This window comes from Calditrichota bacterium, from assembly GCA_013112635.1.
Lineage (GTDB): Bacteria > Calditrichota > Calditrichia > Calditrichales > J004 > JABFGF01.
In genome coordinates this window covers 807,400-865,070 of sequence record JABFGF010000001.1, presented here as the reverse complement: position 1 = coordinate 865,070, position 57,671 = coordinate 807,400, and the positions used below count along the sequence as shown (strand labels likewise).

9 protein-coding genes and 1 pseudogene (2 of these 10 only partly in view) are annotated in these 57,671 nt (G+C 39.2%); all 10 read right to left on the bottom strand.

Features of this window, described 5'->3' with window-relative positions; all coding sequences use genetic code 11:
* Positions 1-5,842, bottom strand: the beginning of a protein-coding gene (locus tag HND50_03540; GenBank protein ID NOG44273.1) for a non-ribosomal peptide synthase/polyketide synthase. 8,540 nt of this gene lie to the left of the window's left edge; only the first 5,842 of its 14,382 coding nucleotides appear in the window; its start codon is at positions 5,840-5,842; its stop codon lies off the left edge, out of view.
* Between the two features lie 113 nt (positions 5,843-5,955).
* A pseudogene (locus tag HND50_03535) lies at positions 5,956-6,338 on the bottom strand (GxxExxY protein).
* Positions 6,339-6,373: 35 nt separating this feature from the next.
* Entirely contained in the window at positions 6,374-12,823 is a 6,450-nt protein-coding gene (locus HND50_03530; protein NOG44272.1) for an amino acid adenylation domain-containing protein, read from the bottom strand.
* A gap of 232 nt (positions 12,824-13,055) precedes the next feature.
* Complete coding sequence (locus HND50_03525; protein ID NOG44271.1) at positions 13,056-21,017, bottom strand: amino acid adenylation domain-containing protein; 7,962 nt, start codon at positions 21,015-21,017, stop codon at positions 13,056-13,058.
* Positions 21,010-27,477 (bottom strand): amino acid adenylation domain-containing protein, encoded by a 6,468-nt coding sequence (locus tag HND50_03520; GenBank protein ID NOG44270.1) that lies wholly within the window; start codon positions 27,475-27,477, stop codon positions 21,010-21,012. Before HND50_03520 ends, HND50_03525 begins: the two co-directional genes overlap by 8 nt.
* Positions 27,478-27,497: 20 nt before the next feature.
* Entirely contained in the window at positions 27,498-36,431 is an 8,934-nt protein-coding gene (locus tag HND50_03515; protein ID NOG44269.1) for an amino acid adenylation domain-containing protein, read from the bottom strand.
* Positions 36,432-36,475: 44 nt separating this feature from the next.
* Positions 36,476-39,835, bottom strand: a complete 3,360-nt coding sequence (locus tag HND50_03510; GenBank protein ID NOG44268.1) for an amino acid adenylation domain-containing protein — start codon at positions 39,833-39,835, stop codon at positions 36,476-36,478.
* Between the two features lie 246 nt (positions 39,836-40,081).
* Positions 40,082-44,665 (bottom strand): acyltransferase domain-containing protein, encoded by a 4,584-nt coding sequence (locus tag HND50_03505; GenBank protein NOG44267.1) that lies wholly within the window; start codon positions 44,663-44,665, stop codon positions 40,082-40,084.
* A 145-nt stretch (positions 44,666-44,810) separates the two neighbouring features.
* Positions 44,811-51,155: an amino acid adenylation domain-containing protein gene (locus tag HND50_03500; protein NOG44266.1), complete on the bottom strand. Its 6,345-nt coding sequence runs from the start codon at positions 51,153-51,155 to the stop codon at positions 44,811-44,813.
* Positions 51,156-51,323: 168 nt separating this feature from the next.
* Positions 51,324-57,671: the 3' portion of an SDR family NAD(P)-dependent oxidoreductase gene (locus HND50_03495; protein ID NOG44265.1), read on the bottom strand. Its footprint extends 2,430 nt past the window's final position; only the last 6,348 of its 8,778 coding nucleotides appear in the window; its start codon lies beyond the right edge, outside the window; the stop codon is at positions 51,324-51,326.

The following is a 57,671-nucleotide window of genomic DNA, read 5'->3' as shown; positions in this document are numbered from 1 at the left end:
ACCTGTTTTTGTAACCACGGGCTACGCCTTTTCCCGCTATATAAAGCTCGCCGGGTGTTCCTTTAGGCACAGGCTGAAAATGTTCATCCAAAATATATACTGGCGAATTTGTGATGGAACGCCCGATTGGCACGGAACCTTTTCCATCCCATCCTTTGGCATTATAAACCACACAACCAACCACTGTTTCGGTGGGGCCATATTCATTGAACAGGGAAGTTTCAGGAGCATTTTTCTGCCAAAAACTAATTTGATTATCAACCAGGTTTTCCCCACCAATAACAAATGTGCTTGTCAATTTTGAGGCTTTTTCCGCTGGAATTTGATGGCTTAATAAATCGAGATGCGCTGGTGTAATTTTTACAATGTTAAAATCCTGATAATCTAAAAGAGCTTTGGCTAAGGCTTCGAGATCATCATCGGTATCGGCAAGTGTGATTGATTTTCCGGTAAGGATTGGCGTAAACACGGCTGTTACTGTTGCGTCAAAGGCGATTGTGGAATGGACAAGTGAACCACGGCCTTCATTCAGAGGATATGCTTCATAAGCCCAGTTAAGGTAATGCGTTAATCCGCCGTGGGTAATTAAGGTGCCTTTTGGTTTACCTGTGGATCCGGAGGTGTAAATCATATAAACCAGGCTATCAGGATCAATTTTTACATCCGGATTGGATACATTTTCTGAAAGGTTTTCCGGTTCATCAACTAACATAGTTGTGATGGCATTCTGAGTGAAGTTTACAGAGTGAAGAATCCCATTGTTTAAACTTTGAGGGGATTCTTTACCCTTAGGAACGGGGTTCAGAATGACATTGCTTTTATTGTCAGTCAGCAAAAGCTTCATCCCGGAATCATCGATCATGTAATTAATCCGTTCTTTCGGGTATGATGGATCGATTGGGACATAAGCTGCGCCGGACTTAATAACGGCTAAAATAGCGATAATCATTTCCGGTGAACGATTAAAATACAGTCCGATCAAATCATCAGCACCAATACCTTTTTCGATCAGTTTATGTGCCAACCGGTTAGCCACTTCATTTAATTCGCTGTATTTTAATTGCATGCTGCCAGCTACAACAGCAGTGGCATTTGGTGTTTGCGCGGCCTGTTTTTCAAAAATTTCTTTTGTGCTGGCAGTAAAATGTTGTTTTTCTTCGAAACGATTTAAACCATGTGTTAAATGTTGTGTTTCTTTTTCGTTGGTTAAAGCAATTTTTGTGACCGGCATTTTTGGCTGTTGAATTAAAGCAGTAAGCAACTTCGTGAAATGGCCAGTCATGCGTTCAATAGTGCTTTCATCAAATAAATCGGTATTATATTCAACAGCCCCGGAAATATTCTTTCCATCATCTACCAAGAAAAAAGTTAAATCAAACTTGGATGTACCACTATGAGCTTCAATGGAAGATATTTCAATTGGGCTCTTTTCTTGCGGTGTATTGCTTTGTTGGGCCGGGTTCGCGCTTTGTAGAACAAACATCACCTGAAACAATGGTGAATGTGCCATGTCTCGATCGGGTTTTAAGGCGTCTACAATTTTCTCAAAAGGCAAATCCTGATGGGCATAAGCGTTTAGTGACGTTTCTTTGACGCGATCCAATAATTCTATAAATGTAGGTTGGCCGGAAAGATCAGCATTCATAACCAGCGTATTTACAAAAAAGCCAATCAGCGGCTCAATCTCAGCGCGGTTACGGTTGGCAATTGGCGTCCCGATATTAAAATTATCCTGACCGGAATAACGGTAAAGCAGTGTTTGAAAGGCTGCAATGAGTGTCATAAAAACTGTTGCGCCATGATCAGTTGTAAAATTTGTAATCTGCCTGGAAAACTCTTCACCAATCTCAAAAGTTTTATAAGAGCCATTAAAAGTTTGCACTTTTGGCCGTGGTCTGTCAGTCGGCAATTCTAGTAGTGGAACACTCCCTGCTAAAGTTGTTTTCCAAAAATCGAGCTGCTCTTCCAGAATTTTGCCTTGTAGCCAGTTTTGCTGCCAGTGAGAAAAATCTGCGTACTGAACCGGAAGTGGCGGCATGGGAGATTTTTGATTATTGCTAAACGCGTTGTAAAGAATGCCAATTTCACGAATAAAAACCTGCGTGGACCAGTCATCCGAAATAATATGATGAACCGTGACCAGGAAGAAAAATTCATCATCATCAAGATAAACTATTCCCGCTCTCAGCAGTGCACCTTCGCTCAAATTGAAAATGGTGCGGGCAAACTGGTTGGCAATTTTTAATGCGGCTGCTTCACGATCTGTTTTCGGGAGGTTGCGAACATCATGCTGTTCAAGAACAATTTCCCGGTTTGTATGGATCACTTGTTGTGGAGTTCCGGAGATGGAGACAAAATTGGTGCGCAATACTTCGTGCCGTTGAATAATTTCATTTAAACACTGTTCAAGAATCTTTGGATCAAGCTGCCCTTTGATACGCGCAGATTCAGGGATATTATAGTTTGATGTATTCGGCTCGAGTTGATCCAGAAACCACAGACGTTGCTGTGCAAAAGACAGGGGAATTTCCTGTTGGCGTGAAACTGCCATAATTGGAGGTGCCTGAACTCCGCCCTGACCACGCTGAGTAATTTCAATACTTTCTGTCAGGCTTGCAACTGTCGGGTATTCAAAGATATTTCTCAAAGGAATATCAAGATCAAATCCCTCACGGATGCGTGAAATAAGCTGCGTGGCCAAAAGGGAATGACCGCCCAACTCAAAGAAATTATTTAACACACCCACTTTTTCAATTTTTAAAACATCAGCCCAGATTGACGCAACTTTTTCTTCATTTTCATTACGCGGTGCAATGTATTCTTCATCAGAGCCGTATGCTGATTCGTCCGGTTGCGGCAGTGATTTTCGGTCCACTTTGCCATTTGGTGTCAATGGAATTTTCTCAAGATCAACAAATGCATTGGGGATCATATAATCCGGCAGCTTTTCCAGCAGAAATGTGCGTAAATCTTTTCTGTCCGGAATTTCCTCGTTGGCCGGGACAAAGTAGGCCACTAATCTTTTGTCGCCAGGATTATCCTCGCGGACAATTATAACTGTTTCGCGGATTGCAGGATGTTGCCCAAGGTTGGATTCGATTTCACCCATTTCAATTCTGAATCCACGTAATTTTACCTGGTGATCGATACGACCCATAAATTCAATATTACCATCCGAAAGATATTTACCTTTATCTCCTGTGCGATAAATCCGCTCACCGGATTTTGAAAATGGATGAGGCACAAATTTTTCAGCGGTTAAATCCGGACGTTGGTGATATCCTCTGGCCAACCCTGCGCCACCTACACAAATTTCACCGGGAACACCAATTGGCACAGGCATAAGTTGTTCATTTAAAATATACACCTGCATATTGGAAAAAGGCACGCCTATTGGAACATGGCGATCTTTGGGCAAATCAAGTTCGGCTGCTTCAAAAAAAGTGCTGTCGATGGCCGCTTCAGTTAATCCAAATGAATTTATCAAGCGGGTTTCAGGTCCACCATAATCCTGAAATTCTTTATACTCGCTCACATACCAGGCATCGGATCCTGCAATTAAGCAACGCATAAAAGAAAGGTCTTCATGGGTTGTATCAAGATAAGCCACGAGGTTTCGCAACACAGCCGGGACAAATTCAGCGATGGTTATTTTTTCATTTATCATTTGCTGAAAAAGCTGATCGGCATTTAATAAAACTGATCTTGGAATTAGCGTTAATTTTCCGCCGGAGCCAAGTGCACGGATTGTATCGCCGGCGAATACATCAAAAGAAAAGTTTGCCATTTGCAGATGAGAGCGGCATTTGGTCTTCAGCTCGTAGGCACTTTCCCAGGCATAATAAGAGTTAACCCAGCTTTGATGTGAAACAATTGTTCCCTTGGATTTGCCTGTTGTGCCCGATGTGTAAATCATATAAGCCATGTTTTCAGGTAAAACAGGGATATCTAAATTGCTGTTATCCTCTTTAACAATTTGACCCGATTCATTGTCCAGGCAAATATTTTTGGCTTTGTTTTCCGGGATTCGTTCCAATAGATGATCATGCGAAATAATCAGCGGGGTGTTGGAATCTTCAATCATGTGCGCCAGGCGGTCTTTTGGATAATCAGGATCCATAGGCACATAACCACCACCGGCTTTTAATACGGCAACAACTGCAACAGCAAGGTCAAGAGATTTTTCAAGGACAATGCCAACCGGCGTCTCTGGTTTCACACCATTTTTTTGTAAAACACGGGCCAATTGGTTAGCACGTTGATTTAGTTCGCTGTAAGTAAGTCGCGGCCATTTAGTCGTTTTTTCAGAGTGGTCATTGTCCAAAGGTGGTGCAACGACAGCGATTTCATCAGGTGTTTCCTGAGCATGTTTCTGTACAAGTTGGTGCATGCAGATTTTATAGTCGTATTCAGCTGCGGTATCATTCCATTCTTCAACGATGTTTTTTTTCTCATCATTACTCAGAACGTCCAAAAGGGACAAAGGTAAATCAGGGTTCTTTACAATCGAATCTAAGACCGTTTTGTACTGATTGATAAATCGTAAAATCGTTTCGTCTTCAAAAAGATCAGTGCAATACTCGATTGAAGCTTTGATACAATCGTTTTGCTCGGACAGGGAAACAGTAATATCAAATGTAGAAGTCCCGGCATCAACAGTAATTTGCTCCATTTGAATGTCTGACTTGGGATTTACCGGGGTTGCTTCTCCCGCACCGGCTGCGTTTGTAGCATTTTGCAGAATAAACATAACCTGAAACAGCGGGGAATGGCTCATACTGCGTTCAGGCTGGATTGCTTCAACAAGCATCTCAAACGGTAAATCCTGATGAGCATAAGATTCAAGCGTGGTTTTACGAACCCGCTGGGCGAATTCCTTAAATGTCGGATCACCGGATAAATCAGCCCGGATAACCAGCGTATTGATAAAAAAACCGATCAGGACTTCTGTTTCTGTTTGGGTGCGATTGGCAATGGGCGTCCCAACGGTGATATCTTCCTGCAAAGAATATTTATAAAGTAAAATATAAAATGCGGAAAGCAGCGCCATAAATGGTGTGATGCCTTCTTTTCTGGTTAGCTGATTTATACCATCCTGTATTTCAGCAGGAATATCAATGGTTGTTGATGCGCCTCTTGCAGATTGAATTGCCGGACGTGGTTTATCAGTTGGCAGTTCCAGGATTGGTAAATTGTAACCAAGTTTTTCTTTCCAGTAATTCAGCTGTTTATCTAAAACCTCTCCGCTTAACCACTCGCGTTGCCAGCTTGAGAAATCGGCATATTGGATAGGAAGATCGGGAAGTGGACAATCTTTGTCTTCAGAAAAAGCACTGTAAATAACCGATATCTCGCGCATAAACACACCGATTGACCAGCCATCGGAAATGATGTGGTGCATGGTTACCAGCATAACAAAATCTTTGTCGCGCAGCTTGATTAAAGTTGAGCGGAAAAGGGGGCCGGTTTTAAGGTCAAAAGGTGTGCGGGCTTCATTGTTGGCCAGCCGCAGGGATTCCGAATCACGCTCATTATCTGGCAAATTGCTGATGTCAATTATCTTGAGTGGGATTTCCATATCCGGATTAATAACCTGTACCGGATCACCATTTTCAGTGTCAAAAGTTGTACGCAATGATTCATGCCGGTAAACGATTTCAGCAATTGTATCCTCAAGAACGGGAATATCCAAAGTGCCTGTAATTCTCACAGCAGTAGGGATATTGTAAAAAGGGCTGCCCGGTTCAAACTGATCCAGGAACCACAATCTTTGCTGAGCAAATGAGGTTGGAAATATGAATACTTCTTGTTCGTCTGTTTCGTAGTTTTTTTCGTTTGGCATTTTTTTTAATTTTTACTGCGAAGGCGCAAAGGCGCAAATTAAGAAATTTAATTTTTAGCGTCTTGGTGCCTTAGCGGTTTGGTTAATATTGTTTTTCTACAACAAACTTGTGGCTAAAAATTATTAACAAAACGTTTTATCCCATCCTTAATCACAGGTACATTGAAATTAATTAGAAAACCCAACTTTTTGTTAGTTTTAAGTATGATATGATTTGTGCCTCATAGACAGGGTGTATTTTGTTAACTGATTTTAGTTCTAAAATGATTTCGTCTTCCACAAAAATATCTAACTTTAAATCTCGTGAGACTTCAAAATTTTTATAAACCAGGGGTACTTCAACCTGGCTCTCAGCTTTAATGTTTTGAGTAAAAAACTCTCTCATTAAACATTGTTCATAAATAGTTTCCAATAATCCCGGACCCATATTCTTATGAACTTCAAAACAGGCATTAACAACTTTTTTTGAAAGAATATTTAATTCATTTCTATTCATAATAATGTTTTAACTGCGTCTTTGCGTCTTCGTTGTTATTTCTTGGATTTTCTCGCTGGCCTTCTGGCGGCTCGGCTGCCACGGTCAATTTTTTGGATTTGTGGCTTGGCCTTAATACCGCTGGCCTTTGCAACCTCAACCGCATCAGCCAGTTCTGCAACAGTCGGTTTTTCAAATAGCGTCAGCAATGGCAGTTCAATATCGAACTTTTCCCGAACGCGTGACATAAACTGAGTTGCCAAAAGTGAATGTCCGCCAAGTTCAAAGAAATTATCATAAACCCCAGCTTTTTCCAGTTTTAGTAAATCCTCCACGATTGTATTTAAAATAGTTTCAGTCTCATTTCGTGGTGCAACATACTCTGCCGTTGCCTGTGATCTGTCTTGTTCCGGCACTGACAAAACTTTGCGATCGATTTTGCCATTTGGAGTAAGAGGCATGGCATCCAACGGCATAAAAACAGACGGCACCATATAATCCGGCAAAGAAGATTTTAAAATTTCCCGCAACATCGGAATTGTTGTCTTTTCTGTATCTGAGCTAACAAAATAAGCCACAAGCCTTTTCTCACCGGGCTTGTCTTCTCTGGCCAAAACAATGACATCAACAATTTCCCTTATTTCTCTGAGCGATGCTTCAATTTCCCCCAGCTCGATTCGGAAACCGCGTACCTTTACCTGGTGATCGATCCGTCCAAGAAAATCAATATTGCCATCCGGCAGATAGCGTACAAGATCACCGGTTCTGTAAAGGCGCTCACCCATTTTGCCAGAGAAAGTATCGGGGATGAATTTTTCAGCCGTTAAGTCCGGACGATTGTGGTAGCCACGTGCCAGGCCAACACCTCCAACACATAATTCACCTGCAACGCCAACAGGGCATAAAAATCCGTTGCGGTCTAAAACATAAAGCTGGAAATTGCCGTTTGCTTTACCAATAGGAGGATCAATTTTTGAATCAGGATCAGTTAAAAACATGGAGGCGCAAACAGTAGTTTCCGTTGGGCCGTAAGCGTTGTAAAACTGTCTTCCGGGCGCCCATTTTTTAATTAGATCTGTTGTGCATTTTTCTCCGGCTGTGATAATGGTTTTCAAATCAGGCAAATCCGTTTCGGGGAAAATTGCTAAAACTGAGGGTGGCAAAGTTACGGTTGTTATCTTTTGATTTTTCAAAGTTTCAACAAGTTGATCACCGGAAGCCAGGATGCTGCGATCTACTAAAGATAAAGCCGCTCCATTAAGCAAAGCCATCACAGTTTCCCAAACGGCCGCATCAAAACTAAGTGACGAGAATTGGAGAATGCGGCTCTCGCTGTCAATATTAAATGCCTTTTGCTGCTCTTTGGCAAGGTTTACCAATCCCCGATGGGCGAGCAGAGTACCTTTTGGTTTCCCGGTAGAACCGGAAGTGTAAATAACATAGGCAAGATTGTCTGGTGTGATGTCAGTTCTCGATTCAAATTTATTCTGAGATTGAAAATCAAAATTGTCCACATTTAAAACCTTAATGTCATTCTGAGCATAGTTTACGGAGCGAAGAATCTCGTTTTTTTCTTCAGGGGATTCTTCACCAGGTGAAACGGGATTCAGAATGACATTGCTCTTTTGATTTGTCAGCAACACTTTCAAACCAGAATCTTCAACCATGTAATCCAGGCGTTCTTGAGGATAGGCAGGATCAAGAGGAAGAAATGCTGCACCTGCTTTTAGAGCGGCAATAATTCCAATTACCATTTCAAAAGAACGATCCATACAGATACCAACGCGGTCATCCGGCTGGATTCCATTGTCCAGCAACCAGGCAGCGAGCAAATCTGCCTGGTCACTTAATTCTTTATAAGAAAGTTGTTTCTCTCCAAAAACAACAGCAGCTGCATCAGGATTAATCTGTACGTGCTGCTCAAATTTCTGATGAACACAGAATTCTGATTCAAATTCTGAATCGGTATTGTTCCAATCAAAAACCATGGTTTGCTTTTCGGATGGATCAAAGTAATCAATTTCAGAAATGACCTGTTCACTATCCTGGACAACAGATGTTATCAAATTTTCAAAATGTGACATCATCCGTTCGATGGTGCTTTGCTCAAAGAGATCAGTATTATATTCAAATGACATAATCATCGAGTCAGTCGATTCACTCATTGTGACCGAAAGATCAAACTTGGAGCTACTTGTTTCTTCATAAAGACTTTCCATGCGTAAATCAGGCAGATCTATCCCTGTTTCAGGCAAATTTTGGAAAACAAACATAACCTGAAAAATTGCAGAATGGCTCATCTCACGTTTAGTAACCATCGCATCCACAAGTTGCTCAAACGGAATATCCTGGTGTGCGTAGGAGCCTAAAGTTGTTTCCCGTGCCTGGCGCAATAAGTCACCAAATTCAGGATCATCTGCAAAGGAATTTTTTAAAATAAGATTATTGACAAAAAAACCAATTAGCTGCTCAGTTTCTGAATGGCGTCTGTTGGCAATTGGCGAACCAACGATAATTTCATCCTGCCCGCTGTAGCGGTGAAGCAAAGACTGGAAGGCGGCCAATAAAGTCATAAAAGGCGTAACACCGGCCTGTGAACTTAGCTGTTTGATCTGTTGTGAAAGCTCAGCAGATATTTCCTTTGTAACAGAATTTCCGGAAAATGTTTGAACGGCCGGACGCTGATGATCAATTGGCAATTCCAATACCGGCGGATTCGTTCCAATTTTTTCTTTCCAATAGTTTAGCTGGGTTTCCAGCACTTCGCCCTGAAGCCAGTTTTTCTGCCATTCTGCATAATCAGCAAACTGGATTGGCAAATCCGCAATTTGTGGTTCATTGCCAATTGAAAAAGCCGCATAAAATGTGGCAATTTCAGAAACCATGATGCCCATTGACCAGCCATCAGAAATGATGTGGTGCACGGTGAAGAAGACTACATGTTCATCTTCAAAGGATTTTATAAGCCTTATTCGGATGAGTGGGCCGCTGGCCAAATTAAATGCAAATGTTGCTTCAGCCCTGGCAATTTTTTGAATTTCAATTTCCCGGGATTGATTGTCGTGCTGGCTTAAATCTTCAATTTCAAGTTTCAATTCTAAATTATCTGCAATTACCTGAACGGGAGTGCCGGATTTATCAGCAAAGGTGGTCCTAAAAACTTCATGTCTTAGAATTAGCTTATCAATCGATTTTTGCAGTGCTTCCAGGTTTAGCTTCCCCTTCAATTTAAATGCCGAAGGAATGTTGTAAAATGAACCGCCGGGTTGTAGCTGATCTAAAAACCATAGCCGTTGCTGTGAAAAAGAAAGGGCCATATCCTTGGAGCGATCTGCTTTTTCTATTGGTGGAATATCGTTGCCTGAACCCTGCGATTTGTAAACATCGATTTGTGTAGTCAGATTGGCAATTGTTGGATCATCGAACAAAGCCTTCAAAGGAAGTTCAACATCAAAGGCATCACGAATCCGGGAAATAAGTTGGGTGGCCAGCAGGGAATGTCCGCCTAAATCAAAGAAATTGTCGTTTATGCCAACCCGCGAAACTTTTAAAATATCACCCCATAATCCGGCTAACAGCTCTTCTACCTGATTACGCGGTGCTACAAATTCAACGGAAGAAGATAATTCCAAAGAATCTGGTTTAGGCAAAGCACGACGATCAATTTTTCCACTACTTGTTAAGGGGAAAGCCTCCAAATTCAAAAAGGCCAGTGGCACCATATATTCCGGCAAGTCTTTTTTAATAAAATCTTTTAATGATTGGATTTCCGGGTGCTCATTATTTTCTGCAACAATATAGGCAACCAATTTTTTGTCATCCGTATTATCTCCAATGGCCAATACGATAACTTCACGAACCTGGTTATGTCCACTCAAAACAGATTCAATCTCACCCAGCTCAATGCGGTTGCCACGAATTTTTACCTGGAAATCAATTCTGCCGGTGTATTCCAATCGGCCGTCAACCAACCAACGCGCTAAGTCGCCAGTCCGGTATAAACAACTTCCAGGATTTTCAGAAAAAGGATTCGGTATAAATTTTTCAGCAGTAAGGTCGGGATTGTTTAAATAACCGCGCGCTAATCCGGGGCTTGCAATACATAATTCTCCGGCAACGCCAATCGGGACAGGGTTAAAGTTTTCATCAAGCAAATAAACCTGGTCATTTATGATAGGTTTTCCAATTGGCGCTGTAAGTGTTTCTGTTTCCGGCTTATTAATTTCTCCCCAAACACAACCAACTGTTGCTTCTGTTGGGCCATAGCCATTTATAAAACGTGTGTTTGCGCGCCATTTCTCAGCAAGTTCAATCGGGCAGGCTTCACCCACTGTGACAACAGTTTTTAAATGCGGAAACTGTTCATCGGCCAAAACGGCTAACATAGACGGCGGAAATGTTATTATCGAAATTTGACGATCATTTAAAAATTGAGTTAGCTGTGATTTCGACAAAATTGTTTCCCGATAACTTAAGTGCAACTCAGCGCCATTTAACAAAGCCACAAAAATCTCGCTGACAGATGCATCAAAACTAAAAGATGAGAATTGCATAACTCTTGATGAGTTATCTATTTTGAAATCTTGTGCCTGCGCCTGGACTGTATTTAACAATCCTCCGTGGCGAAGCATCACACCTTTTGGTTTTCCTGTCGAACCGGATGTATAAATGATGTAAGCCAAATTAAATGGATCAATTTCAAGATTCAGATTTTCCTTACTTGCTGTGAGTTTTTCATCTATCTGATCAAGAAAAATTGTTTCAGTTTCTACTGCTGGAATTATTTTTTCTAAACCAGAAGTACTAATTAAATATGACGATCGGGATTCCTTAATTATATATTCAATTCTCTCGGGAGGATAAGTAGAATCTATCGGAACATAGGCACCGCCAGCTTTTAGAACAGCTAAACTTGCTATAACCATTTCAGGGGAACGGTCGAGGCAAATGGCAATAACGTTTTCTTTGGAAACGCCTTTTTCCTTAAGAAACCGGGCAAGTTGGTTTGCGCGTTCATTTAATTCTCTGTATGAAATTCTGATAGTAGCTTCAGGATCGGCTCCAACAATTGCAGTTTCATCCGGAAATTGCTCTGCGATTTGTTCAAACTTTTGATGAATGGTCAGGTCTTCAGGATAATCGGATTTTGTGTTGTTCCATTCATTTAATGTAAGCTGTTTTTCTTTTTGAGAAAGGACTGGGATTTTTGTTGGATTTTGATTTGGGTTTTCTACAAATGCCTGTAAGAGATTTTCAAAATGTGTAAATAAGCGTTGAATTGTTTCGTCTGAAAATTGGGCTGTCTCATAAGCAACCTTTAAAACAACTTGTTTGCCCGGTGCTGAAACAAGGGTAAGTGGAAAGTTTGTGCGCTCAAAAGAATCCAATCCGGAAATTGAAAGTTCTGAATCCTGTTGCTGCATGGCCTCATCAACCGGATAATTTTCAAAAACAAGCAAGCTTTCAAAAAGCGGCATATCCCGTGGAATTTCGGTTTGTCCCTGAATTTCTACAAGTGGGCTGTATTCAAACTGGCGAGTTTCCGCTTGCTCCATTTGCAGATTTTGGAAAAGCTGTAAAAATGAACTGGCTTCATTAACCCGAATGCGAACAGGCAGAGTATTTATAAACAAACCAACCATGGTTTCAATACCGGGTATTTCTGCCGGACGTCCCGAAACGGTTGCCCCAAAAACCACATCATCCAAACGACCGTATCTGGCAAGCAAAAGTCCCCATGTTCCCTGCATAATTGTGTTTAATGTAATTTGCTGTTCTTTTGCGAGTGCTTGCAGTTTTGTAGAAACTTGTTCATCAAAATTGTGCGATACTACTTTGTATTCGGATTCACCTGTGTGACTTACTTTGTTAACAGATAATGGTGTTGGTGCAGATATTCCATCCAGGCGATTTTTCCAAAAAGCCTTGGCTTGTTCCATATCCTGTTGCTGTAACCAGCCAATATAATCGCTGTATGGGCGCGGTGTTTCTAACTGAATTTCATTACCATTGTCATAGGCATCATATAGTTTAAATACTTCACCTAAAATCAAAGGCGATGCCCAGCCATCCCATAAAAGATGATGATGTGTGAGGACAAAATGATAAGCTTTTTCATTTAGCCGAATTATTTTTATAGAAATCAAAGGGGCTGAATTTAACTCAAAACCAATCTTGCGTTGTTCATTGGCAAATTCTTTTACGGATTTTTTTTGCAATTCCTCAGATTTATCAGTCCAGTCAATTAGCTCAAAGGGGATATCCAGTTGCTGATGGACTACCTGAAGCGGCTCATCCACATCTTCCCATATAAACGCACTTCGCAAAATATCATGACGGTTGAGGACTTCCTGCCACGCCCGTTTAAAAGCATCCACATTTAACCGGCCATTTAGCTGACAACTTATTTGTTCAGAATAAGCTTCAGTTTCCGGTGCATATAATGTATGAAACAGCATTCCTTGCTGCATAGGTGATAGAGGGTATATGTCTTGTATATTTTCCATTGATTCCTATGTTTTTATTATATCTTGCTCTTAATCTTACTCATTGTCTTACTCATGCTCGTTATTCACTAACATTTGATTGGAGTAATAGAATATTGGAGTATTGCTGTACTGGTTATTTATCCCAGATCAGATCCATATTCCATGTTAATTTCACGGACGATTAAAGTATCAATCCAATCACTTTGATTTCTTTTTCTTTCTAAACTTTCAATAAGTTTTAATAAACCAATCACTTTTTTAATTTTCCAAGCACTTTGCCCAGTTTTTTGTTATCCAATCCGGATAGTTTAAAATCAGAAGCTGTTGCACTTGCCGAAACAGGATTTTTGCAATGAGCAATAAGGCCTTTTAATTCTTCGATAAACCCATTTGCAAATCGTTGAATATTGTCTTTTCGAAATTGATTGGCGCTGTAGGCAAACATCATATTTAATTTATTACCTGCGATACTTCCGTTTACATCAATCAGGCTCATACGCTTTGCATTTGGTGAGCGCTCAGCACCTTTATCATCTCCGGAAGGAACAAGTGGGCTATTTTCATTTGAAGCCTGGTCAAACTGCCCAAGATAATTAAAAAGAACAGAAATACTATCCAGGCCAGATAGTTGATGCCTCTCATCTTCATCTTTACTTAGATAGCGCAAAAGACCAAAACCAAAACCCTTTTCCGGGATTTGACTCAATTTTTCTTTAACAGCTTTTATCTGATCACCTGAATTCACCGCTTTGCCAAGATCAAGATAAACCGGGTAAATATTTGTGAACCAGCCTATGGTGCGGGAGATATCAATACTGTCAGAAATATGTTCACGGCCATGACCCTCCATATGCAGCAACATATTACGGCGCCCGGTCCATCGAGAAAATCCTTTAAGCAGGGCTGTGGCCAGTAAATCGTTTATTTGAGTCTTATAGGCTTTTGGAGCCTCCTGCAGCAAATCCTGAGTTTGCTTTTCGTCAAGCGAAACGGCAACCATTTCCATACTCGATTCCAGGTTTTCGCCATTTGGGAAATCCATAAAAAATTGTGGAATTGGTTTTTGTGCAATTTCAGTCCAGTAGGTTTTTTGCGCTGCCATTTTGGGGCCGGTTACATAATTATGTAATTCTTCAGACCATTTTTTGAATGAAGTTGATTTTGGTGGAAGGACAACTTCTTTCCCATTTTTGATTTGTTCATAGGCAAGCTGGAAATCTTCCATAATTATGCGCCAGGAAACCCCATCCATTACAAGATGGTGAACTACAAGCAATAATCGATGAGGATTTTCCCCACAATCAAAACAGGCCATTTTTACAAGCGGGCCGGTTTCAATGTTTAAAGATGCCTGAATCCTGGAAGATTCTTTTGTAATAGCCTGGCTTAATTCATCTTCACGTTTTGAGCTAAAATCAATCCATTCAAATGACTCATCAGTTTTAAGTTCTTCTGAAAAAATTAGTTTAAATCCGTCATCACCTTTTTCAAAGCGGGAGCGCAACACATCGTGCTGTTGCATTAATGTATCTAATGTTTTTTTTACAAATTCACTATCTAAAGGATCACGGGTCTGCATCAACACTGATTGGTTCCAATGGTGGTTTTCTGCAAAATCATGTTCAAAAAAGTTTTTTTGGATCGGTGTCAATTCAGATGGGCCGCTGACCAAACCTTGCTCAGCTTCAACAATCAATGCTTCGCCAGCCACAGAGGCCAGTTTTGCAACAGTCTGGTTTTGGAACATTTGCAATGGCGTAAGCTGCAACCCTTTTTGCTTGGCGCGCGCAATTACCTGAATGCTCATAATCGAATCGCCGCCTAATTCGAAAAAGTTATCGTTTATCCCAACTTTATCCACGCTAAGCAGGTTTTCCAAAATCTCGACTAATATTTCTTCTTTCTCATTTCTGGCTGTTTCATATTTTGATTTGATTTCGTCACGGCTGAGAATTGGTTCTGGCAGTTTTTTTCGATCAACTTTACCATTGGCGGTTAATGGAATTTGTTCAATGAAAATGAAATATGCCGGAACCATATAATTTGGTAACTGATCTGATAAAAAGTCTCGCAGATCGTTTGTTTCAACTTTTTCAGCATCTTTCAAGACAAGATAAGAAGCTAATTGTTTATCACCACTTTCGGTTGTGTGTAAATTTACAACCGCATCACGGATTTGATCATGGGCAGTAAGTGCATTTTCAATTTCACCAAGCTCAATACGATAGCCGCGAATTTTGACCTGTGTATCAATACGATCAATAAAAAGCATTTTATCATCATTGAGATAACGGACGCGATCTCCTGATTTATACATGCGCGATCCGGGTTCACTGCTAAATGGATCTGGTATAAACCGATCAGCGGTTAAATCCGGCCTGTTTTTATAACCGCGTGCAACCCCATTGCCACCAATATACAATTCTCCGGGAAAACCCTTTGGTACTGGCTGATGATTTTCATCTAAAATATAAACCGGTGAATTTGTGATTGACTTTCCAATTGGTACGGAGCCGTTTCCATCCCAATTTTTGGCATTATAAACCACGCAGCCAACAACTGTTTCAGTTGGGCCATATTCATTAAACAAGGCCGTATCCAAAGCATTTTTTTGCCAGAAATCTATTTGTTTGTCAACAAGATTTTCCCCGCCAATTACAAAAGCTTTTGTTAATCCGGCTGCTTTTTCAGCAGGAATTTGCTGGCTTAAAAGATCAAGGTGGGCTGGTGTAATTTTTACAGTGTTAAAATCCTGATAACGGAGAAGGGCATTTCCTAATGCTTCAAGATCATCATCGGCTGATGCAAGAGTAACTGTTTTACCCGTCAAGAATGGTGTGAAAACGGCTGTAACGGTTGCATCAAATGCAATGGTGGAATGTACTAATGAACCACGACCTTCTTTTAAAGGATATGCTTCATACGCCCAATTCAGATAATGAGTCAATCCACTGTGAGTGATCAGAGTTCCTTTTGGTTTTCCAGTTGAACCCGATGTGTAAATCATATAAACCAAATTGTTCGGATCAATTTTTATATCTGGGTTCGTATTATTTTCAGAAAGATATTCAGCGTCATCAACGAATATTGTTGTGATTTCATCCTGAGCAAAGTTTACAGAGCGAAGAATCTCGTTGTTTAAACTTTGAGGGGATTCTTCACCCTGAGGAACAGGGTTCAGAATGACATTGCTTTTTTGGTCAGTCAGCAAAACCTTCATCCCGGAATCTTCAATCATGTAATCAACACGTTCTTGAGGATAAGAGGGATCAATAGGCACATACGCTGCGCCAGATTTTATTACGGCTAAAATGGCGATAATCATTTCCGGTGAACGTGTGAAGAAAAGGCCCACAAGATCATCTGCCACAATGCCTTTTTCGATTAATGTGTGTGCCAGTTGATTTGCTTTGGAATTTAGATCCAAATAATTAAGCTTTTTGGGTTCACTGTCAAACCATTCCAGAGCAATTGCATCAGGGGTAAGAATGGTTTGTTTTTCAAAAATATCTTTTATTGTTGTTTTTTTTGAAAAATGCTGTTCTTCTTCAAAATGATTAAGGTTTTGGATCAGGTGTTGCTTCTCTTTGTCTTTGAGCAAACTGATTTTGCTGATCGAATTTTCTGGCTGATAGGTGCATGCTGATAGCACAATTTCAAAATGATTGATAAAGCGTTCGATTGTAGATGAATCAAACAGGTCTGTGTTGTATTCTATAGCCCCAGACATTTTATGGCCTAAGTCTACCAGCGTAAGTGACAAATCAAATTTGGCAATACTGTTCTCAATATCCAGAAATTCCAAACTTATATCCGCTGTTTGAATCTCCTTTTGCGGATTATTTTGCATGGTAAACATAGCCTGGAAAAGAGGCGAATAACTTGTATCTCGTACCAGATCCAAAGAATCGACAATTTTTTCAAATGGAACATCCTGATGGGCATAAGCATCAAAAGCTGTTTTTCGGACTTCCTGAATAAACTCTTTAAAACTCAGGGAATGATCAACAGGGCTGCGCATGACCAAAGTATTTACAAAAAAGCCAATAATATTTTCAATGTCAGAGCGTGTTCGGTTGGCAATCGGTGTTCCGATTGAAATATCATTTTGACCACTGTAGCGGGATAGCAAAATTTTAAATGCCGCCAACACAGTGATAAAAACCGTTACACCTTCGCTGTTTGTAAAAGATTTGATTTTTTGCGACAATTCTTCAGATAAATGAAATGTAACATGAGCACCGTTAAAAGTTTGAATTGATGGTCGCGGTCTGTCAGTTGGCAGTTCCAATAAAGATGGTGCCCCGCTTAGTTTTTCTTTCCAGTAATTCACTTGTTTTTCTAAAACATCTCCCGTTAACCAGGATTGCTGCCAATGAGCGAAATCGGCGTACTGAATTTCCATTTCCGGTAAGAGCGGCGGAGTTCCATTATTGAATGAAGCATAGAATTGAGCCAGTTCATAAAATAGCACATTTACCGACCAACCATCAGAAATGATGTGATGCATGGTTAACAATATTGCAGCTTCAGTTTCAGAAGTTTTAAGAATTCGCACACGAAAGAGCGGTGATTGATCTAATTTAAATGGTTTACGTGCTTCTTCAATCACAATTTCTTTTATACGAACTTCTTTCTGTTCTTCCGGAATAGAGCAGTAATCTTCAGCTTGTAATTCAAAGTCCAGTTCCTTATGAATCACTACTTTGGCCTGACCATTTTCAGTCGTAAAAGATGTTCGAAACGATTCTTGCCTTTTGATGATTTCCTTAACAGCTTTATTTAGAGCCGAGATATCAAGCCGACCTGAAACTTTGATCGCCACAGGAATATTATAACTTGGGCTTTCCGGTTCCATTTGGTCCAGAAACCATAAACGCTGCTGTGAAAAAGAAAGCGGAATGTTCTTTTCCCGAGAGACCGGAAACAGATCGGGAATATTTTCTTTGTTACTTTCCCGGTTTGTTTGTTGGATTATTGCAGCCAAATCCCCCAAAGATGATGTCTCGAATAATGATTTTAATTCCAGCTCAATTTTAAAAGTGTCCCGGATACGGGAAACCATTTGTGTGGCCAGCAGCGAATGACCACCCAGATCAAAGAAATTATCCAGCGCACCAACTTGTTTGACCTTTAAAATATCAGCCCATATTAAAGCCAGTTTTTCTTCGGTTTCATTTCTTGGAGCAATAAACTCTTTTTCAGATTGAATTCTGGTGTCATGTTCAGGTTCGGGTAAAGCCCGACGATCCAGCTTACCATTTGTTGTAAGCGGAAATGCATCCAAAATAATGAAAGCTGAGGGCACCATATAATCGGGCAGGCTTTTTGTTATAAACTGCCGCAGATCAGATATTTCCGGGTCATTTTCTTTTTTACAAACTAAATAAGCTGCGAGGAATTGATTTCCGTTTTTATCTTTTTTTGGCAAAATTGAAACATCATCGACCTGGGCATGATTTAACAAGACTTTTTCAATTTCACCAACCTCAATCCGGAATCCCCTTATCTTAACCTGAAAATCAATCCGTCCTAAAAACTGGATATTACCATCTGCCCGGTAGCGCGCTAAATCACCGGTGCGGTACATGCGATCACCCGGTTTACCGGAAAATGGGTTCGGGATAAAAGTTTCAGCAGTTAAATCTGCCCGCTTGTTATACCCACGCGCCAATCCTGCGCCGCTAATAAATAATTCACCCGGTACACCACGCGGAGTTGGGTTTAACTCTTTATCTAAAATATATAATTGATGATTATCAATCGGTTTGCCTATCGGTGGCGCTTCAGGCTCTCTTGCATCAGTAGGATAGCAAGTACAGGTTATAGTCGTTTCAGTAGGCCCGTAAACATTGTAATATTTTGTTTTTGAAGGTCCCCATCGTTGAACAAGATCATAGGATACTTCCTCAGCACCGGTAATTACAGCTCTTAAAGTTGGATAATCAGTTCTGGAAATTATTGAAAGCACTGAAGGTGTAAATGTTGCAATTGTTATTTGTTCTCTGTCAATTATATCGGAAATAGTTTCACCCGAAAAAAACGTTTCCTTGTTCGACATGACAAGGGTTGCGCCATTTAAAAGCGCCATCATAAATTCCCAGATAGAGCCGTCAAAACTGAACGAGAAAAATTGTAAGATACGATCCTTGCAACTTACTTTAAATAGTCTTTTTTGATAGTGCGCGTGATTGATAACTCCATGATGCTCAAGTAAAATACCTTTTGGTTTTCCTGTAGAACCGGAAGTGTAAATTTCATATGCGAGGCTTTTTCCAGAAACAAATACATCTGGATTTATTTTGCATTTTTCCTGATCATAAGCAATCTCATCTACAAAAATAGTTTTTAAGGCTCTGCTTTCCTTTTTTATTTGTGCGATTGTTTCTTTAGCAGTATTGTGTGTTAACAAAATCTGAATACCTGAATCCTGAACCATATATCCCAGCCTGTCTAATGGATATGCTGGGTCGAGAGGAACGAATGCTGCACCGGTTTTGAGCACGCCAAAAATACTTACCATCATCTCCAAAGAACGATTTAAACAGACACCAATCCTATCTCCGGGTTTTGCGCCATTTTCAATTAAGTGGTAGGCAACCATGTTTGCTTTCTCATTTAGTTGAGCATAAGAAAGTTGGTTTTCAGCTCCGGCCCCGTTTTCATTTTTTTGACTAAAAACCAGGGCAATATTATCTGGATAAAGTTTAACCATTTCTTCAAACTGATGGTTAATAGTTGGTTTAAAATCAATAGCTGTTTCAGTTTGATTAAAATCTACAAGAAGTTGATGTTTCTCTTTTTGGTCAAGGATATTAAATTTTGAAACAGGTTGGCCCGGATTGGCTGCAATCCCGCTGAGTAGGTTGCTAAACTGGGTAATCATCCTTTGAACGGTTTGCGCTTCAAATAAATCTGAATTGTACTCAAAACTAATTTTGTATGAATCGCCGATTTCAGCAATCATTACAGTTATATCAAACTTTGCCGTTCCGCTGTTTTCTTCAATATGCTCGATAGAGATATCAGAATCAGCGGCCTGTTTCCCCGGAACATTTTGGAAAACCATCAAAACCTGAAATAGGGGAGAATGGGCAGAGTTGCGGTCCGGATGAACTTCTTCTACAAGCATTTCAAATGGCAAATCCTGGTGTGCGTATGCATCTAAAGTGGTTTCTTTAACCTGTTTGAGAAAATCAGGAAAATGTGGATTGTCGGACAGATCACCTCTTATTACCAACGTATTTACAAAGAAACCAATCAGGTTTTCAGTTTCAGCGCGGTTACGGTTGGCAATTGGCGTCCCGATGCAGATATCATCTTGACGCGAATAACGATGAAAGAGGGTTTGCAAGGCTGCCATCATAAACATAAATGGTGTCACCTCATATTTTGAGGCCAGCGATTCGATAGCTTTTCTTATTTCCGGATTTATTTTTCCATCCAGCATTGAACCGCTGTTTGTCATAACAGCCGGGCGTTTATTATCTATTGGCAGTTCCAGAAATGGAGGTAAATTTTCACCTAGTTGTTTTTTCCAATACTGAAGTTGCTTTTGCAGCCGTTCGCCCTGAAGCCATTTTTTCTGCCATTGGGCAAAATCTGCATATTGTATTTTTAAAGCTGACAGAGGTGAAGCCAAGTTTTTTCTATAGGCTTGATATAAGGCGGTAAACTCAGCCATCAATACACCCATAGACCAACCGTCGGAAATAATATGGTGCATTACAAAAACCAAAACAAATTCTTCATCAGCGGTTTTTATAAGTGTTATAACTCCTGTAGGGCCTTTTTGCAGATTAAATGAATAACGAAACTTGTCATGAATTATTTTTTCAACTTGCTTTTTTCCTTGTTCTGTAATGGTTGGAATATCAAGGGTTTCAATTTCTAATTGGGGTTTATTAGAAATAACCTGCATCCCGTTGCCAGCAACCGATTTAAAAGTTGTGCGCAATATTTCGTGGCGTTTAATAATCTCATTAACCGCTTTTTTAAAAAGAGAAACATCAAGCGGGCCATTTATTTTCCAAGCTACAGGAATATTATATAATGGGCTGCCGGGATACATCTGATCTAAAAACCACATTCGTTGCTGGGCATAGGACAAAGGAAAAGAATTAACTTTTGAGCCTTTTTGTTTTAGCTTCAGCTCTAATAATTTTCTCTTTTCCGGGGATAACTGGGCAAGGGTTTTTTCTAAATCAGCCATTATCCTCCCTGTCTTCATCACCATCCTCTTCTGCATCGAGTAAGGCCTGTACTTCCTCGTCAGACAAACCTTCAAGTTCACCTAATAGCTCATCAAAATTATCATCTCCGCCGCGGTCCAGAGCTTCTATTTGGGGTTCATCTTCGTCAGCTCTCATTGCTTCGGGGCTTAACAAGGCGTTAGAAATATCCATTATTGTTGGGGATTCGAAAAGCTTTCTTAATGGTAATTCAACTTTAAACTCTTCACGAATTCGTGATACGAACTGAGTTGCCAGCAATGAGTGTCCACCCAATTCAAAAAAACTATCGTGGATACCCACTTTTTCAGTGTGCAATAATTCTGATACTATCAGAGCTAATTTCTCTTCGTTTTCATTTCGGGGAGCTTCATATTTTTTACTCAGTTGTGATCTGTCCTGCTCAGGCGCCGGTAATGCTTTTTTATCGATTTTACCGTTGGGAGTTAAAGGCATTTCTTCAAGATTGATAAAAGAAGAGGGCACCATATATTCAGGGAGAGATTTTAACAGATTTGATTTTACTTCAGCAACATCGTATTCATTTTCTCCAACTGTATATGCTGTAATTCTGTGATCACCCGGATTGTCTTCGCGCACAGTGACATACAAATCTTTCAATTCCAAGATTGTATGGATTGATGCTTCAATCTCACCTAACTCAATTCTGAAACCACGTACTTTTACCTGTTGATCGATACGACCAAGAAAGTCAATATTTCCATCGGGTAACATTTTTACCAAGTCACCGGTTTTGTACAAACGATCGCCATTTTGTTTGGAAAATGGATTTGGAATAAATTTGTCAGCCGTTACATCGGGCCTATTTAAATATCCACGGGCCAAACCAACACCGCTGATACAAAGTTCACCCGAAACACCAATCGGTACTCGCATCAAATTTCTATCCAAAACATAAAGTTGAAAATTGCCAACATTCTTTCCAATTGGAGGGTCGAAAGGTTCATCAGCATTTGTGAAATACATGGAGGCACAAACGCTTGTTTCAGTTGGCCCGTAGGCATTGACCATTCGGCGTCCGGGTTGCCATTTTTTTACATGTTCAACGGGGCATTTTTCCCCGGCGGTGATTATTGTTTTTAAATCAGGTAAATCCGTATCGGGAAAAACAGCCAGCACAGAAGGTGGCAGTGTAATTGTAGAAATCTTTTGTTCCTTTAGTGTTTTAACAAGCTCATCGGCAGATACTGTTATTTCGCGCTCAACCAGATGCAGGGCTGCATTATTTAATAATGCCATAACAGTTTCCCATGTAGCAGCATCAAAGCTCAATGAGGCAAATTGCAAAATCCGGCTTTTGTCATCAATCTCAAAAGCTTTTCTTTGTTCATTAGCCAGGTTCACCAAACCCGTATGAGAAAGCATCGTACCTTTAGGTTTGCCTGTTGAACCGGATGTATAAATTACATATGCAAGATTGTCAGGATTAATATCCAGGTTCAGGTTTTTATCAGCAGATTTTTTTAAATTTTCCTGTTCATTTTCAATATTTATCAATTTGAAATTTGAAATTTGAAACTCGAAATTTGAGCCTTGGTTTGTAAGTAAAACTTTTAATCCTGAATCCTCAATCATATATTTCAACCGCTCTTGTGGATAAGACGGATCAAGCGGTAAGTAGGCAGCACCTGCTTTCATGGTAGCCAGCATCGCGATAACCATTTCAAGTGATCGGTTCATGTGAATGCCAATTATATCATCGAAGCCAATACCTTTTTCAATGAGAAGATGTGCCAGTTGGTTTGCTTTTTGGTTAAGCTCCCCATAAGACAGTTTTGTTTTTGCAAATACCAGGGCTGTGTTTTCAGGATTTTCCTCTGCAACTTTTTCAAAGCGTTGGTGAGCACATAAATGAGAATCAAATTGTGCATCCGATGAATTTAGTGTTTCTGTTATGCTTTTTTCAGCCAGGCTTAAAAATTCTACCTGGTCAACGCGGCTTTTTGGTTCTTCGACAATTTTTTGCAGGAGCATCTGGTAGTGGGATGCCAGGCGATCAATGGTTTCCCGTTTAAAAAGATCGCTGTTGTATTCCAAATTAAAAATGAATTTGTCTTGAAATTCACTGAAATAAACGCTTAAATCATATTTTGCAATAACGCCTTTGACACCAAAAGAATCAAAATCCAAAGTTGGTATTTCCGGTAGTTTTGTTACAGCATCTTGCGGAATAAAGGCAACCTGGAAAAGTGGAGAATGTGCAAGGTCTCGTTCAATTTGCAGCGCATCGACTAATTGTTCAAATGGGACATCCTGATGCGCATAAGCATCCAGCATGTTTTCTCGAATTTGTTTTGCAAGGGCGATAAAAGTCTGAGGAATTTCAAAATCTGCTTTTATAACAAGAGTGTTAACGAAAAAACCAATCAGGTCTTGAGTCGTGGAATGATGACGACCTGCGACAGGTGTACCTACCAGGATTTGTTTTTGTCCGGAATAGCGGTTCATTAACAATTGAAATAATGCCATTAAAGTTACATAATTTGTAAGCCCTTCTTTTTTACCAAATGAACGGATTCCATCAGCCAGTTCTTTGTTGATTGTAAAAGTAATATTTTTGCCATTAAACGTTTGAACCGCAGGTCTTTTGAAATCTGTGTTTAACTCCAACACACCAGGACTTAAGCCTAAATGTTCTTTCCAATAACTGATTTGTTTTTCAAGAACAGGGCCTTTTAACCAGCTCTGCTGCCAGGCAGCGAAGTCTGCATATTGAATCGGTAAATCTGTCAATTCTGAGTCTTTACCGGAAATTATATCGCTATAGTTTTGTAAAACTTCATTTATCAAAATACTCATCGACCAGCCATCGGAAATAATGTGGTGCATAACTGCTACAAGAATATGTTCATTATTTGAAATTTTAAACAATTCAATTTTAAAAAGTGGGGCGTTATTTAGGTCAAACTCCCAGTTTACTATCTCAGAAGCTCTTTTTAAAGATTCCTGCTCAACAGCATTAGAATCAGATTGCTGTAGATCAGAGATAGGCAGTTCAAAGTCAATTTTATCTGATATGTTTTGAAAAGGTATTCCTTTTTTATCAGTAAATGAGGTTCTCAAACTTTCGTGCCGGGCTATAACCTGATTGATGCTTTTTTCTAAAGCTGTGACATCAAGATCACCCTTGATTTTAGTTGAAAACGGAATGTTATAAATGGCATTGCCTTTGCTAAATTGATCAATAAACCAAAGACGTTGTTGTGGTAATGAAACAGGGATATCGTTTGTTCGATCAAATCGTGTTATTTCAGGCAGCTGTTGATCGCTTTCCTGGCGGCGGATAATTTCAATTTGCCTGCTTAACAGATCAATAGTGTTATTCTCAAATACGTTTCTCAGGGGCAGATCGATTGCAAAAGCCTCACGGATGCGGGCAATTAGTTTTGTCGCAAGAAGCGAATGTCCACCCAGGTCAAAGAAGTTATCAAAAACACTTATTTTTTCTATCCCAAGGATGCTGGACCAAATAACTGCCAAAGTTTCTTCAGATGCATTTCGCGGAGTAACAAATTCGTTATTAGCTCCAATGCTTTTCAGGTCAGGCTCTGGCAAAGCTTTTTTATCAATTTTTTTGTGAGTAGTTAATGGAAAAGAACTCATTTCGACAAAAGCTGATGGCACCATATATTCGGGTAAATTAAGGCGCAAACTTTCCCGGATTTCTTTTGATCCAATCTTAGAATTATCCGCAGGAATATAATAAGCCAGTATAGCCGGTTCTGATTGTTCATTTTCACGGACAATGACGATACAATCGTTTATGCCGGTAATTTCATTTATAGCAAACTCAATTTCACCAAGTTCAATTCTAAACCCACGAACTTTTACCTGGTTGTCAATCCGGCCAAGAAATTCAATATGCCCATCTTTTCGGTATCTGCAAAGATCGCCTGTTTTGTACAACCTTTCACCGGGATTTTTTGAAAATGGATTTGGAATAAATTTTTCCGACGTAAGTGAAGGGCGATTATAATAGCCGCGCGCGAGTGTTTTTCCACTAAAATGGAGTTCGCCGGGGAATCCAACCGGAACAATATTTAGTTGTTCGTCAAGAATATAAGCATGGTTGTTGGACAAAGGTTTACCAATAGGTACAGAATTTTCAAAATCATTTATGTCAACAACATAAGTTGTGCTGCAAACTGCATTTTCGGTCGGGCCATAAGCATTTATTACGCTTACATTTTTGTTAGCCCAATGCCGTGCTAAATCAGGAGACAATGCTTCTCCACCGGAAACAATATTTTTTAAGTCAGGAAAATACTCTTCGCGAAGTAAAGAAAGCACAGATGGAGGAAGCGTTAAATTGGTAACCTTATTTTCCTTCAATACATTTACAAGTTCCGGTCCGGGTATCATTTGTTCACGATCTGCTAAAACTAATGTTGACTGGGTATAAAGTGCGCCAAAAATTTCATAGATAGATGCATCAAAACTTGTGGAGGCAAATTGTAACATCGTTTTTTTATCATGACTTATCAAAGAGCCTAAGTGTTTTACAAGGTTTACTATGCCTGCATAATTACACATAGTACCCTTCGGCTGGCCTGTTGAACCGGACGTGTAAATCATATAAGCCAGGTTGTTGCTTGCAGGATATATACCCGGGTTTGCTTGGGGGTACGTTTTAAGGCGGTCTTGAATTGTATCGATAACGATGCAGTTTTGAACTGATTCAAATTTGTTTTTTAGATCTGCCTGAGTTAAAACAATATTTATTTCAGAATCTGCAATTATATAGTTTAACCGTTCTTCCGGATATTCGGGATCAATTGGAAGAAAAGCACCGCCAGCTTTCATTATGGCAAACATGGCAACAATCATTTCAATGCCAGGCCTTAGCGAAATAGCGATTATTTCTTCGGGTGATATTTTTTGATCAACCAGGAAATGAGCTAATTGATTGGCTTTTTGGTTTAGTTCCAGATAAGTCAATTTACTGGCTTGAGAGTTTGAATGACCTGCATAAATTAAAGCTGTTTTTTGGGAACTGGATTCAATTGATTCTTCAAACAATTCAATTATCGATTTTTCAATTTCAAAAATGGGAGCCTGGTTAAACTCATTTATTATAAACTGAGCTTCATCTTTATCAAGAATTGATACCTGGCTAATTTTTTGATTTGGATTTTCAATAAATGAAAGCAGAACATTTTTCAGTCTACAAAAAAGCCTTGAAATTCCATCTTCTGAAAACAGAGGTTTTTGAAATGCAAAATCGATGGTCATATCATCGCGGGCAGCAACAGCAACTGTTAAAGGAAAATTGGTCTGTTCAAAAGATTTAAAATTATCAGCTTTAATGCTTAGCTGCTGTTCCTGCATTGATTTTTCTACTGGATAATTTTCAAAAACAACAATGCTTTTAAATAGTTCTTTATTTTTTATATCGCTCCATTGCTGAACCTGGACCAAAGGGCTGTATTCAAAGTCACGAATTTCTACGCCGGTTTTTTGAATTTCTTTTAACAGGGCAGATATATTTTTATCATCAGACAAATCAACTCTGACAGGCAGGGTGTTTATAAACAAACCAACCATCGATTCTACACCTGATAGCTGTGGTGGCCGGCCTGAAACGGTTGCACCAAAAAGAATATCTTTCTCGTCACTAAAACGGCTTAGTAAAATTGACCAGGCAGCCTGAATAACTGTATTAAGTGTCACCTGGTTTTGTGTAGCGATTGTGTTTAGTTTTTCGGTTGCTTCTTTTTCAATAAGAAAGTGTGCTGAGCCGTAGTCATTTGGATCATTGTTGGATTCCTGAAAACCAAGCGGAGTCGGTGCGTACAATCCTTTTAGTTTTTCTGACCAGTAGTTTTCTGCTGCTTTTAAATCTTGTTTTTGCAACCAGGCCACATATTCCCGGAATGGTTTTGCAGGTGGCAATGGCATATCATGCCCAAGACGAAACATTTCGTAATAAGTGAAAACATCTTTAAAAATTACCGGAACAGACCAACCGTCAAAAAGAATATGGTGGTTATTCCATAAAATTTGGAAATTTGTATCAGTAATCTGAAAAAGTGAAACTCGAATAAGTTGGGGCTGAGCAAGATCAAACCCCTTTTCCTTTTCAGTCGATAAAATTTTTTGAAAATCCTGTTCTTGCTGTTTTTTAGATTTTGTACGCCAGTCTTCAAAAGTAAATGGAAGCTCAACATCTTTATGGACAACCTGTAATAATTTATCCAGTTTTTTCCAAACAAAAGATGTACGCAATACTGCATGGCGGTCAACTGTTTTTTGTAAAGCTTGTTGAAACAATTTTACATCAAGGTCACCAATCAAGTTAAAATAGATTTGCTCAAAATAAGTAGAAGAGCCCGGCTCATATAATGTATGAAAGAGCATCCCTTGTTGCATGGGTGATAAAGGGTAGATGGCTTCAATATTTTTTTGTTTCTTATTGTTCATTAAAAATCCTAAATACTTTTCTATTCAAAATCGGATAAAATATCATCCAGCTCGTCCTGATCTAAATCGGCTTCTTCAAAGTCTGAAGGCGTATAACTCCCACTTTCAACTTCCTGGCAATGGGTAATTAATTGACGTAATTCATTAATAAAATCATCACTAAGTTTTTGAATTGTTTCCTCTAAAAAGAAATTTTCGCTATAACCAAAATTTGTTTTTAATTCTCCGTTTACAATAGAAATGCTTACATCAATAAGATGGCTGCGTAAGTTTAAATCTGAACGTTCGGGACTGGCAATATCGTTCATTGCCATAAACTGACCACTCGAATCATTTCGTTGATCAAATTGTCCAAGATAATTAAAAACAATCTCCGGTTTTGCTAAATCAGCTAATTTTTGCTTTTCTGGTGAACTACTCAAATAGCGCAATAAACCAAATCCGATACCTTTGTTTGGAATTGCCCGTAGTTGTTCTTTAACAGATTTTAAAGTTTCTGCAATGTCCGAAACACCTGTAGTTGAAAGCTTTAAAGGATATACAGATGTAAACCAGCCCACTGTTCGCGATACATCTGCATCTTCAATAATCTCTTCACGTCCGTGTCCTTCAAGATCTAAAAGTAGATTGTTTTGGCCAGTTCCTTTCTGGATGGCTCGCAAGAGTGCTGTCAATAATGCATCATTGATTTGGGTGTTATAAACTCCCGGTACATCTTTTAAAAGGGCATCCGTTGTTATTTTCTCTAAGCCGCTTTCAATTGTTTTTAATGAGGATTCTAAGTTTTCCCCTTTAGAAAAATCTATCGGAATTCCTGCAACGTTTGGAGAAGTTTGCTCTAACCAAAAAGCGTGTTCTTTTTCAAGATTTGCAGATTGGGCATATTTGTTGATTTGTTCTGACCAGTATTGAAATGATGTTGTTTTTGGTGGTAATTGTGCCTCTTTACCGGAAGATAATTGGACATAAGCATTTTGTATATCTTCCATCAAAATACGCCAGGAAACGCCATCTACAGCAAGATGATTGATTGTAATGAACAACCTGTTTTGCAAATTTCCGGAAAGTTTAAAATAGGCACTTTGGATAATCGGACCGTTTTCCAGGTTTAAGTTTTTTTGCAGTTTTGTTGTTTCCTCTAAAACTTTTTGCAATTGATTCTCAGAAGGGGCAGATGAAAAATCAAAATAATGAAACGGTGCTTCTGCCAATTTTTCAATGTTGGATTGATGCCAAATCCCATCTTGAAAAGTATATTGTAAACGCAAAGCATCGTGGTGTTCTATTATTTTTGCAATAGTGTTTTTTAAAATTTCCGGTTCAAATTGTTGTGATGTGGCAAGCATTATAGATTGGTTCCAATGCTCTTTCCTTGCAAGGTCCCGATCAAAAAAGTAATGTTGAACGGCTGTTAACGGAACAGCTCCGCTAACCATTCCTTGTTGTGCATTAATTACTTTTATTTCACCGGCCAAAGCTGCCAAACCTGATATAGTAGGCGCATCGAACAGGTTTTTTGGTGTTATGTTTATACCCGCACTTTTAGCCCGGGCAATAACCTGAATGCTAAGAATTGAATCACCGCCAAGCTCAAAGAAATTGTCATTGATTCCAATTTTGTCAGCGCTTAATACTTCTTTCCAAATTTGCACCAGGATTTTTTCAGCATCGGATGTCGCATCAATAAATTCAGTGTTGAGTGAATCCCTTTCAACTTCTGGTTTAGGCAAAGCCTTTAGGTTAATTTTGCCATTTGGTGTTAAAGGGAATTCATCCAGAAATGTGAAGAATGCCGGTATCATATACTCCGGTAAAGATTGTTTTAGATGGTCTCGTAAATCCGAAATTACCGGTCTTTCAATATCTGAAATTAAATAAGCGGACAACCTTTTACCTTCATTGCCATCTTCAAAAGTATTAACAACCGCATCTTTGATTTGAGCATGGTTTTTTAAAACGGCCTCTATTTCCCCAAGCTCCATTCTAAAACCACGCACTTTTACCTGGTGATCAACACGGCCTACAAAATCCAAATTACCATTTGGCAGTTGGCGGACAAGATCACCGCTTTTATACATTCTGGAACCAGAATTTTTTGAAAATGGATCGGGAATAAATTTATCGGCAGTTAATCCGGGCCGGTTTAAATAGCCACGCGCCAAGCCTTCACCGCTAATATGCAACTCGCCTGCGACACCTAATGGAACCGGCTGAAGATATTTATCAAGAACATAAAACTGGGCGTTGGCAATTGCTTTTCCAATAGTTGGCTGTTCACTGTTTTCAGAAACACGGCAAATAGATGAATCCACCGTGCATTCGGTTGGACCGTACATATTAAAGAATTCAGTATTTGGAGCTTCACAAAGGGTTTGCCAGGTAGAGGCGTCAATAGCTTCACCGCCGGGTAAAACTGCTTTTGGTGCTTCGGTTCCAGGATTTAATAAACCGGCTTCGAGCAACAATTTTAGCTGGGATGGAACGCAATCTAAAACAGAGATTTTATGCTTTTGAATATATTCAAGAAGGTTTTCTCCGCTGTTGCGTGCATCATTTGGAATGATATATAATTCATGTCCTTTGGTCAGCATTACAATTTGCTGCATCGAAGCATCAAAAGGGATAGGCGCGTTTAAACTAATACGTTGCTTTTCTCCGCCGATTGCCCGGTAGATTTCTTTATCCAGATTAGCAGCAAGGTTTAATGCAGATTGGTGCTTAACCATTACACCTTTTGGCTTTCCGGTTGAACCGGATGTATAAATGATGTAAGCCAGGTTATCGGATAAAACAGGTGTATTGAGATTAGAGCTGTCTTCTCCTGCAAATTCATCCTGCAATTTATCGATATTAATAATTTCAGTTTTTCCTAAAGATAAATTTTGAGCAAGATTACCTTTTGTTAAAAGCAATTTGGCGTTAGAATCTTCCAACATGTACTGAATTCTATCCGTGGGATAAATAGGATCTAAAGGCAAATAAGCGGCACCTGTCTTCATAATAGCCAAAATCGCTTCAATCATATCTGTGGATCGGTCCATTAAAATGCCGATAATTGACTCTGCCTTAGCATTTTTTCTTTGCAAATATCTTGCTAGGCGATTTGAACGCAAGTTAAGTTCATTATATGTAAAACTTTTTATATCAAAATGTACAGCCGTAACATCAGGTGTTTTTTTGGCTTGCCGCTCAAATTGCTGATGGATAAGTCCATCATTTTGATAGTCTATTATTGCCGAATTCCATTTTTGTAAAAGTGCTTTTTGATCTTCAGCATCGAATAGCTTTGTTTTTGAAATAAGTTGATCCTGATCTTTAACAAATTCATCCAACAGAAATTGAAAATGGTCAATCATTCGATTAATTGTTTCTTCTTTGAAAAGATCAGTTTTGTATTCAAAAATGCCAACAAGTCTGTTTGTATGCTCAACCATCTCAAGGGACAAATCAAACTTTGAAGTAGAGCTTTCAAAATTAAATGGTCTGATCGATAAATCCTGAAGTTCAATTTTCTGAATCTCTGAATGCTGCAAAGAAAACATTACCTGAAATAGTGGCGAATGAGTTGTTTCCCTTTCCGGTTGAAGGGCATTAACCAGTTTTTCAAAAGGTATATCCTGATTGTCAAATGCATCTGCAGTAGTTTTCTTCAACTGGTTCAAAAGGTCAGTAAAAGACATGTTGTCATTTAAAAAACTTCGTAATACCAGTGTGTTCACAAAAAAGCCAATAAGAGGCTCAATTTCACTTCGCGTACGGTTGGCGGTCGGTGTTCCGACAGTAATATCATCCTGATTGGAATAGCGGTAAAGAAAAGTAACAAAAGCAGCTAAAAGTGTTGTAAACAGGGTTGTATTATGTTTTTTTGATAATTTTTTAAGATTGAGATATAAGTTTTCCGGGATATGAAAAACATCTCTTTTGCCATCAAAATTTGTAGATTGAGTTCTCGGGAAATCGGTAGAAAGTTCAATTAAAGGGGGTGCATTTTTTAGCTGATTTTCCCAGAAACTTTGTTGTGACTGTAATCTTTCCTCACTAAGCCATTCCCGTTGCCAGGATGCAAAATCTGCATATTGGATTGGGAGTTGTGGCAAAGAAGGTTGATTGCCCTGGCTGAGAGAATTATAAAGACTAGCAAGTTCGTTTATAAAAATATTGCCTGACCAGCCATCGGAAATAATGTGATGAAAAACTAAAACTAAAATAAACTCATCTTCAGCAACTTTTAGCAAAAGTGAACGAATGAGTGGGCCGGTTGCTAAATTAAAAGGTTTTGCTACTTCTTCATTGGCAATTTTTAATGCTTCATTATCAAGCTCTTCTTGACTTAAACTTCTGTTACTAATATCGTGTTCAATAATAGGAAAAGAGAGTCCCTGAATAATTAGCTGTAAAGCTTTCCCGGTGCTGGACTGGAAAATTGTACGTAGTGTTTCGTGGCGGTTTACGATTTCATTTAAACTCTTTTTGAGAATTTCTTTTTTCAACTCACCTTTTATGCGGATCGCGCTGGGGATATTATATTGAATATCGTTTGGGTTCATTTGATCCAAAAACCACAAACGTTCTTGCGCAAAAGAGAGAACCAAATCTTCATCTCGCGGAACTGCCGGGATTGATGTTATAGAGCTCTTCTCATTTTGATTTTTTGCGATATCTTTTTCAACGGCATAACCAAATTGTTCAGCAATTTCCCAGCTTGAATCAGATAAAAAATCATTAGAGTGATAGGTGCGCCATTTATCAGCCACCGAGGAATTGATATTTTTGTGGAGGTAAAATTTGAAATCACCCACCATTTGGGAGTTTTCAGAAATTCCGGCGGTCATTTTTTTACCTTCATATGGCTTAAGCATATCATTGGAAAAATCAATGTTCATAAAACGACATAAATTTTCCATATTTGATTTTGGATCAGCCAAAATATCTTCAAATCGAATTTGAACCTGGCGCTCTTCAGGAACCGATTGTAAAAACTCAACAATATTACGGTTGGAAATAATCCAAATCAGTTCTGCCAATTCACGGCGTGAAAAAGAATGTTTGTGGCGGAAGAAATTCTGATCAAGCTTAGCTTCTATAAATGAATAGATCATGGCATAAGGATGGCGTACCAGGTGGATATAAAGCGGATCTTCAAAATCTTCTTCCATCCTTTTTAGTATGTTTGGATCGAAAGCATAAGTTGGGGTTTTATCTACAATAAGTTTATCAGATAACCAGTTTTGCATTTCAAAATAAAAATCTTTTACAGATAATTTTTTACTCTCAAAATCCGCCATGATCATTTTGGCTTTTTCAACATCGCATGATTTTGCTTCCATAATGGCCTGAAGGGGAGACTCGAGCCAGATTTGCAATCCGTCTTTTGAGAAAGCTTCTTTACGTTCCTGCAAAGTATTAAAAGTCAGCAAGTCCAATTCCGGCGGTGAAAACAGGTTTTTATTTCCGGCGAGCATCACTCGCATCAACGTAGAGCCAGAGCGGGGCGGTGAAAGCAAAAAGACAGCCCGCGGGTTTTTAGAACTTCGTGAACTTACTTCAGCAGGAAGTTCTGCAAGAGGATGTATTAAAGAAGAGAATAGATCAATATCATCCTGTTTTATTTTTTCAATTTCACCATCTTCACTTAATATGATTTTATATTCATCAGCAGATTTGATTTCTGAGCCAAAATAGCTCTTTATTTTTTCCGGGAAATATTCGTTGATATACATGGCAAGTTCAGCCACCGTTGGAGCCTTGAAAATGGCACCGACATGCATCGTTTCATTAAACTCTTTCTGAATCCTGTTTGTAAAAACGGCTGCTTTTAGTGAATTGCCACCGATATCGAAAAAGTTATCATAAACGCCAACTTGATTAAGACCCAAAATATCCTGCCAGGTCTTTACCAGAAGCTTTTCAAGATCGTTTCTTGCAGCAATAAATTTATTTTTAACTGCCGGTCTGTAATCTTCCGGGTCGGGCAGGGCTTTTCTATCGATTTTACCGTTGGGTGTATGCGGGATTTTATCAATAGTAATATAAATAACCGGCACCATATAATCTGGTAAAGATTTCAATAAAAACGTTTTAATATTACTTGATTCGATCTCATTATTATTTTTCTTAATGATATATGCGACTAGTTGAGTTTCATCATTTTTATTTTTTCGCGCAAGAACAATACTTTCATCTATTTCAGGATGATTTTTTAAGATTGACTCAATTTCGCCAAGTTCAATTCTAAAGCCACGTAATTTAACTTGTTGATCAATGCGGCTTATAAATTCAATATTCCCATCTTCAAGATATGCAACCAGGTCTCCGGTTTTATACATTCTGGCACCGGGCTTTTTAGAAAAAGGATCAGCTATGAAGCGTTCATTTGTAAGGTCTTCCCGATCATGATAGCCAAGCGCCAGGCCATCTCCTCCAACAAACAATTCTCCGGGAACTCCAACCGGAACAATCTTTAAATTTTTGTCTAATACGTAACATGTGGAGTTGGCTATTGGTTTTCCAATCGGGACATTGGTAGCATTTTCTTCAATATTTTTAACTTCATACCAACAAGAAAATGTTGTGTTTTCTGTTGGCCCATAACCATTTAATAATCTTTTTGGCGGACCACTTTTGAAAGCTTTATAAACTGATGAAGGAGTAGCAGCTTCGCCGCCGAACATTAAGGTATCAAATGTTTTAAATGCGTCTGGGACTTCACTAATAATCTGATTAAAAAAGGCAACTGTCACAAAAGAAGTATTAATTTTGTGTTTTCTCAACTCTGCAACAAAGTTCTTTGTTGAAAGCATTATCTCTTTTTTAATTCCTACTAATTTTCCACCGTTTAACAAAGCTCCCCATATTTCAAATGTTGCCGCATCAAAAGACGCATTGGAAACCTGGGCCATAACAATACTTTTAGAAAAATCTACATAATTGGTGTTTAAGACAAGCCGGGTAATTGCTTTATGCGGCACAACTACGCCTTTGGGTTTGCCGGTAGAGCCGGATGTATAAATGATATAGGCTTTCTCACCAGAGGAAATATTAATATCAGGATTTGTAGTTTTATTAATCTTGTTGATTTTTTCTTCACTAAAATCAACGTTTAAAATTTGGATATCTGTTTCCGGTAATTTGTCTGCAAGTTGTTCCTGCGAAAGGAGGATAACCGCATTACTGTCCTCCAGCATAAATGTCAGACGCTCTTTTGGATAGGATGTATCCAGTGGAACATAAACACCACCTGCTTTTAAAATTGCTATAAATGAGGTGATCATTTCAATGGAACGCTCCATGTAAAGGGCTACATGTGCTCCTTTTTCAACTCCATTGTTTATCAGGTAATGGGCCAGTTTATTGGCATTTTCATTTAGCTCACGGTAATTGACTTTATATTCCCCATAAGACACTGCGATAGAATCCGGGGACTTTTCAACTTGTTTTTCAAAGAGTTCATGAACAGACGCCTCTGATGAATATTTAGATTCCGTTTTATTCCAATCGTAAATGATTTTTTTTGTTGCAGCTTCATCTATTAACGAAAGCTCAGAAACCATTTGATCAGGATTTGATGTAATTGCTTTGATCAAAGTTGTAAAAAATTGACTAAACCGCACAATAGTTGGTGTTGCGAAAAGATCTGTATTGTATTCAAAAGTACATTTTATACCATCGGGAGTATCAAGCATTAAAAGCAGCAGGTCAAATTTTGCCACTTCAATTTCGATATCCAAAATATCTACTTTTAATTCTTTGCTTCCAAGAATCGGTGCTGATTGAAAATCGAACATGACTTGAAATAGTGGTGAGTAGCTCAATTCTCGTTTTGGAACAAGGCTTTCAACAATTGAATCAAATGGAACATCCTGGTTGTCTGAAGCTTCTGCCACATCGCTGCTGATGTGTTTTACCAAAGAATTAAAACTAATATCTTCTTCAAACCTGGCACGCAATACAATTGTGTTAACAAAAAATCCAATCAGGTTTTCAATTTCTTTACGGTTGCGGTTTGCAATTGGTGCACCGACTCCAAAATCTTCCTGGCCACTAATTTTATAGAGAAAAATCTGGAATGCAGCCATTAAAATACTATAAGGTGAGACCTGGTTTTCTTTGGCCAGATTTTTTATTTTTGTAGATGTAAGTTGGTCAATCGAAAACAGATGATGTTTCCCATTTGCTGTCATCACAGAAGGACGGGAATGGTCGGTATGCAGCTCAAGAAAGTTCGGCATTCCTTTTAATGCAGTTTTCCAATATTCAAGCTGTTTATTTATTTTGTCATTATTTGATTGCTGTAACTGCCATGCTGAGTAATCGGCAAATTGAATAGATAAATCTGGCAAAAGTGTCGCTGATGCTGAATTATGGTTTTGAATAAGATAGGTTATTTCCTGTATAAAAATACCGATTGACCAACCATCTGCAATTATGTGATGCATATTCACACAAAGTACATGATCATCGGGAGCAATTTTTATTAGAGATGCTCTAAGTAAAGGTGCTTCGCTTATATCGAAAGATTTAGCAGCTTCTTCTTTTAGGGTTTTTTGAATTGAAGAATCAACTTCTTCGGTATTTGCTGAGGAAATATCAATCTGATTTAGTTCAATTTTTGCACTGTTGTCAATTTTTTGCTCAGGTTCACCATTATCATTTGTGATATAATAGGAACGCAAAACTTCATGCCGCTCAATAACCTTGTTAATACTTTTTTGCAGAAGCTCAATATCTATTTTGCCATGTAAACGAATCGCAGAAGGAATGTTATAAAAAACACTTTTCGGATCCATTTGGTTCAAAAACCACAAACGTTTTTGCGCAGAAGACATTTCGTAAACACTCTGATCCGGCCTTTTTTCAATTTTCTCTTTTTTCTTTATAGATTTGCTCAACTTCTTCTGAAGCAGTTCGCGCTGTTCCGGAGTAAGTTTAGAAAGTCGTTTTGATAGGTCTGACATAGAATCCTGCATAAAATAATTATTTGTTATCTGTATTACCCGGCTTACTCATCGTCTTCTAATAATGCGGCAATTTCATCATCCGACATACCTTCAAGCTCATCGAGCATGTCGCTTAGTTCATCATCATCATGTTCTTCCGCCTGAACTTCAGCAATTGCCAGCGATATCCCGTTAACTGTTGGTGATTCGAACAATGCTCTTAATGGGACCTCAACATTGAATTTTTCACGGATCATTGAAATAACCAATGTTCCCAACATTGAATGGCCACCTAATTCAAAGAAATTATCATTGATGCCAACCTTGTCAATTTTCAAAACCTCGGCTACTATTTCAGCAAGAACTTTTTCAGTATCAGTTCTTGGGGCAACATATTCTGTTGCTAACTGCACCCTTATATCATCAGGTATTGGCAAATTATTCTTGTTGATTTTACCACTTGGCTGCAATGGAAATTCAGAAAGGGGAATAAAAATGGCCGGAACCATAAATGCAGGCAATTGTTTGGCCAAAAAAGATCTTAAATTAGAAATAGTCGGAGTTGTACCTGGTTTTGGAATAAAGTAGGCAAACAAGGTTTTTTCACCAGATGCATCAATATTTGGAATGACAACCGTTTCCTGTATTTCGACATGTTTAAGTAAAGCCGCTTCAACTTCTCCGGGTTCAATTCTAAATCCACGAATTTTTACTTGTTCATCAACACGACCAAGGAATTCCAGGTTTCCATCAGAAGAAAAACAGACTTTATCTCCTGTTTTATACATTTTTTCTTGTTTATCAGAAAATGGATTTTGAACAAATTTTTCTTTTGTTGTCTCTTCAAGATTGTGATATCCAATGGCCAATGCATCACCTGTTATATGCAACTCTCCTGGGAATCCTGGCGGAACCGGGCTACCGTTTTCATCCAAAATATAAAATTTTCTGTTGGCACAAGCTTTTCCAATCGGAATTGAACTGTATAATTTCTCTTTTATTAAATCTTTGGATATTTCAAATGTTGATGCTGTAATTACAGCTTCAGTCGGGCCATAAGCATTTAATAAACGAGTGCTGCCAAGGATTGTGGAATACCATTTTTTCAAAGTGCTTAACTTCATTGTATCGCCACCAATAATAACAAGCTCAAGATTGTGGCTTATCAGGTTTTGTATTTGTTCTTTGGAACTCAAATATTCTGTCAATTGATTCCAGTACGCTGTAGGCAGGTTTATCACATTTAGGTTATATTTATTTACATAAGCCATAAAATCTGCGGCAGGCCATACTTCATCATCTCTCAAAACAAGTGTTGCACCGCTTATTAATGTTGGTAAGATTTGTTCTAAGGAAGCATCAAAATTCAATGCTGCAAATTGAAGTACATTTTTCTTCGAAGTAAGGTTATAATGCCTGGCCATATCTAAACAATGATCAGCGATTGTTTGATGAGCTACTAAAACACCTTTTGGATTTCCGGTGGAACCAGATGTATAAATTATATATGCCGGACTGTTTGGTTTAGCCTGATTTACAACTTCATTGTTCTCAGGAATATTTTTAAAAATAATTTTTTCAGATATTTCCAGTTTACTTGCAATGTCCAAATCAGATTTGGTTAAGAGTAATTTGGCGTTGCTGTCATCAATCATATATTGTAAACGGTCTTGAGGGTAACTTGCATCGAGTGGCAAATAGGTCGCACCGGCTTTCATAACACCCAGCATTCCATAAATCATTTCGGCAGATCGGTTTGCCAGAACTGCAACAATATCACCGGGTTGGATTTTCTTTTCATTTACCAAAAACGTCGCTAAAGAGTTAGACTTTTTTAGTAAATCCTTGTATGTAATATTTTGATCTGCAATTTGTAAAGCAATTTTGTCAGCATTTTCTGTGAGGTTTTCATCAATCATTTCCGGAATTAATTTGGTTGCATTTGATGTCCGTTCGCTTGAAGCCCACTGATTCAAAACAAGGTTACGTTCATCTTCCTCGAGCAAGCTAATCTCAGAAACAGTTTGAGAAGTATTTTTTAAAAGCTGAGTTAAGGTTTGCTTAAAATGACCAATCATCTGTGAAATGGTTTCTGCTTTAAAAACATCGGTATTAAACTCAACTTTGCCATTTAACAAATCACCATTTTCAGTGAAATTAAAAATCAGATCAAACTTTGATGTTTTATTGTCTAATTCTACAAGGCTTACTTCCAACTCCGGCAATTTTAATGTTTCTACCGGCGCATTGTTTAAAACAAACATTACCTGAAAAAGCGGTGTGTGGCTCATGTCCCGTTTGGGATCTAATTTTTCTACAAGTGTTTCAAAAGGTAAATCCTGATGATCGATTGCCCCGATCGTTGTCTCTTTTACACGTTTTAAAAGTTCAGATATTTTTGGATTGCCGGATAAGTCGGCCCGCAAAACTAACGTGTTGATAAAAAATCCAATCAGTGATTCCGTTTCGCTGCGGTTACGGTTTGCGATGGGTGAACCGATACAAAAATCATTTTGCCCGGAGTACTTAAAAAGCATTATCTGAAAAACAGATAACAGGGCCATAAATGGCGTGATGTCAAATTTCTCGCAGAGTTGTTTAATGTTTTGCACGGATTCAATGTCGAGATCAAAAAGCAAATTGTCTCCGTTAAAAGTTTGCACAGCTGGCCGGGGAAAATCGGAGGGCATTTCCAGGATGGGCGGAATTCCTGCAAGTTGCTTCTCCCAATAATCAAGCTGGTTTTGCAGGGTTTTACCGCTCAACCATTTTCGTTGCCAGGATGAGAAATCTGCATATTGAACGGGCAACTCGGCGAGTGAAATTTTATCTTCATTAGCAAGGGCAGGGTATAGCTGCATTATTTCATGGATCAGAATACCTGTGGACCAATTATCCGAAACAATATGGTGCAGCGTGAGAATTATTATATTTTTGTCATCGCTGATTTGAATTTGTTTTACACGTAAAAGTGGCCCATTGTTTAAATCAAAAGGTTTTATCGATTCTTCAAATATCAGTTGTTGAATATCGTTATTATTCGATTCACTAACTATGTCAATATCCGGCTCGAAAGCTTGCTGTACTATTTGATATGGTTCTTTACCCTCATTTGTAAATGTGGTTCGTAACACCTCGTGGCGTTTTATAATTTCACAAAGTGCACTTTTCAAGGCATCTTTATTTAGATTGCCCTTTATTAAAATGGGTGAACAAATATTGTATAATGGGCTTCCAGGTTCTAATTGATCCAGAAACCAAAGACGTTGTTGCGAATAGGACAGAGGAAATTTATTAATATCACGAGAAACAGGGATAATAGCCATTTGGGCAAGATCGACTCCTTGCTCCATCAGCATCATTTCCAGGACTTCACGTTTTTCCGGTGGTAGATTGGCTATTTGTTTGTAAATATCGCTCATTTATACCTTAAATATTAAAAAAACAAATCCCTTTTTAACTGAGTGAATCAAAGTAACTTTGAACCCACCCCTAACCCCTCCAAGGAGGGGATTATATTTTTCCTTTTATAAAACGGTACACCATGCCAGTCGTATATAGAAAATTTTGACTACATATTTAATAAAAAGTTGATGTTACTATTCCCCTCCTTGAAGGGGTTAGGGGTGGGTCAGGTTTATTTTTTTTCGACCACCCACACTCCGTTTTTAGTTTTTCTTCTTCAGCATCTCTTTTATCTGTTCTTCGGACATACTCTCAACCTTGTTCAGCATGTCGGCCAGTAAATCTTCTTGAGGAGCTATGTCTTCTTTTTGCTCTCCAATAACTTTTGCCACTCCGGAGATTGTTGGGTCTTCAAATAAAACCCTTATGGGTAACTCTACCTGAAATTTTTGTCGGAGTTGGGCTATTAGCTGTGTGCCTAAAAGAGAGTTCCCGCCAAGATCAAAGAAGTCATCGTTTATTCCAATTTCAGCAATTCCAAGCAACCTTTGCCAGGTACTGCATATCTCTTTTTGAAGATCTGTTTCAGGTTCAACAAATGGAGTAGGTAAATTGGGTCTGTCGTGTTTTGCTTGAGATGGGTCAAAAGTTTCATCATCTTCTGCGACCGGCCCGCTTCCAATTAGCCATTTATTTATGCGCGTTTCCAGGTTTCCGGTGGAAACAATAACACGACGGCTTATAATTCCACCAAGGATTTTTGTTAACACCTCAACACCTTCATCCGGATAAATGGAATAATCTGTTACATTTGTACTGACTTTCGTACCATCTTTACCTTCAAAACGCCAACCGTCCCAGTTTACACATAACCAGTTTTGACCATCACTCTGTTTTGCCTGGCAAAATACATCAAGAAAATGGTTTGCCGCAGAATATGCCGTAAATCCCAATCCACCCAAAACTGTTGAAAGCGAAGATTGTAATATGACAAAATCCAGATTTTTGCCAGAAAGGACTTTGTCCAAAACTTTAGTTGCTTCAAGCTTGGAATGCAGCTGAGTGGCCAAATCGTCACGGCTAACCTGGGAAACAAGTCCAACCATACTTTCACCCAAAGTACCTGCAGCATGGATCACACCATTCAGTTTTGATTTAGCAAAATCTATTACCTTTTTCATCTCATTTTCATTGGCTGCATCAATTGAAAATATTTTTACGGATTGAGCAGTTTTTTCAATTTCTAAAAGCTGATCAATCCTATACCAGACAAGATCTTTTTCATTGTTTTGATAGTAATTTTTCCACTCATTTTGCTCAGGCACGGTTGAACGGTTTACAAGGATCAAATTGGCGTTATAATTATTTGCCAGATATTTCGCAAAAGTCAGTCCAATCCGTCCAAGCCCACCGGTAATTAAATACGTTCCATTTTGTTTTAAAAGTAGCTCGTCAGTAGTAGTTGGCTTTACTTCATCATAATAACCAAGCCAGCGGTGTGTTCCGCGGTAAGCTATCGAATATTCATCAACTGGGCGTGTACTTTCCTGTAAAATAAATTCCGCATATAAGTCTGACTGCTTTTGATAGTTTCCAGACAAATCTATTGATTTGGATGTAATATTTGATAGTTCCTGAGGAATTACCCGACAAGGACCCAAAATAGGAGCATTGTCTGCCTTTAGTTGCTCGTCACCGCTTATTTCCTGCAATCCATTTGTTAGTACAAAAAGTTGTATTTCTTTTTGTGGTACGATTTGTTCAATCGCTGCTGCCAGATTTGTTAAACTAAAAAAACCTGTTTCATGCAAGGTTAAAATATCTGAACTCTCTTTTTCAGAACAACTCCACAAATGAAGAATCTTGTCAGGTATTTTGCTCTCTTGTTGAAGGTTAGTAAAAAGAGATTTATAATCTTCCCATGAAGAAGGATTCAATTCAAAATGATTCTCGTTAATTACTGAGAATTTCGATCCGGTTTTAACAAATACGGCGTTAATTTTATTAGCCGCAAGTTTCTTCTCAATCTCTGCTGAAATTAAATCATCTGATGAAAAAACAAGCCATGTTTTATCTGTTTCAAGATTTTGTTTAAACGTAAAATCTGCTTGTTTCCAGGATGGGGTATAAAGCCATTGATTTGTATTCTGTCTTTTATTCTCGTCATCCGTTGTTTGAACTATTTGTCCGGTTTCCCCATACCAAAATTGTTTTCTATCAAAAGAGTAGGTTGGTAGCGGGATTCTCTTTATTTGTTTATTTTCAAACCTTTTTTCATTATTAAATTGAACACCTGCAAGCCACAAACGGCCCATTGTGTTTAATAAAAATGAGCGGTCAGATTGTTCATCTTGTGGATGCCTTAAGGAAGAAAGAATTATTCTGTTCAGACTATTTTCCGGGTGACGTGTTGCAAGTGAAACCAAAGTCTTACCCGGCCCAACTTCCAAAAAGATACTTTCTTCATTTTCAAAAAGTGTTGAAATATTATCCGCAAAACGAACAGTGCTTCTTAAATGCTTTGCATAATATGCCGGATCCGTTGCTTCATCTGCCGTAATCCAGCCGCCACTAACATTTGATACATATGGAATCTCGGGGGTGTTTAGATCAAATCCTGCAACAAATTGCTTAAAATTGTCAAGAATTGGTTCCATCATTTTTGAATGAAAAGCATGTGATGTGTGCAATTTGCGTGATTCAATTGATTTTTCTTTTAAGACCAACTCCAATTTTTCTATTGATTCAAAAGTACCCGAAACAACTGACGACCCTTTGCTGTTTAAAGCGGCAATGGATAATTCATTTGTCATATGGGGCTTTAAATCATGCTCGTCCAGGCTAACACTCAACATTGCACCAACCGGCATCGATTGCATAAGACGGCCGCGTTCGGCAACAATTTTTAATGCATCTTCCAAAGAAAAAACACCGGCAAGACATGCGGCTACATATTCACCAATTGAATGACCAACCATTGCTGCAGGTGCTATACCCAATTCAATCCAAAGTTTTGCCAAAGCATATTCAATTATAAAAAGGGCCGGCTGTGTAAATTGTGTTTCATTTATTTCTGAAGAATCCTTGTCCGCTGTAAAAATAATATCACGAATATCTTTGCTTATAACAGGTTTTAAAATTTCTGCACAATGGTCAACGCATTCTTTAAATAAAGCTTTGGTATCATAAATTTCTTTGGCCATTTGGGCATATTGTGAACCCTGGCCGCTAAACATAAAAGTAACCTGCGGTTCAGCCGGATCTTTTTTATGAACCGTTTCAAAAATACGTTTTAGATTGTTTTCCTGAAGGACTTCGATAGCATCATTTTTATTTTCAGCAACAAAATATCGCCGCAAATTAAAATGCTTACGGCCTTCATCCAAAGTATAAGCAACATCAGCAAGATTGGTGTCTGGGGCACTGGTAAGAAAATTTCCAATTTGTTGACAGTTTTCTTTTAAAGCGTCTCTTGTTTTTGCAGAAAATAGTAATAATTGAGGAGCATCGTCTGCAGTGGATTTTTCACTTTTAGGCATTTCTTGTAAAACAACATGGGCATTTGTACCGCCTATCCCAAATGAACTGATGCCTGCTGTTAAAGGAAAGCCGTTGGATTGCCATTCCTTAAGTTTATTGTTTACATAAAAAGGGCTGTTTGCGAAATCAATTTTTGGATTTGGCTTTTCAAAATGCAAACTTGCCGGGATTTGCTTGTTTTTTAGCGATAACACCGTTTTTATAAATCCTGCAACCCCGGCAGCAGCATCCAAGTGCCCAATATTTGTCTTAACAGAACCGATCCCGCAATATTGTTTTTTATCCGTTTCTGCAGCTGAGAAAACTTGATTAAGTGCTGTTATCTCAATCGGGTCACCCAATTCTGTTCCCGTACCATGTGCTTCAATATATGAAATATCCTGAGGATCAACTCCGGCAATTGCTTGTGCTGTGGCGATTACATCAGCCTGTCCGTCAACACTTGGGGCAGTATAACCAACGCGCATCGAGCCATCATTGTTGTAGGCAGAACCTTTAATAAGTGCGTGGATTGTATCGCCGTCATTTATAGCATCTTCCACTCGTTTTAACACAACAATACCTGCGCCACTACCAGAGATAGTTCCACTGGAATCGGCATCAAAAGCACGGCATTCCCCATTTTTTGAAAGAATCATTCCTTCCTGGTATAAATAACCCTGTTTCTGCGGAATAGTTATTGAAACACCTCCTGCAAGTGCCATATCGCAACTAAAATTTTGCAGGTTTTGGCATGCCATATGGATTGCAACAAGCGAAGTAGAACAAGCTGTTTGAATGTCTACACTTGGGCCGCGCAAGTTCATTTTATAAGATGCTCTAGTTGTGAGAAAATCTTTATCATTACCAATTGCAAGTTGATAACCTTCAGCAGGACCTAATTGACCTTTCTTTGAATTGAGAATGGAAAACAGGTAAGTGTTCATACTAACGCCGGCAAATAGCCCAATCAGACCAGGATATTTATCCGGATTATATCCGGAGTTTTCCAAGGCTTGCCAACATGTTTCTAAAAAAACACGTTGCTGCGGATCCATTATTTCGGCCTCATGCGGGGACATATCGAAAAAATATGCATCAAATAAATCAGCATTTTCAATGATACCACGTGTTTTAATATAATTTGGATCTTTTAATACTTCTTCAGAAATACCCGCTTCTATCAACTCCTCTTCTGAGAAATGTGTAACACCTTCTTTTCCCGATTTTAGTAGTTGCCAAAACTCATCAATGTTTTTAGCTCCGGGAAATCGTCCGGCAAGACCTACAACCGCAATATCCAGTTCCATGTTTATATGATCGGGCATGTTTTTCTTTCACTTTTTAAATAGTAATGTCATCCTGAATCAAGCCCAGCATGACATTTTTTAAACCAATATATTATTTAAATTTTTCGTGTTAACCCTGGGTTTTATTTCTAAGTTTTTGCTTTCAAACTTTATTCATTAATTATTATCTTTTTCGGTTCCTTATCCGTTGTTGGGCCAATTTTGTAGCTTCTCTTTGCTTTGCAGCCCGATCCTGTGATTGCTTTGCAGCTTTTTTTACAAGGTCTGTACCATTTTGCATGGATTTAGCGAAAGTACTGATTGTTGGGTATCGGAACATATCAACAATATTTACTTCTTTTTCAAAAACTTCTTTAATTTTTGCCTGGGCTTGTACAATACTCAGGGAGTGCCCGCCTAACTCAAAGAAATTATCGTTTACGCCAACTTGTTCAAGGCTTAATACTTCCTGCCAGATATCAACTAATTTCTTTTCTGTCTCGTTTCCGGCTTTTACAAACTTGGTTTTTTCAATTTCAGGATTTGGTAAAGCATTTTTGTCAATTTTGCCATTGCCGGTTATAGGGAATTTGTCCAACTTAATAATAAAAGAAGGAACCATATAATCGGGTAGGTTCTTTCTTAAATTAAATTTTATTTCATCAGAAATGATCTCCGTTTCCTGCTTTTCCGGGATAACGTAGGCAAGTAGTTTTTTATCATTTTTTCCACGTGCAAGGACAACACAATCTTTTATGTTTTCCAATGATTTTATTGATTCTTCAATCTCACCAAGTTCAATGCGAAAACCACGTATTTTTACCTGTTGATCAATTCTGTCCAAAAACTCAATATTCCCGTCAGGTAAATATCGTACCAGGTCACCAGTTTGGTATAATCTCGCACCCTCAATTCCGGAAAATGGATCGGGCACAAATCTTCTTGCAGTAAGTCCGGGCTTTTTAAAATATCCTCGCGCTACGCCTGTTCCGCCGATATATAATTCTCCGGGAACACCTTTGGGGACAAGGTTCATTGAACTATCCAGGATATAAAGTTTTGTATTATCAATAGCTTTGCCAATTGAGATATGTGAAACGTTTGTCGCGTTTTCAAAATGATAACATGTGGCGCAAATCGTTCCTTCAGTAGGGCCATAAGCGTTTATCATATGTCTGTTTTCAGACCAACGTTCAGCACTTTCCGGTGTTAATGCTTCACCGGCTGAAATGACTGTTTCCAGTGAAGAAAGATTCTCTGGTGGCAAGACCCTTAATACGGAAGGCGGGATTGTTGAAGTTGTAATTCTATTTTGACGAATAAATCCAAGTAGATCTGTCCCGGATGAAAGAATTTGCTGATCGACAAGATAGAGTGTTGCCCCGCTCAGCAAGGTAGTAAATATTTCGGAAGCAGCGGCATCAAAACTTAGTGATGCAAACTGCAATAACCGAACACCCGGATCAATCCTGAATTCTTTTATTTGTGCCTTAACCAGGTTATTCAAGCCGTCGTGAGTTAGCATAACGCCTTTAGGTTGTCCGGTAGAACCAGATGTATAAATTACATATGCCAGGTTTTGAGGACTTAATTCTACACCGGGATTTTGAATTTGCTGATTCTTAAGTTCTACAAAAAGGTCCTCAATAAATAATTTTTTACATGAGTTTCCCGGAAGTTTGTTAATCAGTTTTTTCTGTGTCAATAAAAGTTTTGTCCCGGAATCTTTAATCATGAATTTAATACGGTCAACCGGATAATTCGGGTCTAATGGCAAATAGGCTGCACCGGATTTTAGAATCGACATTACACCAATAATCATATCCAGAGAACGTTCAGCACTGATTGCAACGATTGAATCAGCAGTAACGCCTTCAGCAATTAATTTATTTGCAATCCTGTTTGCTTGCTCATTTAAAGCGCCGTAAGTCAAAGATTCATTGTTGAACACAACTGCTGCTTTGTCCGGATTTTCAATAGCAATTTTCTCAAAAGTCCGGTGAACCGCGGCAACAGAATCATAAATACGTTCAGTTTTATTCCAACGGTTTATAAGCTGGTCTTCATCAGTTTTGGAAAGCAGGTTAAAACGGCCGATTCGCGTAGCTGGTGATTCAGCTATCTGGGTTAGTAAAAGCGTAAAGCGATCAAGGAAGTTTATGACCGTATCACGGGTAAATAAATCTGTGTTATATTGAAGCGAGGCTCCAATGCCACTTTCCAGCTCGGCCATAAGCAGAGTCATATCAAATGGAACAATGCGGTCATCAATGGCGATTGATTCCATCACGATATCGCCAAGTTTCATTTGCCCGCTTCCTTCCGAAACAGCTGCAGCAGACATACCGCTTTCATGTAAAATATGCGCACGCTGATAAACAAACATCATTTGGAAAACAGGGGAACGGCTGGAGTCGCGCCGGGGCTTTACTTTTTCAACAAGCAGATTAAAAGGGTAATCCTGATGATCAAGCGCCTCAACCACATTGGTTTTAATTTGCTCCAGATATTCGTTAAAAGAAATATCATCCTGGATTGAACTGCGGATTGCAACAGGATTTACAAAATACCCCAAAACTCCCGCATATTCGGGACTGGTGCGTCCGGTAGTTGGCGTACCAACTATTAAATCTGTTTGTCCGCTATAGCGGTAGAGCAGAGTTTTAAAAGCAGCAAGCAACAACGAATAAAGAGTTGTATTATTTTTATCGGCAATTTGTTTAAGTGTGTCCGAAATTTTAGAATCTATACTAATTGTCTCAGTTAACCCGTTATATGTCTGGATGGCCGGACGGGGTTTGTCTGTAGGGAAGTTCAGGATTGGTAATTCGCCAGATAACTTTTCCTGCCAGAATTTTAAATGACGTTCGCCAAAAGGGCCATTCAATTTTTGGTTCATTCGTTTGGCAAATTGGGCATACGTAAAACCGGGTTCAGCTAATTGTGGATTTTCTGATGCAGAATAAAGCTCATTCAATTCATGCATAAAAATTGCCAAAGACCACATATCAGAAATTATATGGTGTGCGATATATAGAAATATCTGGCTCCCATCTGGTCGCTTAAACAGAATTACACGTGTCAAAGTATCTTTTTCAAGATTGAAAGGTTTGTCAATCTCTGCTTTAAGTTTTAATTGAAAATCAGCATCGTTTAATTCGGATGTGTCTTCAACGTGAAAAATGGGATCACCTTCTTCGTGTATTTTTAACTGTGCATTCCCGTCAACTTTTATAAAATTTGTTCTTAGCGATTCATGCCTTTTAACCAGTATGGACATTGCAACCTGCAGCTTATCTGTATCCAAAGCAGTCGGAACTCTAACTGCGTAAACGAGATTATAAATACTGGATTCAGATAATTGATGTTGGAACCACATTGCATATTGGCCATGGGACAAGGATGATATGGACTCATCAGCTTCCAATACTTCAGTCTCTGACGTGCCCCCTTTTTGAATTTCTTTCAAAACAATGGAGAGAAGTTCATTAATTGTAGGTCCGCTAATAAGTACAGAAAGCCCAAGTTCAATATTCAACTTTCTTTCTATATTGTTTTTAAGTTCAATGGCCATAATTGAATCCAGGCCTAATTGGGTTACAGCTTTTTCTAAATCAATTTTAGATTTGGAAATTTTTAATACCAGAGATACTTCAGATATGATTTTGTTTTGTATAACCGAACTTTGTTCTTCAGAAGACAGTTTTAGAAATGGTTCGCGATCAAAGGTTTCCTCTTCTTCCTCTTCCACAACAACTTCGTTGGCAATTGTTTGAACTACTTGCCCATCAAGCGGATCTGCCCAAAAACGTTCTCGTTGGAACGGATAAGTAGGTAATTCAATTTTTGAGCGGTGAAATCCGGCATCAAATTCTTTCCAATCCAAATCAAAACCAGTTGTGTACAATACAGCAAGGCTTTCCGTTAAAATATCCCAATTAGTTTCTTTTCTGTTTAAAGAGGGCAGCCATTTTATATCAGGAGAAGGAAGAGTGTTACGAGCCATTCCAATCAAAGAAGGATGAGGTCCGGTTTCTAAAAATAATTTACATCCAAGTTCATCAAGGGTTTGAATTCCTTTAGAAAAATTTACTGCTTGTCTGATATGGCTGGTCCAATATGCAGCATCCGGGGCTTGTGTATGTAACTGTCCCGTTATGTTGGAAATTAATGGGATTTTGGGCTTATTATATTCAATTTCTTTGGCCGTTTGCTCAAACTCTTCCAAAATCGGGTCCATTAATGGAGAATGAAAAGCGTGAGAGACTTTGAGTTTTCTAAATTCAGTTTTATCCGTTTCCAGTTTTTCAAGAATAGATTGTATATCTTCTTTTTTTCCTGAGATAACTGTATTTTCCGGATCGTTCATGCCTGCAACAGAAACATTGTTTTCGAGCCCAACAAGATATTTACTTACTTGTTCTTTTCCTGCAAAAATAGCAGCCATTGCACCATCTTGCGGTAAGGAAAACATAAGCTTGCCACGTAAAGCGACCAACTTTAATCCATCCTCAAGGCTAAACACACCGGCAATTGCGGCAGCAACATATTCTCCAATACTGTGTCCGGTAACAAAGTCTGGCTTTATGCCCCAGGAAATCCACAACTTGGCAAGAGCGTATTCAACAACAAAAAGTGCGGGTTGCGTATAGCGTGTCTCATGAATTTGATCACCTTCCTCTTTAAAGATGACGTCCAATATGGAGTTGTCTAACCAAATTTTTAAGATTTCATCACATTCATCTACTATTGCTTTAAAATAGGGTTGAGATTGATATAATTCTTTTACCATTCCGGGATATTGTGCACCCTGTCCGGTAAATAAAAATGTCTTTTTAGGGAGTGATTTTTTGCCAAGTTTTGCATAACGGTATAAAAAATTCTCTTCACCGTTGGCAAAGTCATTACAGGCTTCAACCAATTCCGAATGGGAATGAATTTTTATTGCCAGTCTATGCTCATCTTGAATCCGGCCTTTGTTTGCTGTATTGCACAAGTCACCAATATTTATATCTTCATTTTTTGTTGCAAAATCAGCATATCGCACTGCAAGATTTTTTAAAGCATTTTTGTTTTTTGCAGAAAGGCATAAAATGTGTACAGGGCGATCAATACCATTTTGTTCAATTTTCTTTTCCGGTGCTTCTTGTAAAATAACATGTGCATTTGTTCCGCCAAACCCAAATGAGCTGGTACCTGCAATTCGTTTTTTGCCATTCACATTCCATTCAATGGTTTTTGTAGGTATCTCAAATGGCATTTCGGAAATCGGGATATGTGGGTTTATTTTGTTAAAATGCAAATGAGGCGGGATTTGTTTATTTTTTAAAATTAAAATGGTTTTGATTAAACCTGCTATTCCAGCCGCACCTTCAAGATGCCCAATATTTGTTTTTGCAGAACCGATGTAACAAGGATCGTTTTTCTGTCTCCCGTCCATTACACTGTTTAGCGCCTGTACTTCTATCGGATCGCCAAGAATTGTTCCGGTTCCATGCGCCTCAACATAACCAATATCTTCAGCTTTTATCTTTGCAAATTCCAACGCATCTTTAATTACGCGTTGCTGAGACAAAGCATTTGGAGCTGTTAATCCATTTGTCTTCCCATCCTGATTTACCGCAGAACCACGAATTACGGCAAGAATGTTATCATTGTCACGTCTCGCATCAGAAAGACGTTTAAGTACAATCATTCCGCAACCTTCACCACGAACATACCCTTCAGCTGAAGCATCAAAAGTACGGCAGCGTCCACCGGGAGCAAGCATATTGGCTTGTGAAAATGTGATACTGGCAACAGGGGAGAGCATAACTGAAACACCGCCGGCAACAGCCATATCTGTTTCGCCGTTTCTCAAACCCTGGCAAGCAAGGTGCACTGTAACCAGTGAAGATGAACAAGCAGTATCAACAGAAAAGCTGGGTCCCTGTAAATCTAACAAATACGAAATTCTGTTTGCCGCTATACTTGCAGCATTTCCGCTTCCAAAATAGGCATCAATACCTGTAAAACCCTGGTTTTCTTTTTGAATCAGTCCATAATCATTTGAGCAAATACCTACATAAACACCTGTCCTTGATTTTGCCATATCTTTCGGAGAAAATCCGGCATGCTCAAATGCTTCCCAAGTAACTTCCAATAATAATCTTTGCTGGGGGTCCATTTTCATGGCTTCACGCGGGGAAATACCAAAAAATGCGGGGTCAAACTGATCGGCTTTTTGTTTTATAAATCCGCCATAGCGGGTAATCATTTTGCCGCTTTTTCCAGGAGAAGCATCATAAAAGGAATCAATTGGCCAGCGTTCTTGCGGTACTTCATCGATCGCATCAACGCCATTTTTTAAAAGCTGCCAATATTCATCATTATTATTTGCTCCGGGAAAGCGGCTGCCCATCCCGATAATGGCTATCGGTTCACTTTTTTCGCGCTGAATTTTTTTTAGCTTGGCTTTCATTTCTTCAAGCGCGAACAGAGCACGTTTCAGTGGAGATAAATTATCGATTCTTTCGTCTTTTTTATCCATTGATAATCCCAAAAAGAAAACTACAATCCTGTCAGAAATATATTTCTGACTTTTAACCCCTCATGGCAAAAAGATCGTAATATTCAATTACAAAAGTTGTGACTAAGTGCTTAAAATAAAAGTTTAAAAATTTTTTATTTGGTTTTTGTTGAAGATGACTACAAAATTTTAGAATTCTTCCTCATCATCATCTTCCTCAAGGCTTTTTAGAAGCATTGCTTCTGCTTCTTCATCACTCAAATCTTCAATTTCGGAAAGAGCTTCATCTTTTTTGACTGCTTCTTCATCTATTTTTTCTGGTGTTTCTTCTGCATCACTTAATTTCAAGACATCTGTTAATAGATAACTCGCCAAAGCATCAATAGTCGGGTAGTTAAAAACCATGGTTGCCGGTAAGTTTTTACCAACACCGGAGTCAATGGAGTTTTTTAACTCAATGGCCATTAGAGAATCAAGCCCCATAGACTGAAGTGGTTGTGTTGAATCAACAGCTGTATTCGCTTCCATGCCTAAAACACGGACAGTTTGTTGTTTCAGAAATTCAGTCATCATTTCAAGCCGCATTTCAACCTCAGCTTCCTCAAGCTTAGAAAGGAATTCCGGTTTTTCAGCAGGGCCATCAGAAGCCGACGCGCTTGTTCCGGCAAATTCAGAATACAAAACAGGAGTATCTCCGGGAAATTGCTTGAGAAAAGCTTTCCATTGAATTGGTAGTACACCAACCTGGGCATTGCCTTTCGCCAGAATACGTTCCATCATTTGCAGGCCTTGTTCCGGTGATATCATTCCCATACCACCTGAGTTTCTGCGGCTCATGTCGGTTGTTGCAGCCATCCCGGAACTGCTCCACGGTCCCCAGTTAATACTTGTGGCAGGTAAACCATGCTCACGGCGGTACCAGCTAAGCGTATCCATAAAGGCGTTGGCTGCAGCGTAATTGCCTTGCCCGGGTGAGCCAAGCATTGAAGCGGCAGATGAGAAGTATACGAAGAAATCAAGATCCATTGATTTGCTTATTTCATGCAAGTTCCATGATCCTGTAACTTTTGGTGCCATAACCTTTTCAAATCGTTCCCAGTTCTGTTGCATAAGAACGCCATCATCCAAAAGACCAGCAGCATGAAAAATACCTTTAATGGCAGGAAGTCCAAGACTGTCAGTGTTAATAGCGCTCTTTAAGGCTTCTAAATCGGACACATCTGCATTAACAACTTTTACAGCTACGCCTTTCTTTTCAAAACTTTCAATAGTCTCTTTTACTTCGCCGGAAGGTGAACGGCGGCTCATTAGCATCAGGTTTTTAGTACCTTTATCAATCAACCATTTAGCCACGTGTAAACCAAGTGCGCCAAGCCCGCCTGTGATCAGGTAACTGCCGTCATTATAATCAATCTCTTTTACCTGTGGGATATCTGTTTCTGGTTCTTCATCAAGTTCCTGCCGGATTACAACTTTGCCGATATGTTTTGCGGCCATCATAAACCGGAAAGCACTTTCTGCTTCGTTTATAGAATAAGTTTTTAGTTGCAGAGGCTTTAACTCACCGCTTTCAAATTTTCCGGCGATTTCAGCGAAAAGTTCACTGACAAAAGCAGGTTCGGTTTCAGAAAGATGATCCAGAGCAATAATGTGATAAGCCAGATCGGCACGTTCAGATTTTATTTGTACTTCACTCCAGATATCTACTTTACCAATTTCAAGGAAACTTCCTTTTTCAGATAAAATATCCAGGTTCTTTGGGATATAATCTCCGTTAAGCGAGTTGAGCAGTACATCAACACCTTTACCATCTGTTATTTCTTTTACCTCATCAGCATAGTCGAGCGAGCGGGAATTCATCACATAATCAGCACCCAGCTCTTTAACCACTTTTCTTTTTTCGTCATTACCGGCAGTACCAAAAATAACAGCGCCTTCAGCTTTGGCAAGTTGGATGGCTGCCTGGCCAACGCCACCAGATGCGGCATGGATAAAGACCTTATCACCTTTTTTAATTTTTGCAAGATGATTTAGTGCATAATGAGCAGTTAAAAATGTAATCGGGATTGTAGCAGCTTCCTCGTGTGATAGATTTTTGGGTTTTACTACCACAAGATCGGCCCAGGTTATGACGTAGCTGGCAAATGACCCGCCGGCAATACCCATAACTTCATCACCCACTTTTACATTTGTAACACCTTCACTAATGGCTGTAACCGTTCCTGAACATTCACCACCAAGCGGACCCGGATCACCCGGATACAAATCGAGGGCATTCAATACATCGCGGAAATTAAGCCCGGTTGCATGTACTTTTATTTCAATAGCACCTTTTGGTAAGGATTGCCGTTCCATTGGAACAAGCTGTAAATTATCTAAAAGACCTTTTTTAGAACTATCCAGTCGCATAGGACCTTTAGCACCGGAAGCAGAAGCGTCGCTGTCGATTTTACTACGGACAAGGCGTTGTACAAATCGGTCATCATCACGGAAAGCAACCTGATTTTCAATCGATCCGGATGCCAATTCCTGAATGATTTTTTCCAGCGGTGTTTTATCTTGTTCAAGATCAATTGAAAGGCTTTGCAATTCAGGGTGTTCCATGGCAAGGACGCGGGTCAATCCCCAAATAGACCCTTGCTCGATGTTAATTTTTTCTTCACCGGAAATTGCCTGACCGTTTTGTGACAGAACTACTAATTTAGGCATTTCTACCCAGCCTGTTGTTGCCAGGTTCTGTACAAGTAACAGAAGGGATTTATTAATTTCTTTTTGAGATTTTTGTATTTGTTTTAATGCAAGATCATTTGTTGAAACATAATTAGAGGCCAACATATGAATAATGCCATCGAGACTATCTTTCTCAATGGCAAAAGCTTCATTCAACAGCTTTGCATAATCAGCGTTTTCATCAAAATTTATCTGCCAGCAGTTATCGCCAATTTTTTTAAAGGAATCACCGGTTTCAACTAAAATTGAAGTTCCGCCATTTTCATTAATTGCAGCAGATAGTTTTTGACCCAGTCCTTGCGAATCGGCTAATAAAAGCCATTTGCCGGATAGTTTTCCATTCTCTGAAATATTCTCTTTACGCCAGATACTTTCATATAACCAGTTATCCATTCTCTCACGAATAGCTTTTGGCAGAGAATTCATGGTTGTATGCATGTGGCGCAGGCCAATCATTTCTGCAATCAGGACACCTTCTTCGTCATACCAATGCAGATCGCTTAAAAGTATATTTTTGTCATTATTGTCACTACGTCGTTTGATATGACACCAAAGTTCAGAAGCGCCTTCTTTATGAACTTTATAATGTTCAATTCCAACCGGTAAGAATATGCCCGATTTTGAAGCTTCAGCTGCATCTCCGGAAAGTGTTGCTGCTAATAATTGAGTTCCGGCATCAGTTAGGGCAGGGTGGAAATGATATTGGGTTGTATCCTGAATTGATTTTTCCTGTAATTTAAACCAGCCAAAAGCCTCGTTTTCGCCCCTCCACATTTTGCGGATAACCTGTAGGCTTTTGCCATGCTCAAACCCATGTTCATGCATTTTGCCATAGAATGAGGCAACATCGATTTCCTCTTTATTGCGGCTTTGTAAATCAGCTATACTGCTGCGCCCATTCTTTGAAGACTCTGATTCTTCTAATATAACTGAAATATTTCCGGCAGCATTTATGGTCCAGTTATCCGGATCGGATTGTCCATCTTCATCCTGTTGCTGGCTGTAAATCTGGAAAAAATGTTTATCATTTTCATCTTTCGATATAGTGACCTGAACGGTACAATAACCTTCTTCAGGTACCGGGATCGCCTCAAGAATACCAAGGTTTTCAACTTTGTGATTACCTGCTCCAAACGCCTTATTTGCTGCAGCCAGGGCCATCTCCATGTAACCGGTTGCCGGGATCAGCGAAACACCAAAAATCCGGTGATCGTCTAAAATATCCAGGGATTGGGTGTTGAAACGTGCTTCAAAAACCACATCTTTTATTACCGGTGAGCGAAATCTTTCACCCAATAATGGATGAATGTCTCCACTCTTACCAATCATCTTAACACTTTGACCCGAATCTGTTTCACTATCATCCTCGTCATTTATCCAAAAGCGTTTTTTCTGGAAAGCATAATTTGGGATTTGCTCAAACTGGCGGATAAAATAGCGGTCAAAACTATCCCAGCTTATTTCAAGGCCATTAACATAAAGCTGTCCAACTCCCTGAAGCATTATGTCCCAATCATCACTATCGCGTTTTATTGATGGAACCCAGGTTGCTTCATGTTCACTAAGTGCAAATTTGCCCATTCCTGTAAGTGTTGGATGTGGGCCTGTTTCAACGAAAATATTAACGCCTTCTTTAGCCAGTGTTTGCATCCCGGCATTAAACTGAACGCCCTGACGTATATGATCACGCCAGTATTTAGCGTCTGGTGTCTGCCCAATCCCAAGAAGATCACCAGTGAGGTTTGAAACGATGGCAATTTTAGATGGCTTATAGGAAATCTCATTGGCCACTTTTTCAAATTCGTCTAAAATCGGTTCCATTAATGGAGAATGAAAAGCGTGGGAAACAGTTAATAAACGTGTTTTGATTTCTCTTTCAGCGAATTGGTCAACAATCTTTTTTACGGCATCTTTTTTTCCGGAGATTACTGTATTGCCGGGTCCGTTTACACCGGCGATAGAAATATCATTTTCCATTCCCGCAATAGCTTTGGAAATTTCTTCCGGTGCTGCAAATATAGCGGCCATATCACCATCATGGGGTAAGCTTTGCATTAATCGTCCGCGTGTTGCAATTAGCTTTAGGCCATCTTCCAGGCTAAAAACCCCGGCAATTGTGGCAGCCACGTATTCCCCAACACTATGCCCGATTACATAATCAGGTTTTATTCCCCAGGAAATCCATAGTTCGGCCAAAGCATACTCAATGGCAAACAAGGCAGGCTGGGTGTAAGCTGTTTCATTTATCAATTTGTCATTGGTATCTTCAGGGAAAATAACGGATAGCAATGGTTTTTCAAGATATTCAGTCAGGACTGCATCACAGGCATCGAGTGCGGCTTTAAATGCTGGCTGGGTTTCGTATAAAGATTTGCCCATATTGACATATTGGGCACCCTGGCCTGTAAACATAAAGGCTACTTTATTATCCTGGCGATCTTTTACAACATTTTTAATAAGGGCCGGATCAGAAAAATTTTCTTGTATTGCTTTTAATTTTTGATTGAGGTCCTCTGTGGTTGCAGCCGTTACGCTCAGGCGATGTTGAAATGAACTGCGTCCTTTATTTGATGAATAGCATAAGTTTGCCAGGCTTGTATTTGGATTGGCATCAGTAAAATCGATATATCTTTGAACAATATCTTTTAGAGCATTGTCACCTTTTGCAGAGAGTTTTAAAATATGCTGAGGACGATCAATGTCATTTTCACGTTTTATTTTTGGAGGCGCTTCTTCCAAAACCATGTGGGCATTTGCGCCGCCAAATCCAAAAGAGCTAACTTCTGCAATCCTGCGTTTGCCATTTGGCTCCCAGGTCATGTTTTCAACTGGAATTTTAAAAAGATTTTCATCAAAAGGGATTCGTGGGTTTATGGAGTTAAAATGCAGGTGAGCAGGTATCGTTTTATGTTGCATAGCCAGAATAATTTTAATCATTCCGATAATTCCGGCTGCAGCTTCCAAATGGCCAACATTTGTTTTAACAGAACCAATTGCTATCGGGCCGGCTTCTTTAGATCTGTTTTCAAACACCTCAGTTAATGCCTGTATTTCAATTGGATCACCGAGGCTTGTTCCCGTGCCATGTGCTTCAAACATACTCACATCATCAGGTGTGATGTTTGCATCGTTCATTGCCTCACGGATAACATTAACCTGCTGGATACGATTTGGCGCAGTTATTCCATTGCTGTGACCATCTTGGTTTGTTGCCGAACCGCGTATAAGCGCAAGAATATTATCACCATCTCGTTTTGCATCGCTTAGTCTTTTTAGAAGAACAACTCCAACACCTTCACTTCTTACATAGCCCTGAGCATCAGCATCAAAAGTTTTGCAACGGCCATGCGGTGCTAACATGCGTGCTTTGGAAAGTGCAATGTTTACGTCAGGAGCTAAAATTAAATTCACACCACCGGCTACGGCCATTTCTGTTTCGCCACGCTGCAAGCTTTTACAGGCCAGGTGAGTGGAGACCAAAGAAGAGGAACAAGCAGTGTCCATTGCTACAGAAGGTCCGCGTAAATCAAATAAATATGAGATTCGGTTAGCGGTTATGCAAATGGCATTACCAGTACCGGAATACATATTGGCTTTGTCAAGTTTTCCGTGGTTGAAGTGTGAGTAATCGTAATTTCCTATCCCAACAAAAACACCGGTGTTACTGCCGCGTATTTTTTCTGGTTGAATACCGGCATTTTCAAGTGTCTCCCAAAAAACCTCCAGAAGAAGTCGCTGTTGCGGATCCATCTCCGTAGCTTCACGCGGGGAAACTCCAAAAAAGTGCGGGTCAAACTGGTCAACATT

Coding starts and splice junctions, on each gene's coding strand:
- HND50_03530 (NOG44272.1), bottom strand. CDS start 12,823: ATGGAAAATATACAAGACATATACCCTCTATCACCTATGCAGCAAGGA.
- HND50_03510 (NOG44268.1), bottom strand. CDS start 39,835: ATGAGCGATATTTACAAACAAATAGCCAATCTACCACCGGAAAAACGT.
- HND50_03525 (NOG44271.1), bottom strand. CDS start 21,017: ATGGCTGATTTAGAAAAAACCCTTGCCCAGTTATCCCCGGAAAAGAGA.
- HND50_03500 (NOG44266.1), bottom strand. CDS start 51,155: ATGGATAAAAAAGACGAAAGAATCGATAATTTATCTCCACTGAAACGT.
- HND50_03520 (NOG44270.1), bottom strand. CDS start 27,477: ATGAACAATAAGAAACAAAAAAATATTGAAGCCATCTACCCTTTATCA.
- HND50_03515 (NOG44269.1), bottom strand. CDS start 36,431: ATGTCAGACCTATCAAAACGACTTTCTAAACTTACTCCGGAACAGCGC.
- HND50_03505 (NOG44267.1), bottom strand. CDS start 44,665: ATGCCCGATCATATAAACATGGAACTGGATATTGCGGTTGTAGGTCTT.